The 57,671-nt window shown below is 33.7% G+C and carries 48 protein-coding genes, 1 pseudogene, 1 riboswitch and 1 other annotated feature (2 of these 51 cut by a window edge); of the genes and pseudogenes, 43 read left to right on the top strand and 6 right to left on the bottom strand.

The genetic code is table 11. From position 1 onward, the window contains the following. From QQM35_RS09725 to QQM35_RS09690, 8 genes are all read left to right on the top strand, one after another. On the top strand, window positions 1-270 hold the 3' portion of the coding sequence (locus QQM35_RS09725; RefSeq protein ID WP_251942791.1) for a cysteine desulfurase family protein. The gene continues 867 nt to the left of window position 1, outside the view; the window shows 270 of its 1,137 coding nt (coding positions 868-1,137); its start codon lies beyond the left edge, outside the window; the stop codon is at window positions 268-270. Then, on the top strand, window positions 267-1,490 hold the full coding sequence (gene thiI / locus QQM35_RS09720) for a tRNA uracil 4-sulfurtransferase ThiI (protein ID WP_251519863.1): 1,224 nt from the start codon (window positions 267-269) through the stop codon (window positions 1,488-1,490). Before QQM35_RS09725 ends, thiI begins: the two co-directional genes overlap by 4 nt. Before the next feature lie 94 nt (window positions 1,491-1,584). Next, the gene (locus tag QQM35_RS09715) at window positions 1,585-2,358 is read left to right on the top strand and encodes a sulfite exporter TauE/SafE family protein (RefSeq protein WP_251519865.1); all 774 of its coding nucleotides are present in this window, start codon (window positions 1,585-1,587) and stop codon (window positions 2,356-2,358) included. 245 nt (window positions 2,359-2,603) lie between these two features. Further along, window positions 2,604-3,602: a signal peptide peptidase SppA gene (gene sppA, locus QQM35_RS09710; RefSeq protein ID WP_251519867.1), complete on the top strand. Its 999-nt coding sequence runs from the start codon at window positions 2,604-2,606 to the stop codon at window positions 3,600-3,602. A gap of 8 nt (window positions 3,603-3,610) precedes the next feature. Beyond that, entirely contained in the window at window positions 3,611-4,258 is a 648-nt protein-coding gene (locus QQM35_RS09705) for an RDD family protein (RefSeq protein ID WP_251519872.1), read from the top strand. A gap of 86 nt (window positions 4,259-4,344) precedes the next feature. Continuing rightward, window positions 4,345-4,839, top strand: coding sequence for a thiol peroxidase (gene tpx / locus QQM35_RS09700; protein WP_342610366.1), 495 nt, complete (start codon window positions 4,345-4,347; stop codon window positions 4,837-4,839). A gap of 246 nt (window positions 4,840-5,085) precedes the next feature. Beyond that, complete coding sequence (locus QQM35_RS09695; RefSeq protein ID WP_251519878.1) at window positions 5,086-6,033, top strand: class I SAM-dependent methyltransferase; 948 nt, start codon at window positions 5,086-5,088, stop codon at window positions 6,031-6,033. An 83-nt stretch (window positions 6,034-6,116) separates the two neighbouring features. Beyond that, the gene (locus QQM35_RS09690; RefSeq protein WP_251519881.1) at window positions 6,117-7,316 is read left to right on the top strand and encodes an acetate kinase; all 1,200 of its coding nucleotides are present in this window, start codon (window positions 6,117-6,119) and stop codon (window positions 7,314-7,316) included. A 164-nt stretch (window positions 7,317-7,480) separates the two neighbouring features. Here the strand turns inward: QQM35_RS09690 and QQM35_RS09685 are convergent, their stop codons facing one another. Together QQM35_RS09685 and QQM35_RS09680 are read right to left on the bottom strand one after the other, a co-directional pair. Further along, window positions 7,481-8,698, bottom strand: coding sequence for an esterase-like activity of phytase family protein (locus QQM35_RS09685; RefSeq protein ID WP_251519884.1), 1,218 nt, complete (start codon window positions 8,696-8,698; stop codon window positions 7,481-7,483). Window positions 8,699-9,113: 415 nt separating this feature from the next. Then, the gene (locus tag QQM35_RS09680) at window positions 9,114-9,617 is read right to left on the bottom strand and encodes a universal stress protein (protein ID WP_251519888.1); all 504 of its coding nucleotides are present in this window, start codon (window positions 9,615-9,617) and stop codon (window positions 9,114-9,116) included. Window positions 9,618-9,762: 145 nt separating this feature from the next. Between QQM35_RS09680 and ald the strand changes: the two genes are divergently transcribed. Then, complete coding sequence (gene ald, locus QQM35_RS09675) at window positions 9,763-10,881, top strand: alanine dehydrogenase (RefSeq protein ID WP_251519891.1); 1,119 nt, start codon at window positions 9,763-9,765, stop codon at window positions 10,879-10,881. A gap of 359 nt (window positions 10,882-11,240) precedes the next feature. On the opposite strand, the gene QQM35_RS09670 is transcribed toward ald, so the two are convergent. Together QQM35_RS09670 and QQM35_RS09665 are read right to left on the bottom strand one after the other, a co-directional pair. Continuing rightward, window positions 11,241-11,870, bottom strand: a complete 630-nt coding sequence (locus QQM35_RS09670) for a copper homeostasis protein CutC (RefSeq protein WP_251519894.1) — start codon at window positions 11,868-11,870, stop codon at window positions 11,241-11,243. Next, complete coding sequence (locus tag QQM35_RS09665) at window positions 11,867-12,919, bottom strand: Xaa-Pro peptidase family protein (RefSeq protein ID WP_342610365.1); 1,053 nt, start codon at window positions 12,917-12,919, stop codon at window positions 11,867-11,869. The genes QQM35_RS09670 and QQM35_RS09665 overlap by 4 nt, the downstream gene beginning before the upstream one ends. A 165-nt stretch (window positions 12,920-13,084) precedes the next feature. Here QQM35_RS09665 and QQM35_RS09660 point away from each other — a divergent pair, with 165 nt between their 5' ends. Beyond that, the gene (locus QQM35_RS09660; protein ID WP_251519900.1) at window positions 13,085-13,774 is read left to right on the top strand and encodes a metal-dependent hydrolase; all 690 of its coding nucleotides are present in this window, start codon (window positions 13,085-13,087) and stop codon (window positions 13,772-13,774) included. An 89-nt stretch (window positions 13,775-13,863) separates the two neighbouring features. Here the strand turns inward: QQM35_RS09660 and QQM35_RS09655 are convergent, their stop codons facing one another. Beyond that, a complete protein-coding gene (locus QQM35_RS09655; protein ID WP_251519903.1) occupies window positions 13,864-14,277 on the bottom strand; it encodes a universal stress protein in 414 nt (137 codons plus the stop codon). 222 nt (window positions 14,278-14,499) lie between these two features. On the opposite strand from QQM35_RS09655, the gene QQM35_RS09650 reads away from it, so the two are divergent. The 8 genes and pseudogenes from QQM35_RS09650 (at window position 14,500) to pyk (ending at window position 26,482) form a co-directional block, all read left to right on the top strand. Further along, window positions 14,500-15,792: a DRTGG domain-containing protein gene (locus tag QQM35_RS09650; protein WP_251519906.1), complete on the top strand. Its 1,293-nt coding sequence runs from the start codon at window positions 14,500-14,502 to the stop codon at window positions 15,790-15,792. Window positions 15,793-15,820: 28 nt separating this feature from the next. Then, entirely contained in the window at window positions 15,821-16,756 is a 936-nt protein-coding gene (locus QQM35_RS09645; RefSeq protein WP_251519920.1) for a DHH family phosphoesterase, read from the top strand. A gap of 20 nt (window positions 16,757-16,776) precedes the next feature. Next, a complete protein-coding gene (dnaE, locus tag QQM35_RS09640) occupies window positions 16,777-19,980 on the top strand; it encodes a DNA polymerase III subunit alpha (protein WP_251519923.1) in 3,204 nt (1,067 codons plus the stop codon). Window positions 19,981-20,233: 253 nt separating this feature from the next. Further along, window positions 20,234-21,468 (top strand): annotated as a pseudogene (locus QQM35_RS09635) (NAD(P)-dependent malic enzyme). A gap of 119 nt (window positions 21,469-21,587) precedes the next feature. Beyond that, complete coding sequence (accD, locus tag QQM35_RS09630) at window positions 21,588-22,454, top strand: acetyl-CoA carboxylase, carboxyltransferase subunit beta (protein ID WP_251519926.1); 867 nt, start codon at window positions 21,588-21,590, stop codon at window positions 22,452-22,454. Then, complete coding sequence (locus QQM35_RS09625) at window positions 22,447-23,397, top strand: acetyl-CoA carboxylase carboxyltransferase subunit alpha (protein ID WP_251519929.1); 951 nt, start codon at window positions 22,447-22,449, stop codon at window positions 23,395-23,397. Before accD ends, QQM35_RS09625 begins: the two co-directional genes overlap by 8 nt. 334 nt (window positions 23,398-23,731) lie before the next feature. Then, the gene (pfkA, locus tag QQM35_RS09620) at window positions 23,732-24,700 is read left to right on the top strand and encodes a 6-phosphofructokinase (RefSeq protein ID WP_251519931.1); all 969 of its coding nucleotides are present in this window, start codon (window positions 23,732-23,734) and stop codon (window positions 24,698-24,700) included. Between the two features lie 21 nt (window positions 24,701-24,721). After that, window positions 24,722-26,482 carry a pyruvate kinase gene (pyk, locus tag QQM35_RS09615; RefSeq protein ID WP_251519934.1) on the top strand — a complete coding sequence of 587 codons (1,761 nt, stop codon included), beginning with the start codon at window positions 24,722-24,724 and terminating at the stop codon, window positions 26,480-26,482. 238 nt (window positions 26,483-26,720) lie between these two features. Here the strand turns inward: pyk and QQM35_RS09610 are convergent, their stop codons facing one another. Beyond that, window positions 26,721-28,088 (bottom strand): amino acid permease, encoded by a 1,368-nt coding sequence (locus tag QQM35_RS09610; protein WP_251519937.1) that lies wholly within the window; start codon window positions 28,086-28,088, stop codon window positions 26,721-26,723. Window positions 28,089-28,440: 352 nt separating this feature from the next. Between QQM35_RS09610 and QQM35_RS09605 the strand changes: the two genes are divergently transcribed. The 25 genes from QQM35_RS09605 to QQM35_RS09485 all read left to right on the top strand — a co-directional run. Beyond that, complete coding sequence (locus QQM35_RS09605) at window positions 28,441-29,559, top strand: citrate synthase (RefSeq protein WP_251519940.1); 1,119 nt, start codon at window positions 28,441-28,443, stop codon at window positions 29,557-29,559. 116 nt (window positions 29,560-29,675) lie between these two features. Further along, window positions 29,676-30,941, top strand: a complete 1,266-nt coding sequence (icd, locus tag QQM35_RS09600) for an NADP-dependent isocitrate dehydrogenase (RefSeq protein WP_251942806.1) — start codon at window positions 29,676-29,678, stop codon at window positions 30,939-30,941. A gap of 522 nt (window positions 30,942-31,463) precedes the next feature. Continuing rightward, window positions 31,464-32,174, top strand: coding sequence for a response regulator transcription factor (locus QQM35_RS09595; protein ID WP_251519946.1), 711 nt, complete (start codon window positions 31,464-31,466; stop codon window positions 32,172-32,174). After that, on the top strand, window positions 32,174-33,877 hold the full coding sequence (gene pnpS, locus QQM35_RS09590; RefSeq protein ID WP_251519949.1) for a two-component system histidine kinase PnpS: 1,704 nt from the start codon (window positions 32,174-32,176) through the stop codon (window positions 33,875-33,877). The genes QQM35_RS09595 and pnpS overlap by 1 nt, the downstream gene beginning before the upstream one ends. Before the next feature lie 180 nt (window positions 33,878-34,057). After that, window positions 34,058-36,688 carry a DNA polymerase I gene (polA, locus tag QQM35_RS09585; protein ID WP_251519952.1) on the top strand — a complete coding sequence of 877 codons (2,631 nt, stop codon included), beginning with the start codon at window positions 34,058-34,060 and terminating at the stop codon, window positions 36,686-36,688. Window positions 36,689-36,703: 15 nt separating this feature from the next. Next, complete coding sequence (gene mutM, locus QQM35_RS09580) at window positions 36,704-37,576, top strand: bifunctional DNA-formamidopyrimidine glycosylase/DNA-(apurinic or apyrimidinic site) lyase (RefSeq protein WP_251519955.1); 873 nt, start codon at window positions 36,704-36,706, stop codon at window positions 37,574-37,576. Window positions 37,577-37,589: 13 nt separating this feature from the next. Continuing rightward, window positions 37,590-38,216: a dephospho-CoA kinase gene (gene coaE / locus QQM35_RS09575; protein ID WP_251519958.1), complete on the top strand. Its 627-nt coding sequence runs from the start codon at window positions 37,590-37,592 to the stop codon at window positions 38,214-38,216. Window positions 38,217-38,519: 303 nt separating this feature from the next. After that, on the top strand, window positions 38,520-39,521 hold the full coding sequence (gene gap, locus QQM35_RS09570; protein ID WP_251519961.1) for a type I glyceraldehyde-3-phosphate dehydrogenase: 1,002 nt from the start codon (window positions 38,520-38,522) through the stop codon (window positions 39,519-39,521). Between the two features lie 316 nt (window positions 39,522-39,837). Further along, window positions 39,838-40,308 carry a transcriptional regulator NrdR gene (gene nrdR, locus QQM35_RS09565; protein ID WP_251519964.1) on the top strand — a complete coding sequence of 157 codons (471 nt, stop codon included), beginning with the start codon at window positions 39,838-39,840 and terminating at the stop codon, window positions 40,306-40,308. Next, entirely contained in the window at window positions 40,308-41,690 is a 1,383-nt protein-coding gene (locus QQM35_RS09560; protein ID WP_342610364.1) for a replication initiation and membrane attachment family protein, read from the top strand. The genes nrdR and QQM35_RS09560 overlap by 1 nt, the downstream gene beginning before the upstream one ends. Further along, window positions 41,687-42,610: a primosomal protein DnaI gene (dnaI, locus tag QQM35_RS09555; RefSeq protein WP_251942812.1), complete on the top strand. Its 924-nt coding sequence runs from the start codon at window positions 41,687-41,689 to the stop codon at window positions 42,608-42,610. The genes QQM35_RS09560 and dnaI overlap by 4 nt, the downstream gene beginning before the upstream one ends. A gap of 346 nt (window positions 42,611-42,956) precedes the next feature. After that, entirely contained in the window at window positions 42,957-44,894 is a 1,938-nt protein-coding gene (gene thrS, locus QQM35_RS09550; RefSeq protein WP_342610363.1) for a threonine--tRNA ligase, read from the top strand. A 53-nt stretch (window positions 44,895-44,947) separates the two neighbouring features. After that, window positions 44,948-45,120, top strand: a riboswitch (Lysine riboswitch). A gap of 178 nt (window positions 45,121-45,298) precedes the next feature. After that, window positions 45,299-46,795, top strand: coding sequence for an amino acid permease (locus QQM35_RS09545; protein WP_342610362.1), 1,497 nt, complete (start codon window positions 45,299-45,301; stop codon window positions 46,793-46,795). Window positions 46,796-46,851: 56 nt separating this feature from the next. Then, window positions 46,852-46,982: a sequence feature (ribosomal protein L20 leader region), on the top strand. 25 nt (window positions 46,983-47,007) lie between these two features. Beyond that, a complete protein-coding gene (infC, locus tag QQM35_RS09540; protein ID WP_251519982.1) occupies window positions 47,008-47,538 on the top strand; it encodes a translation initiation factor IF-3 in 531 nt (176 codons plus the stop codon). 26 nt (window positions 47,539-47,564) lie between these two features. After that, the gene (rpmI, locus tag QQM35_RS09535; RefSeq protein ID WP_251519985.1) at window positions 47,565-47,765 is read left to right on the top strand and encodes a 50S ribosomal protein L35; all 201 of its coding nucleotides are present in this window, start codon (window positions 47,565-47,567) and stop codon (window positions 47,763-47,765) included. A gap of 46 nt (window positions 47,766-47,811) precedes the next feature. After that, window positions 47,812-48,168: a 50S ribosomal protein L20 gene (rplT, locus tag QQM35_RS09530; RefSeq protein WP_251519988.1), complete on the top strand. Its 357-nt coding sequence runs from the start codon at window positions 47,812-47,814 to the stop codon at window positions 48,166-48,168. Between the two features lie 190 nt (window positions 48,169-48,358). Then, a complete protein-coding gene (locus QQM35_RS09525; RefSeq protein ID WP_251519991.1) occupies window positions 48,359-48,967 on the top strand; it encodes an NUDIX domain-containing protein in 609 nt (202 codons plus the stop codon). A 15-nt stretch (window positions 48,968-48,982) separates the two neighbouring features. After that, window positions 48,983-49,906: a hypothetical protein gene (locus tag QQM35_RS09520; protein WP_251519994.1), complete on the top strand. Its 924-nt coding sequence runs from the start codon at window positions 48,983-48,985 to the stop codon at window positions 49,904-49,906. A gap of 156 nt (window positions 49,907-50,062) precedes the next feature. After that, entirely contained in the window at window positions 50,063-51,373 is a 1,311-nt protein-coding gene (gene tig, locus QQM35_RS09515; protein WP_251519997.1) for a trigger factor, read from the top strand. Between the two features lie 186 nt (window positions 51,374-51,559). Then, window positions 51,560-52,822 carry an ATP-dependent Clp protease ATP-binding subunit ClpX gene (gene clpX, locus QQM35_RS09510; RefSeq protein ID WP_251520000.1) on the top strand — a complete coding sequence of 421 codons (1,263 nt, stop codon included), beginning with the start codon at window positions 51,560-51,562 and terminating at the stop codon, window positions 52,820-52,822. Between the two features lie 216 nt (window positions 52,823-53,038). After that, window positions 53,039-53,626, top strand: a complete 588-nt coding sequence (gene yihA / locus QQM35_RS09505) for a ribosome biogenesis GTP-binding protein YihA/YsxC (protein WP_251520029.1) — start codon at window positions 53,039-53,041, stop codon at window positions 53,624-53,626. A gap of 231 nt (window positions 53,627-53,857) precedes the next feature. Continuing rightward, window positions 53,858-55,192, top strand: a complete 1,335-nt coding sequence (gene hemA, locus QQM35_RS09500; protein ID WP_251520032.1) for a glutamyl-tRNA reductase — start codon at window positions 53,858-53,860, stop codon at window positions 55,190-55,192. A gap of 20 nt (window positions 55,193-55,212) precedes the next feature. Then, window positions 55,213-56,034, top strand: a complete 822-nt coding sequence (locus QQM35_RS09495) for a cytochrome C assembly family protein (protein WP_251520035.1) — start codon at window positions 55,213-55,215, stop codon at window positions 56,032-56,034. A 53-nt stretch (window positions 56,035-56,087) separates the two neighbouring features. After that, the gene (gene hemC / locus QQM35_RS09490; protein WP_342610361.1) at window positions 56,088-57,014 is read left to right on the top strand and encodes a hydroxymethylbilane synthase; all 927 of its coding nucleotides are present in this window, start codon (window positions 56,088-56,090) and stop codon (window positions 57,012-57,014) included. Window positions 57,015-57,031: 17 nt separating this feature from the next. Further along, on the top strand, window positions 57,032-57,671 hold the 5' portion of the coding sequence (locus QQM35_RS09485; protein WP_251520041.1) for a uroporphyrinogen-III synthase. It continues 38 nt past the right edge of the window; the window shows 640 of its 678 coding nt (coding positions 1-640); it begins with the start codon at window positions 57,032-57,034; the stop codon falls past the right edge of the window.

The raw sequence follows: 57,671 nt of genomic DNA, 5'->3' as shown, positions 1-57,671 counted from the left end.
CATATATTGAATGTCGGCTTTCCAGGTGTTAAAGGAGAAGTGCTCGTAAACGCGTTTTCAAAACGTGATGTGATGCTCTCGACGACGAGTGCTTGTTCATCAAAGAAAGCGAGCTTGAATGAAGTACTGCTATCAATGAATATCCCAGCCAAATGTATAGAGGGAAGTATTCGAATTTCAATGGGTGCAAATACTACAGAAACTGATATTAATCAATTTAAACAGAACTTTACAGAAGTCTATGAAGAAGTGAGGGAGTTGTTACAATGATTTACGATCATTTATTAGTAAGATACGGTGAACTAACGTTAAAGGGCGCAAATCGTAAGATGTTTGTTAACCAGTTACGTTCAAATACGAAACGTGCATTAATGCCTTTACAAGGATATAAAGTGAAAGCAAATAGAGATAGAATGTATATAGAATTAGAGCAAGATGCTGATATGGAAGAAATGTGTAACCGTCTTAAACAAGTATTCGGCATTTATTCTATCAGTCCCGTGTTAAAGATTGAAAAAGATATTGCCACAATTAAAGCACAAGCCATTGAATTTGCTCGTCAATATAAAGAAAATGATACTTTTAAAATAGATGTAAAACGTTCAGATAAGAACTTTGAATATGATACTTTTCAATTACAACGTGAAGTAGGCGGTGCTGTATTATCTGAAACTGACCATTTATCGGTAGATGTACATCATCCTGATCACGTAATTAAGATAGAAGTACGTCACGATGCAATTTACATTTATGATCGTGTCATTGAAGGTGCAGGTGGCTTACCAGTTGGCACAGGCGGTAAAACATTACTTATGTTATCTGGTGGAATAGATTCACCCGTAGCTGGAATGGAAGTAATGCGTAGAGGCGTAACTATTGAAGCAATCCACTTCCATAGTCCACCATTCACAAGTGAAAAAGCAAAAGATAAAGTTATTGAATTAACACGTATCTTATCTGAACACGTAGGTGAAATTAAATTATACATTGTCCCATTCACAGAACTACAAAAACAAATTCATAAAGTTGTTCATGAAAGGTATACGATGACATCTACGCGTCGTATGATGATGCGCGTTGCAGATAAAGTTGTACATCAAGTCGGTGCAAATGCAATTGTAAACGGTGAAAATTTAGGACAAGTAGCAAGTCAAACATTAAAAAGTATGTATGCTATCAATGCAGTAACTTCTACGCCAGTATTACGTCCGTTATTGACGTTAGATAAAGAAGAAATCGTTCATAAAGCAAAACAAATAGGAACTTTCGATGTGTCAATCCAACCATTTGAAGATTGTTGTACAATCTTTACACCTAAAAATCCTGTTACTGAACCAGATTATGATAAAGTGTTAAAATACGAAGAAGGTTTTGATTTTGAAGAAATGATTCAAAGTGCTGTAGATAATGTAGAAACTATAAATATAGATAAAAATTATGAAAGCAAAAAAGATAGTGAAACAAATTCATTAGCAAAAGATTTGTTTTGATTTTTAACTTTTATAAAAAGTATGGTATGATTCTGAATGTCTTTTATTTATATATAAAATGATCAAAAAGTTATAATAGTTAGGAGTTAGCACAGTGTTACAACCAGATATTTCAATTATTTTGATCATCGTAGGTTTAGGTTTTTTAGCGGCATTCATTGATTCAGTCGTAGGTGGGGGCGGACTCATCTCGATACCTGCATTACTCTCTGTCGGCATGGCACCCTCAGTGGCCCTTGGAACGAATAAATTAGCAAGTTCGTTCGGGTCATTAACAAGTGCTGTGCGTTTTACAAGAGCAAGAAAGGTAGATTTAAAGCTTGTAGGGAAACTATTTCCATTCGTATTCGTAGCAGCGATTGGTGGGGCTTGTTTAGCAATTATATTACCACCTGAACTGTTAAAACCATTAGTAATCGTCGTTTTAACCTTTGTATTGATTTATACTTTAGTTAAGAAAGATTGGGGCAGTGTCCGTTCTGTAAAGAAATTCACTATAGGTAAAGCAATCGTCTTCGTCCTATTGATGAGTGGTATTGGCTTTTATGATGGATTTCTAGGTGGCGGCACTGGTTCATTTATGTTATTTGGACTACTGATGTTTGGTTTTGACTTTTTAAGTGCTGCAGGAAATACCAAAGTGCTTAACTTCGCTTCAAATGTAGGTGGATTAGTGCTATTTATGTTTCTAAATGAAGTAGATTATTTTTATGGAATAATCATGGCGCTTAGTATGATCGTTGGATCATATGCTGGTACAATGTTTGCACTGAAAAAAGGTGTAGGTTATGTTAAAATTTTATTCATAATTGTAACCGCTATCTTAATCGTTAAAAATACCTACGATTACATTATGACATTAATTTAAAATATTTTACGTCTGGATTATAAAGTACTCAGACCGGTATTCATGGCAATTTCTATTGAAATAATATAGAAATTGCCTTTTATTTTTATTAAATCATTCGGGATATAAGTAAAATGCACAATGATTATCAAGCTGATTTAAGTTTTTCTACATATGAAAATAATAGTTAACTGAGGTGTACATATATATAATTCTTATGTTTAAATTAATAGTGAAATAAAATATTGTATATAGGAGTATGTGTAATGTCGAAAAAGAGAATAATTGCAATTATTATAGCAGTCGTTATCGTATTAGGTGGCATATTCATGAGCACTATTTCTACGATTGTTACGAGCATGTTTAGTGATTCTGGTGCGACGTCTGACATGAACCCGTTCCCAGAAACGGTCGAAAAAGACGGAAATTCAAATAAACGTATTGCGCATTTAACATTGAATGGTGAAATTACAGAAGGAACAGGCGCTGATGCGTTTGGTGGAAGTACGGGTTATAACCACGAAGCGTTTCTAAAGCAACTCGATGTCGTTAAAAGAGATGACACAGTTAAAGGTGTGTTATTAACCGTAAATTCTCCAGGTGGAGGTACATATCCAAGTGATGAAATTTATAAAAAAATTAAGGACATAAAGAAAAAAGGTAAAAAAGTCTACGTACATATGGGCACAATGGCCGCTTCTGGAGGTTATTATATTTCAGCACCTGCTAATAAGATATATGCAGGGCCACAATCAATGACAGGTTCAATTGGTGTTATTATGTCTAACTTAGATTACTCTGAATTACAACATAGACTTGGTGTAAAAGAAAACGTAATTAAATCTGGGGCTCATAAAGATATAATGAGTAGTTCACGTAAAATGTCTAAAGAAGAACGTAATATATTACAATCTGTTTTAGATGATAGTTACAATCGATTTGTGAATATCGTGGCAGAAGGTCGAGATATGCCGAAGAAAAAAGTTAAAAAATTAGCAGATGGCCGTATATATAGTGCCCAACAAGCAGAAGATAACGGTTTAATTGATAAGATTAGTTACGAAGATAAAACCATTAAAGATTTGAGAAAAGATATACATGCAAAAGATGCAGAAGTTTTCCAATATGATCAAGAAGGTGGTTTCTTCCCTGGTCTATTCCAAACTAAAGCAACAATCACACAATTCAAAAATGATCTTCACGGTTTAAAATCAATTATTAACAATGATTCTAATGCCAAACCGATGTATTTGTATGAAGGGTAGGTGTTACGATGAGCGATAATAACAATAATGCTTATAAGAATAGTTATAATAAACAGTTTGATATACATCCGACTAATGAGTATGACCAACAAGGAGAATCGAACAGTGATCGTGACGCACAACATACAAAGCATTCGTCACAACAAGATGCACAAACACAAACCAATCAAAGTGAAACATCTGATTTGTATCACCAAGAAGTAGCGAAAGCGATTTATGCGGGATTTGGAATAAGATTCTTTAGTTTCATCATAGATTTGTTAGTATTATTTGGAGTTGGCGCTTTCGTATTAAGTCCAATATATGCCTTCACGCATATCGATGAAGCAAAGTTATGGATTGATTACTTTAGTATAGGCCATTTAATAGACGCATTATTATTTTATTTATATTTTGTCTTAATGACTAAATATTTCAAACAAACAATAGGTAAGATGATATTTAATATTAGAGTCGAACGCATTGATAGAAAGACTTTAAAATGGTCCGACGTGTTATTTAGAGAGTGGATTGGTCGAATTATTTGTGGTGTGTTTGCTTGTCTACCGTATTTAGTAGTTATTTTTACTCCACAACACAGAGGTATACATGATTACTTTGCAGATACAGTCGTTATTAAAAATAAATTAGAAAAGTTATTTTACGAGAAAAAATAACAAAATGTACAAGCAAGATCTTTTCATTTATAGATGTTGTATCGTTATAATGATGTTAGTCAACATAATTTAAGGAGGCATACACAATGACACAAATTACATTTAAACAGGAGCCAGTTACTTTATTAGGTTCACCAGTGAAAGTAGGAGACACAGCTCCTGATTTTACCGTTTTAGCTAATGATTTAAGCGAGGTAAATTTATCTAAATATGATGGGAAGAAAAAATTAATTAGCGTAGTCCCATCAATCGATACAGGTGTATGTGACCAACAAACACGTAAATTTAATCAAGAAGCTTCACAAGAAGATGGTGTTGTCTTAACAATTTCTGTAGACTTACCATTTGCACAAAAAAGATGGTGTGCTTCAAATGGTCTAGATAACGTTATTACATTGAGCGATCATAAAGATTTATCATTCGGTAAAAGCTACGGCGTAATTATGGAAGAATTGCGATTTTTAGCACGTTCAGTATTTGTATTAGATGAAAATAATAAACTTGTGTATACTGAAGTCGTGCCAGAAGGTACAGATTTCCCAGACTTTGAAGCAGCATTAAATGCTTATAAAAATATTTAAATATAATTTTGAATTGCCGTGAATTTTATATATTGTAGATTAGTCACGCATTCTTATTATAAAAAGATAGAAATATTGACATAATAAAGTAAACTGTCCATAATAGTTGAGTCATACAAGGTTGAGATTTGCATTACTTGAGTTGTTTTAAGTGAGATACTTTATAAATATTTTGAAACAACGATGTATTTGCAATGCCTTTATTTCAAACAATTTATGGACAGTTTTTTTAGAAAGGACTATTCAATGACACAAGAAGAAACAGTATTGGAAAGATTATTCCAGACATTAGACGACAAAACAAAATCATTAAACAAAGAAAATGGTCAAAGTTTAATTGAAAATTTAGGTTTAGCTATGGAAGATGTCTATACTAATCAAAGAGATTTGTTAGAGCAAGCTACGTTACAAGATCGTAGAAAGGCATTTCAATTCACTTATTTAAGTTTATTACAACAAGAAGATATTCAAGCAAATCATCAAATTACACCGGATTCAATTGGTTTAATTTTAGGATTTTTAGCACAACGCTTTTTAAAAAATAAAGATGAAATGCATGTAGCTGATATTGCGAGTGGTGCAGGTCATTTAAGTGCCTCTATTCATGAAGTAATGATGGAAAGTACATTAATGCACCATCTCGTTGAAGTTGATCCAGTATTATCAAGAGTAAGCGTTCATTTGGCTAATTTCTTAGAGATACCGTTCGATGTTTACCCCCAAGATGCAATTATGCCATTACCGTTTGAAGAAGCAGATGTTGTGGTAGGAGATTTACCAATAGGGTATTATCCTATTGATGAACGTAGCCAACAAATGACTTTAGGTTTTAAAGAAGGACACAGTTATTCTCATCATCTCTTAATCGAACAAGCTGTGGCTGCATTGAGACCTTCAGGTTTTGCATTTCTAATTGTACCAACACATATCTTTGAAGGTGACAAAGTGAAACAGCTTCAAAATTTCATTGCAACAGAGACAGAAATGCAAGCATTTTTAAACTTACCTAAAACATTGTTTAAAAATGAAAAAGCTAGAAAATCGATCTTAATATTACAGAAGAAAGAAACTAATGTAACACGCCCTGTAGAGGTGCTTTTAGCAAACATTCCAGATTTTAAAAACCCACAACAGTTCCAAGCATTTTTACAGGATTTAAATAGTTGGATGGAACAAAACCATTCAGAATTATAAACTGTAATATCCTTGAATTTGATCTGTATTAATGGTTAAATAGAAATGAATACTACAACACATAAATTGGGGGCATTACGCATATGTCAAAGTTAATCTTGGCCATAAACGCTGGTAGTTCTTCATTGAAATTTCAACTTATAGAAATGCCAGAAGAAAAGGTAATCACTAAAGGACTTATTGAACGCATTGGATTAAAGGATTCGGTGTTCACTGTTCAAGTTGATGGAGAAAAATTCACGAAAGTTGAAGATATTTCTAATCACATAGATGCAGTAAATATTATGTTAGAAAGCTTTAAAGAGCACGGTATAATTGATGATATTAATGACATCGATGGTACAGGACACCGTGTCGTTCATGGTGGGGAACTGTTCCCAACATCAGTTTACGTAGATGATGAAGTTGAGAAGAAGATCGAATCATTGAGTGAACTAGCGCCATTACACAACCCAGCAAATTTAATGGGTATTAGAGCTTTCCGTAAATTATTACCTGAGATTCCACATGTAGCTGTATTTGATACATCATTCCATCAAACAATGCCAGAAAAATCATACTTGTATAGTTTACCATACCAATATTATAAAGATTACGGTATTCGCAAGTACGGTTTCCATGGTACAAGCCATAAATATGTGTCACGCCGTGCAGCGGATATTTTAAATAAACCAATCGAAGAGTTGAGAATCATCTCTTGTCACATTGGTAATGGTGCATCTATAGCTGCAATTGAAGGTGGCGAATCAGTAGATACTTCTATGGGATTCACACCATTAGCAGGCGTTACAATGGGGACACGTTCAGGTAATATTGACCCAGCATTAATTCCATTTATTATGGAAAAAACTGGCAAAAGTGCAGAAGAAGTATTAAATACTTTAAACAAAGAATCAGGTTTATTAGGTATTTCAGGTACTTCTAGTGACTTAAGAGACATTATCGAGGATGCGAATGAAGGTAAAGATAGAGCCCAACTTGCTTTAGATGTATTTGCATCTAGAATTCATAAATATATTGGTTCTTATGCAACACGTATGCATGGTGTAGATGTTATCGTCTTCACAGCAGGAGTTGGAGAAAATTCTGATCCAGTAAGAGCGAAAGTTTTAGAAGGGTTAGAATTTATGGGTGTGTACTGGGATGCTAAGAAAAATGAACATATTCATGGAGAAGAAGGCTTTATTAATTACCCACATTCACCGGTCAAGGTTCTCGTAATTCCTACCAATGAAGAAGTAATGATAGCACGTGACGTAGTGAAATACGGAAACGTAGAATAATTATATTATTCCATACTAATAAATAAATCGTATTGTTCTAATATCCTAATAATGGAGTATAGAAACAATACGATTTTTTTATACGGAAAAAGGTGAGGCAATAGCTCAATAGAGCTATTGCCTCACCAAATAAATGTGTAGTAGTCTGACAGCTTTAAATATGATTATTTAGATTCTGGTTGTACCTCATATGCTAAGAATTGTGTTTGTTGTTCTTTATTGAAATTATCATCAGCTACTAGAACGATACTGTCATGTCCGTTTGGTAATTTTTTACCGAAAGTAATTCCTTCAACGTTATCGATTTTTTTGAAGTTATCATCGTTTAAGTTAAGTAGGCATTCTTTCTTAACTGGTTGAACATTTTGTCCTTTAAGTGATGCCATATTTTTCACGTCAGTCCCTTGGTTTACATCTATTTTGTAAACGCGAATATAATTGTGGAACACGCCATCAGCTGATTGAACTGAAGCACGTTCTAATGTTAAGAATTGATGATCGTTAATCGCTAGCATTTCTGTAACACCATTAAGTGCGAATTTACCTTTACCAGGTGTTGCAGGAATTGGATCAAGTGGGTAAGCAACTTCTGATAATACGTTACCTTGACGATCGTATTGAGTAATACGTGATAATGCTCCTTTTTCTGGTGTAGGTTCTTCATCATCTTGTTTTAATGGTCCTTCTAACGCTGTCCAAATCGTTTTACCATCAGCTGAGAATGTACTACCTTCAATAGCTTGGTTATTTCTAAATCCTTTTTGTTCTTTATCATCCATTTTTACAGTATCTTTTACTGGGATATCTGATTTATATTGACCGTTTAATGAAGCCTTTCTTATGAAAGGATTAATACCTAATGTACGGTCGCCTTCACTTGTATATAAAATTTCGTTATTGTTTAAAGGATCGAAACGGATAGATTCTGGATCCACGACTGTATCATCTGATTTGCTGTCATATTTATCTTTACTTACGTAATTTTTACCATTTGGTTGTTTTAAAGTTTCAACATCTTTGAAGTTAACTTTTTTAAAGCCATTTTGATTGTAGTTTAGTTTAAGTCCATAAAATCTTGCTGGATTATATTCTGAACGGTCGTCACTAATAGCTAACCATTTGTTATTTTTAGGGTTGTATGTAATACCTGATAATCCACCAACTTTTGTACCTTTATAAGTTGTGTTTTGAGGTAATGATTGTGAACCTAAAAATTTTAATGAACCAACTGTTCTTGTATCTTGAGATTGTTGGTGTTGAGAACCGTTAGATTGTGCCGGTGCGTTCATTCCAGAAGCAAATGCAACACTACCTGTACCTAATACACCTAAAGTACCAACAGTTGCGATTGAAGTTAAAATAACTTTATTGAATTTTTTCATATTTAAATTCGACTCCTTTCAAAATTTCCACTACATATCAAGCATATAGATAAATTATGAATGATATATAAAGCAATAATAATTTTTTTGTAAAAATGTACGTATTTATATGGAAATCGAACGCTTCAATGAAAACATTCATATACAAAGGCCAAACTCAAAGATTAAACGTTGAAGGTATAGTGGGGTATCTTTAAATATTTTTTGAAAATTGTTCCTGAAACAATACTTAAATATTTCAGGTACTGGTAAATAATCGATAACTATTATTTTATCTAATAAATAGAAAAGGCAATTTCCATATGAATAAAATAGAAATTACCTTTTCAACAGTCGGAGCACGATAAATCTCAGACATTAATGATTTGATTGTTATAGAAATTGATATGCTTACCTTTGAGATTTAAATGGTTCATTATTGCTCTTTGTATTGTGATTTTAAATGTTCTGTTGCAACTTGTGGTTGGAAATCTTCTGGGAGTTCTTCAGTACGAACAACGAGCACATCGCAAGGTGAGTGACGTACGATTGCTTCTGATACTGAACCTACAATAAAACGTTCAACAGCATTGAGTCCAGAAGTACCACACATAATTAAATCTGCACCAACTTCGTTAGCAAGTTTCTTAGGAATGATGGCTTTCGGTGAACCGAATTCTAATCGCGTTTCAACGTTTGTTACGCCAGCATTTGTCGCAACTTCTTTATAACCACTAAGTAAATCTTCTGAGAAATTTTTAGATTTCTCGGTAAATTGTGCGTCGTAAACTTCATATGATGAATACGTTCTTGAATCGATGACATTTACAACAGTTAATTTAGCGTCGTTACGATTTGCAACATCAACCGCTTTGTTGAATGCCCATTCCGCTTCATGTGATCCATCTACGGCAATTAGTATATTTTTATAAGTTCTCATCACAATTACCCCCTCGTTTTCTTTACTTTATTATACCACAATTTACAGAAAATTAACACAACTTAAAAGAGTTGTAAAAATGCCCGTTTATTTTGATTGCGCTTTCACTTTATAAACGTTAATATAGTCCTTGGAGGTGGATGGAATGATTATAGGTATTCCTAAGGAGATAAAAAATAACGAAAACAGAGTAGGGCTATCACCAAGTGGTGTACACGCCCTTGTTGAACAAGGTCATACATTACTTGTTGAGACTTCAGCTGGTTTAGGTTCTTATTTCGAAGATGAGGACTATACACAAGCAGGGGCAAAGATTGTTTCTAAGAGTGAAGAAGCATGGGATGTAGATATGGTTATTAAAGTTAAGGAACCATTAGAAGAAGAATTCGAATTCTTCAAAGAAGGTTTAATCTTATTCACTTATTTACACCTAGCTAATGAAGAGAAATTAACTCAAGCTTTACTAGACAAAAAAGTTGTTGGTATCGCATATGAAACAGTTCAATTAGCTGACAAGTCATTACCATTATTAACACCAATGAGTGAAGTTGCAGGTCGTATGTCTGCACAAATTGGTGCTGAATTCTTACAAAAATATAAAGGCGGTATGGGAATCTTACTTGGTGGAATTCCAGGTGTTGCTAAAGGCCGCGTTACGATTATCGGTGGAGGTCAAGCAGGTACAAATGCAGCTAAAATCGCACTTGGTTTAGGTGCAGATGTAACAATCCTTGACGTAAACCCTAAACGTTTACAAGAATTAGAAGATTTATTTGATGGTCGCGTTCATACAATTATGTCAAATCCATTAAACATTGAACAATGTGTTGAAAACAGTGACTTAGTAATCGGTGCAGTATTAATCCCAGGAGCTAAAGCACCAAACTTAGTAACTGAAGACATGGTTAAGAAAATGAAAGACGGTGCTGTAATCGTAGATATCGCTATCGACCAAGGTGGTATTTTCGAAACAACAGACCATATTACAACACATGATGACCCAACTTATAAGAAACATGGTGTCGTTCATTATGCTGTTGCTAATATGCCTGGTGCAGTTCCACGTACTTCAACAATCGGTTTAAATAATGCTACTTTACCATATGCATTACAAATCGCTAAAAAAGGCTACAAGAAAGCATTACAAGACAATCATGCACTTTCATTAGGTTTAAACACTTACAAAGGTGAATTAACAAATAAAGGTGTAGCAGATGCTTTTGATAGAGACTACGTTGAAATTGAAGACGCATTAAATAAATAATTCTAATTAATATAGATCTAGATATAATCTAATTACAATTAAGGAGTAACGCATAATTTTCAGTAGGTGACATCAAGTCTTAAAGACTTGTCTAAAACCCAGGTTGCTAGTTGTGTAGTATTAAGTTCATATTACTGATAATGTTGCTTCTTATATCGATATAATTTGGGAGTGGGACAGAAATCGAATTTTCTAATAGAGATTTCGTAGTCCCACCCCGGCAAGGGTGACTAGGATTGAAAAAAGCTTGTTCTAAGCGCATTTTCAATTCAGACATCTACTGCCAAATTGATAACGAGTCTGAGACACCTATTTTTGTCTCAGACTCGTTTTTTATTTTATTCAAATGTGAAATTCAGTTATACAATTTTCGTTCCGTGTACTTCTTGAAATGGAAATGCGTCAACTAGTTTATGAACATTATCTTTTGTCAAACCACCGCCAGGCATAATTTCTATTTTACCCGAAGAGTGCGTTACAAGTTTGCCTAGATGGTTTAAATTATCAAATATATTTGTGCCTTTTGGGCCACCATGCGTTAATAATCTAGTGAAACCTAATTCAATTAAATGGTTTAAAGCTTTCATTTGACGTCTTTCATGTACTTCATCAAATGCCATGTGGCAAACTGTTGGTATTGGGTGGGCAAGTTGTTTTAAAGTTTTCATTTGCCATATATTTAGATCACCTTCTTCGTTTAGACAACCGAAGACGAAGTAATCCACATCAATTTCTTTTAATGCTTTCATGTCTCGCTGCATAATTTCAATGTCATATAATTGGTATATAAAGTCACCACCTCGTGGGCGAATCATCACAGCAAGTTCTACATTATTCATCTTACAAATTTCAGAAGCAATTTGCGTCATACCAAAGCTAGGTGTTGTACCGCCAACCGCTAAGTTATCACATAGTTCAATTCGGTCTGCACCATTTGCAATTGCATCTTCTAATTGTTGAATCGTTTCTACTACAGCTTCTCTAATCATTTTTTATACTCCGTTAAAGATATTGCGCCATCATCAGTAACTAAAATATCATCTTCTATACGGACACCAGCAATGTTCGGCGCATAAATTCCTGGTTCTATTGTAATCACCATGCCTGCTTCAAATGAGTTATCGTTATTTCCAGATACATCTTGATATTCATGTTCTTCAAGTCCTAATCCATGTCCAAGACGGTGGGTGAAGTACTCACCATAACCAGCTTCGGCGATAATGTTTCTAGCAAGTTTGTCAATATCACTTATTTTAACACCTGGTTTAATCGCAGCGATTGCTTTTTCTTCAGCTTCTAATACGATATTGTAAATATTTTTAGCTTCATCTGATGGATTGCCAAATGGAATTGTTCTCGTGATGTCACTACAATAGTGTTCATAGACGACACCTAAATCAAATAATACGAATTCATCTTGCTGTAATTTACGGTCACCTGGTATTCCGTGAGGTGATGCTGCATGATCACCAAAGAGCACCATCGTGTCAAAACTCATTTCATTTACACCATATGCTTTAATTTCATTTTCAATATAGTTTACGACCTGTCGTTCTGTGACACCTTCTTTTAAGTAAGACACGCCAAACTCTATACACTTATCAGCAAGGGCGCACGCTTTTTTAATTTTATCTATTTCTTCATCACTTTTGATGTTTCGTAATTCGCGTAATGTTTGATCAATATCAGCGAAACTATTTACTTCAAAAGTCTCTTTCAATTCACGTTGACGTGCAACGGTTAAGTGGTATGCTTCGATTAACATTTTGTCAAAAGTTGAGTCTAATTTTGACAATGGATTTTCACTATCTAAATAACCAATAACCTTACCTTCGAATGGGGAATTTTGTACTTCTCCCATTTCCATTTTTGGACATATGAGAATTTGCTCTCCATCATCTTTGATTAATAAAGCGAACAAACGCTCATGAGGTTCGCTATGGTAACCTGTTAAATAAAAAATATTAAGTGGTGTTGTAATCCAAGCTGCTTGAGCCTGTTCTTCTTTTAAAATTGACTGGATTTGCTTTAACTTCATATTTATCATCTCCACTTCATCTATTAAGTTTAATTTTAAGTGAGTTATTAATAAATTTCAAAATTTAAATACATTCGTATAAATAAATGCTTCATCTTATTGCGTGTTATAAAACGGCTTCTACGTGGTATAGTAGAAATAAATAGTTGAACAGGGGGAAATATAATGAAACTTTCATTTCATGGTCAATCAACAATCTATTTTGAAGCAAACGATAAAAAGGTAATAGTTGATCCATTTATTAGTAGCAACGAATTATCAGACTTAGATGTAGAAAATTTAGAAGTGGACTATATTATTTTAACGCATGGTCACGCTGATCATTTTGGTGATACAGTTGAGCTTGCGAATAAAAACAATGCTACAGTGATTGGTTCAGCAGAGTTAGCTGATTATTTAACTACAAATAAAAATGTTGAAAATGTAAGACCTATGAATATTGGTGGGAAAGCAGAATTTGAATTTGGTTCTGTGAAATATGTACAAGCATTCCATAGTTCAAGCTTAACAAATGATGAAGGTATCCCAGTCTATTTAGGTATGCCAATGGGTATTGTTTTAGAAGTAGAAGGTAAAACAATTTATCATACAGGCGATACAGGATTATTCAGCGATATGAAATTGATTGCTGACCGTCATCCAGTTGACGTTTGTTTCATTCCAATCGGAGATAACTTTACAATGGGTATTGATGATGCAAGTTACGCAATCAATGAATTTATTAAACCTAATATCACAGTGCCAGTACACTATGATACGTTTGAATTAATTGAACAAGACCCTAAGCAATTCGAATCAGCTGTTAAAGAAGGGGAAGTTCAAATTCTAAAACCAGGTGAACAAGTTAAATTTTAATTGATTTTACAATTTAACTTACAATATAAAAAAGGCCAGTCAGCTTACTATAGTTGACTGGTCTTACTTATTGGTGGAAAATTCAAAAGTTATTTAACGATAAGTACAGGTATTTTAGCTCTTTTTGCTACTTTATGGCTCACGCTACCTAAAACAATTTTCTTTTGTTCTTCTGCTTTACGGTTACTTAATACAACGATTTCATATTCACCGCTATTGGCGTGTTTGATTAATAACTCTTTTGCATTACCGCGTTCGATACGTTCATTATACTGTATCCCGTAAGATTTTAATTTATCGCGTGTTTTTGCTAAACCTTCTCTACGTTTTTCGATGAGTTCATCGATATGAATGCCTGACTTTACCGAAGATTGTGCATCTTGTTCATTGATGGCATTTAAAATAGTAACAGTTGAACCTTCGCCCACTAGTTTTGAAATTTGTTCTAGTGCTTTATCATTTTTTAAAGTTGTATCTACGCCAAGTAAAATATGTTTATACATAACAACCCCTCCTTAATATTTATTTAATAATATCGTTTCTTAAAAATCAATGAAATAATTATGAACTATATTTAATTGAAACAGCATAGCATTTAAATAATATATTGTGAGACAATACATGTTTGAAATAGTGTTAATTAACTAAGCCATACACAAACTTCGCAATTTTAAAATTAAGAAGTTATAATATGATCAAATGGTTTGATAAATGGGGTTTGAATAATGACGAAACATGAACAGATATTATCACATATTGAATCGCTCTCGATAGGCCAAAAAATTTCAGTTAGAAAGATTGCAAAAGATTTAAATGTTTCTGAAGGTACGGCCTATAGAGCAATCAAAGATGCAGACAAAATAGGGTTAGTTGCAACAATAGATCGTGTAGGTACTGTAAGAATTGAAAAGAAGAGTAGAGAGGAAATAGAACAGTTAACATATAATGAAATTGTAAAAATCGTAGAAGGTGAAGTACTCGGCGGTAAAAATGGCCTCACAAAAACATTAAACAAATTTGCGATTGGCGCTATGGAACTTAATGATGTAGTTAAATACCTCAGTTCAAACACCTTATTAATTGTTGGTAACCGTGAAGACGTACAACTTGCGGCACTTAAGAAAGGGAGTGCAGTACTTATTACCGGAGGCTTTTCAACTACACAAGAAATTATTAAATATGCCAATGAGCATGATTTACCAGTGTTATCTTCTCAATACGACACATATTTAGTTGCTAATTTGATAAATAAAGCCATGTACAATCAGAAAATAAGAAAAGAAATTCTTTTAGTTGAAGATATCGTAAAACCAGTAAATGATAATTCAATTATTTTTGACGATATGACTTTATTTGATTATAAAGAGAAGGCAGATATGACTGGGCATTCAAGATTTCCTGTTGTAGATAAATCTAGACATTTAGTAGGCATCGTGACAAGTAAGGAAATAATAAAAATGCATGAAGATGATAAGATTGTTCATTTTATGACAAGAAATCCACTCAAAGCTCAATTGAATACAACTGTAGCAAGCTGTGCACATATGATGATTTGGGAAGGTATTGAGTTATTACCTGTTATTGATGTGAGCAAGAAACTCATCGGGGTAATTACAAGAAAAGATGTGTTAACTGCGATGCAATTAATAGGTCGACAACCTCAAGTAGGCGAGAAGATTAACGATCAGGTCGCTAAATATATGACGATCACTAATGATAATATTAAAGTTCAAGTAACGCCATTATTAACGAGTCAATATGGCACTTTAAGTAAAGGTGTGTTTGTAGCATTAATCGAAGAATCGATTCGCTATGAAATACGTAAATTGAAAAAGTTAGAAGTAATGATAGAAAGCTTAAATATCATTTACATTAAGGCAGTGCAAATTGAATCAGAAATAGAAATACATTATGATATGTTAGATGTGGGCAGAAATTTTGCTAAGATGGAAGTGACAATGACCAATGAAAGTCAAAACGTTGCCAAGGCATTAATAATTTGTCAATTAATAAACTAATATACTTTACACGAAAAGGGCGATACATATGGTAGAACAATTTAATGAAATTATGGAAATAATTGAAAGTTATGATGTTGTGATTATACATAGACATGTGAGACCTGATCCAGATGCTTTGGGATCACAACTAGGTCTTAAACGTTATTTACAATTAAAGTTTCCCCAAAAAAAGATTTATGTAGTAGGTGAAAGAGAAACTTCATTAGACTTTATGGGTGAAATAGATGAAATTACAGATGATCTATACAAAGATGCACTTGTTATTGTGTGTGATACAGCAAATGCACCACGAATTAGTGATCAAAGGTTTAATGAAGGTCAAAGGTTAATTAAGATTGATCACCACCCAGCCGTTGATCAATACGGAGAGGTCAATTATGTGAATGTAGAAGCATCTTCTACAAGTGAAATTATCTTTGATTTCATTGCACATTTTAATGATTTATCAATCATTGACGAGAATGTTGCACGATTGCTTTACCTAGGTATTGTTGGTGATACAGGACGATTCTTGTTTAACAACACGACACCACATACGTTGCAAGTTGCAAGCCAATTAATAGAATATCCATTTAATCCAAATGAGGCATTAAATCATTTAGGTGAAAAGGATCCAAAACTATTGCCATTCCAAGGCTATGTATTACAGAACTTTGATTTAAATGATAAAGGATTTTGTAAAATAACGATTTCACAAGATGTTTTAGAGGAATATAACATTGCAGCGAATGAGGCGTCGTTATTTGTAAATGCAATTGCTGATATCAAAGGCTTAAAAATTTGGGTCTTTGCAGTTGATGAAGGGTCTGAAATCCGCTGTCGCATCCGTTCTAAAAATATTGTAATTAATGATGTTGCTAGTGACTTTGGTGGTGGAGGCCATCCTAATGCTTCCGGAGTATCAGTTAGTAGTTGGGAACGTTTTAACCTATTAGCTGAAGCGTTAAATAATAAGTTGTAATCTAATAAGAGGTGTTTCTCATGTCAGTGCATTTGAATATTCACACAGCATACGATCTATTACATTCTAGCCTGAAAATCAAAGAAGTTGTGTCAAAAGCAGCACGACAAGGTTATACATCTTTAGCTATTACAGATACAAATGTATTATATGGTTATATTGAATTTTACGATGCATGTATCGAAGCTAATATTCACCCAATATTTGGTATGACTATTTATGTCACAGATGGGTTATATGATATTGAAACGGTCGTTCTCGCTAAGAATAATAATGGTTTGAAAAATTTATATCAACTTTCTTCAGCGCTTAAGTTGAAGGATAAGCGTGAAACGCCAATAGAATGGTTGAAAAAGTACGTGAAAGATCTCGTAGTTATCTTTAAAAATGCATCAGAGGAACACCAAACAATTATTAAACAATTTGATGAAATAGAGCACATATACGTAAATCATACGAGTCAAAGTGAGATAAAACGTCCTAAAGTTTGGGCTCAAAATGCTTATTATCTAAATCCTGAAGATGCAGATACAATTTATGCGTTAGCAGCTATTAGAGATAATAGTAAGTTAGATCTTGTGAATGAACATGGTTCTAGAGAAGAGCATTTTTATAATCAAGAGGAGTTACAACATTTAGAAGTCAATGACGCTATATGGCAACAAACATTAGAAATTGAAAACATTTGCCGTGCTGAAATGACATTTAATCAAACGCTACTACCTAAATATCAAACTCCTAATCAACAATCTTCTAAACAATATTTATGGAAATTATTAGAACAAGCTCTAAATAACCTTAATCTTTCACCCCAACAGTATGACACTTACTATGAAAGATTATCACATGAATATGATGTCATTACGGGTATGGGATTCGAGGATTATTTCTTAATTGTAAGTGATTTAATACACTTTGCGAAAACGAATAGTATTATGGTCGGTCCAGGTCGTGGTTCATCAGCAGGCGCACTAGTGAGTTATTTATTAAATATAACGACGATTGATCCGATAAAATATAATTTATTATTTGAACGTTTTTTAAATCCGCAACGTGTCACAATGCCAGATATTGATATTGACTTTGAAGATACAAAAAGAGATCAAGTCATTCAATACGTACAAGAAAAATATGGTACGCACCATGTAGCTGGTATAGTTACTTTCGGACATTTACTTGCTAGAGCCGTAGCGAGAGATATTGGTCGAGTAGTAGGATTTGATGATGTCACATTGAATGAAATATCTAAATTAATTCCTCATAAATTAGGTATTACTTTAGATGAAGCTTATCAACAAGAAGACTTCAAACAATTTGTACACCGTAATCATAGACATGAACGTTGGTTTGAAATTTGTAAGAAGTTAGAAGGATTACCAAGACACACTTCTACACATGCTGCAGGGATTATTATTAATGATCATCCTCTTTACCAATATGCGCCATTAACACAAGGTGACGGCGGGATTTTAACACAATGGACGATGACCGAAGCAGAACGTATCGGATTATTGAAGATAGATTTTTTAGGTTTAAGAAATTTATCTATTATTCATCAAGTCATCGATCAAGTTGCTCGCGAGAAAGACATTCATATAGATATAGAATCTATTCCATTCGATGATAAAAAGGTGTTCCAATTATTATCAAGAGGCGATACAACAGGGATATTCCAGTTAGAATCAGATGGCATTCGCAACGTGTTAAAACGGCTGAAACCAGAACATTTTGAGGATATTATAGCTGTGACTTCATTGTATCGTCCAGGTCCAATGGAAGAGATTCCGACGTATATTGCTAGAAGACATAACCCTTCAGAGGTTCAGTATTTGCATGAAGATTTAGAACCAATTTTGAAAAATACTTACGGTGTAATAATATATCAAGAACAAATCATGCAAATTGCTAGTAAATTCGCTAATTTCAATTACGGAGAAGCGGACATATTACGTCGAGCAATGAGTAAGAAAAATAGAACTGTATTAGAAAGTGAACGTCAACACTTTGTTCAAGGTGCCTTAGCAAATGGCTATAGCGAACATTTAAGTGGTCAGATATTCGATTTAATATTGAAGTTTGCTGACTATGGTTTTGCTAGAGCACATGCCGTTAGTTATTCAAAAATAGCTTATATTATGTGTTACTTAAAGGTTTACTTTCCAAATTATTTTTACGCACAAATACTTAGCAATAATATAGGTAATGAGAAAAAAACGGTGCAATTAATGGAAGAAGCAAAGCAACAAGGATTAAATGTGTTACCACCTAACGTTAATGAGAGTCATTGGTTTTATAAAGCAACTTCTAAAGGTATTTATCTTTCACTTGGTGCGATTAAAGGTGTTGGATACCAAAGTGTTAAAATTATCGTAGATGAGCGTAAGAAAAATGGGCCGTATGATGATTTTATAGATTTTACCAGACGCCTTTCCAAACGCGTTAAATCTCGCAAGTTGTTAGAGGCACTTATATTGGTAGGTGCATTTGATACTTTAGGTAAGAATAGGGCGACGTTATTACAGACGATTGATCAAGTATTAGATGATGTAAGTCAAGTTGAACAAGATAGCTTTATTATTGAAAGGTTAACGCCAAAAACCTCATATGAAGAAAAGGAAGAGCTACCTGATAAGACACTAAGTGCGTATGAGAAGGAATATCTTGGTTTTTATGTTACGACGCACCCTGTGGAGAAATTTTTCGAACAAAAACAATACTTGGGTATTTTTAAATTAAATAATGCCAAAGATAACCAACCGATTATGGCTCAAGTTGATAGTGTGCGAAAGATAAGAACGAAAAATGGTCAAAATATGGCGTTTATACAGTTAAACGATGGATTACAAAATTTAGATGGCGTCGTATTTCCTCAGAGCTTTAAAAATTATGAACTATTACTTCAAAATGAAGAAACGTATATCGTGAGGGGGAAATTCGAAACGAGAAATAATAAGCCACAACTCATCGTAAACCAAATAGAAACAAGTGATGACTTTGAATCTCATAAAATAAACTCTGCACGAAGTATTGTCATTCGTAATGTAGAAGACTTAACTGTTTTAGAAAATATGCTCTCTCATTCTAAGGGGGAATCACATATACCAGTTCAAGTGTTACAAGGTGAACGACAAACAGTTAAAACAATTGGATTTGTAAATAAAGATCTCGAAATCATTCAAGCACTAATAGACAAAGTCACGCCTTGGAACATTAGGATTATATAACTTTAACGGCCATATGAATTGTGTTATAGTAAACTGATGGTTAATGTTTAATTCTCCATCAGTTTATATTTTTTAAGAAAATAATTTGAATAGTATCTGATTCACATATGTGTTTTTATTACAACTATTAACGAGTTGAAGTGAATTTAAGCGCTGTAAACGTTATCATTTGTATTCTGTGTTAGAGTGTAATAAAAATATATATGTACAGTATTATTATAATTTCTATTTTGAATGTAAAGGGGTAGATTTCATGTCATTGAGAGACGAAGCTTTAGAAATGCATAGACGCAATAAAGGGAAACTTGCAGTATCACCTAAAGTTAAAGTAACGAACAAAGAAGAATTAAGTCTAGCTTATTCACCAGGTGTAGCAGAACCTTGTAAAGAAATTCATGAAAATCCTAGAAAAGTATTCGAATATACAATGAAAAGTAATACAGTTGCTGTAGTAACAGATGGGACTGCTGTTTTAGGATTAGGTAATATTGGGGCAGAAGCGAGTATTCCGGTTATGGAAGGTAAATCTGTATTATTTAAAAGCTTCTCAGGTGTAGATAGTGTACCAATTGCTTTAAATACGACAGACACTGATGAAATTGTCAATACAGTTAAATTACTTGAGCCAAACTATGGCGGTATTAACCTAGAAGATATTTCAGCCCCACGTTGTTTTGAAATCGAAGAGCGACTAAAAAAAGAAACGAAAATTCCTGTATTCCACGATGACCAACACGGAACTGCAATCGTGACTGTAGCAGGTATGATTAATGCACTACGTATCGTTGATAAAGATTTATCTGATATTAAAGTAGTACTTAACGGTGCTGGGGCAGCAGGTATTGCTATAGTTAAATTATTATACTCTTACGGGGTCCGCGATATGATATGTGTGATTCAAAAGGCGCTATTTACGAGGGTCGTTCATTTGGTATGAATGATACGAAATCATATGTTGCGAAATGGACAAACAGAGATAAACAAGAAGGTAATTTAAGTGATATTATCGCTGATGCGGACGTATTTATCGGCGTTTCTGTAGCGGACTTATTATCAAAAGAAATGGTAGAATCCATGGCTAATGATCCAATTATCTTTGCAATGGCGAATCCAAACCCTGAAATTCACCCTGATACAGCTAAAGAAGCAGGTGCAAAAGTTATCGGTACAGGACGTTCTGATTTCCCTAACCAAATTAATAACGTACTTGCGTTCCCAGGCATCTTTAGAGGAGCTTTAGATGTTGAAGCTACTCACATAAACGAAGAAATGAAACAAGCAGCAGTTGAAGCAATCGCAGACTTGATTAAACCAGAAGAATTAAACCCTGATTATTGTATACCAGGTCCATTCGATAAACGTGTTGCGCCATCAGTAGCTAGAGAAGTTGCTAAGGCTGCGATGGAATCAGGTGTAGCACGCGTAGATGTAGATCCAGAAGAAATTTATAACAAGACGATGAAATTAACTGAGATAGACAACGGCTAATCAGTTTTATAAAATATTAAGTTGAGGCACCAATTAATATGATATGTTAATCGTATCTATTAATTGGGTTTGCCTTTTTTAAATTAAGAAAGCAATGGTTATTTTGTGGAGGTTTACTAATGTTTAAAGATTTTTTCAATAGAAGTAGTAAAAAGAAAAAGTATGTAACAGTATCGGATTCTAATCAAAGTGATGTACCAGCAGGAATAATGACGAAATGCCCCAAATGTAAAAAAATAATGTATACAAAAGAATTAGCTGAAAATCTAAACGTTTGTTTTAATTGTGATCATCATATTTCATTAACAGCATATGATCGAATTGATGCGATTTCTGATGAAGGTACATTTGTAGAGTTTGATAAAGGCATGACTTCTGCAAACCCATTAGACTTTCCAAGCTATGAGGAAAAGATTCAGAAAGACCAGGGTAAAACTGATTTAAAAGAGGCAGTTGTTACAGGTACAGCTAAATTAGATGGCATTGAATATGGTGTGGCCGTAATGGATGCACGTTTCAGAATGGGGAGCATGGGCTCTGTCGTAGGTGAAAAAATTTGTCGCATCATCGAACATTGTACAGAACACCGATTACCATTTATCCTATTCTCTGCAAGTGGTGGTGCCAGAATGCAAGAAGGAATCATCTCTTTAATGCAAATGGGTAAAACAAGTGTTTCACTTAAAAAACACGCAGATGCAGGTTTACTTTATATTTCATACATTACGAACCCTACAACTGGTGGTGTTTCAGCAAGTTTCGCTTCAGTTGGAGATATCAATATTAGTGAACCGAAAGCGTTAATTGGTTTTGCTGGTCGACGCGTTATAGAACAAACTATAAATGAAAAGTTACCAGATGATTTCCAAACATCAGAATTTCTTTTAGAACACGGTCAGCTTGACATGGTTGTCCACCGTAAAGAAATGAAAGAAACACTAGCGAGTATTTTAAATATGCATCAAGAGGTGAAAACAAATGCTTGATTTTGAAAAGCCCCTATTCGAAATAAAAAATAAAATTGAATCCTTAAAAGAATCGCAAGAAAAAAATGATGTAGATTTACAAGAAGAAATAGATATGTTGGAAGCCTCGTTAGATAGAGAAACGAAGAAAGTATATACAAACTTAAAGCCATGGGATCGTGTACAATTAGCACGTTTACCAGAAAGGCCAACAACATTGGATTATATTTCTTATATTTTTGATGATTTCCTACAGTTGCATGGTGATCGTAATTTCCGTGATGACCCAGCTATGGTTGGTGGTATAGGATACCTTAATAACACGCCTGTAACTGTTATCGGTCAACAAAGAGGTAAAGATACTAAGGATAATATTTATCGAAACTTCGGGATGGCGCATCCAGAAGGTTATCGTAAGGCGTTACGTTTAATGAAACAAGCTGAAAAGTTTAATCGTCCTATCTTTACTTTCATCGATACGAAAGGTGCGTACCCAGGGAAAGCCGCCGAAGAACGTGGCCAAAGTGAATCTATAGCTAAGAACTTAGTCGAAATGGCTTCGCTAACAGTACCAGTCATCTCAATTGTTATTGGTGAAGGTGGTAGTGGTGGTGCTTTAGGTTTAGGTATCACTAATCGCGTACTGATGCTTGAAAATAGTACATATTCTGTAATTTCTCCTGAAGGTGCTTCTGCATTACTGTGGAAAGATAGTAATTTAGCTAAGATTGCCGCAGAAACGATGAAAATCACTGCACCTGATTTATATGATTTAAATATTGCAGATGAAGTTATAAATGAACCGCTTGGTGGAGCGCATCACGATGTAGAAACACAAGCCCAATCAATTAAATCAACTTTTGAAAAACACCTAAAAGAATTAAACACTTTATCTAAAGATCAGTTGATAGAAGATAGATATAATAAATTCAGACAAATTGGTGACTATATAGAAGAATCATAATATTTGAGATAACCCCCTATGCACTTATGTGCATAGGGGGTGTGTTTCTATTTAAGATGATGACCATTTAGTATAAATTGGTTTACTTCATTTTGTAAAAAAGGTTCGATCTGTTCGTCGTGTAAACTGTTTAGATTTATTAAATAAAAGGTAAATGATAAGTGTGAAGTTAAAAGATTTCACTTCCTAATAAGCAACCGCTTACTTTGTGAAAATCGTGTGAAAACTTGTTGTTAAAACGTTTTAATATATTTAAATAATCTATATTGATGGCACCACATAATAAATTATGGTATTTTTATTATAAGAAAATATGTAAGAAAGGTATGTCGTCATGAAAAAAATAGCAGTCTTGACTAGTGGTGGAGATTCACCAGGAATGAATGCGGCTGTAAGAGCTGTGACGCGTAAAGCGATTTACAATAACATTGAAGTTTATGGTGTATACCAAGGCTATCAAGGGTTATTGAATGACAATATTGAAAAGTTAGAACTCGGTTCTGTTGGTGATACGATACAACGTGGCGGTACTTTTTTATATTCCGCGAGATGTCCTGAATTTAAAGATGCGGATGTGCGTAAAAAGGGTATCGAAAACCTTCGTAAACGCGATATCGAAGGTCTTGTCGTAATTGGTGGAGACGGTAGTTATCGTGGGGCACAACGTATCAGTGAGGAATGTAAAGAAATTCAAACGATTGGTGTTCCAGGCACAATCGATAACGACATTAACGGTTCTGACTTTACAATTGGATTTGATACAGCTTTAAATACTATCATTGATAGTGTCGACAAGATTCGTGACACAGCCTCAAGTCATGCTCGTACATTTATTATTGAAGTGATGGGGCGTGATTGTGGTGATTTAGCTCTTTGGGCAGGACTTTCTGTTGGTGCAGAAACAATTATCTTACCTGAAGTAAATGTAGATATTAAAGACGTTGCTGAAAAAATCGACAACGGTATCAAACGTGGTAAGAAACATTCAATCGTTATGGTAGCCGAAGGTTGCATGTCTGGAGAAGCATGTGCGAAAGAATTATCAAAATATATTAACATCGATACGCGTGTTTCTGTATTAGGACATATACAACGTGGTGGTAGCCCAAGTGGTGCTGATCGAGTATTAGCCTCACGTTTAGGTGGCCATGCTGTTGAATTATTACTATCAGGAAAAACAGCTGTAGGTGTAGGCATAATGAATAACGAATTAACAGACACACCTTTCGATGAGATTTTTAATGCTAAAAATCAAAAATTCGAACATTCAATTTATAATTTAGCAAAAGAATTATCTATTTAATCATACTGGGAGGCATTAATAATGAGAAAGACTAAAATTGTTTGTACTATAGGACCAGCTTCAGAATCAGAAGAAATGTTAGAAAAGTTAATGAAAGCAGGCATGAACGTTGCAAGATTAAACTTTTCACATGGTGATCATGCTGAGCATAAAGCGAGAATCGATTCAATTCGAAAAGTAGCTGATAAGTTAGGTAAGACAGTAGCTATCTTATTAGATACTAAAGGTCCAGAAATTCGTACGCATAACATGAAAGACGGTGCTATTGAACTTGAAAAGGGCACTGAAGTTATCGTGAGTATGACTGAAGTAGAAGGTACACCAGAAAAATTCTCAGTAACATATGACAATCTTATTAATGATGTAGATGAAGGCTCATATATTTTATTAGATGACGGTTTAATTGAATTACAAGTTAAGCAAATTAATAAAGATAAAGGCGAAGTACTATGTGATGTATTAAATAGTGGTGAGCTTAAAAATAAAAAAGGCGTTAACTTACCAGGTGTTAAAGTAAGTTTACCAGGTATTACTGATAAGGATGCTGAAGATATCAAGTTCGGTATTAGTGAAAACATCGACTTTATCGCAGCAAGCTTTGTACGCCGTCCAAGTGATGTATTAGATATTCGTAAATTATTAGAAGAACAAAATAATAAAAATATCAGTATTATTCCAAAAATTGAAAACCAAGAAGGTATTGATAACATTGAAGATATCTTAGAAGTCGCTGATGGCTTAATGGTTGCTCGTGGTGACATGGGTGTAGAAATTCCTCCAGAATCAGTGCCAATGGTTCAAAAAGACCTAATTAGACAATGTAACAAATTAGGTAAACCAGTTATCACTGCTACGCAAATGTTAGACTCAATGCAACGTAACCCACGTGCAACACGTGCTGAAGCAAGTGACGTAGCGAACGCTATTTACGACGGTACAGATGCAGTTATGCTTTCAGGTGAAACAGCTGCCGGTCAATATCCAGAAGAAGCCGTTAAAACTATGAGTAACATTGCCATCTCAGCAGAAGGCGCACAAGATTATAAGAAATTATTATCTGATCGCACGAACTTAGTAGAAACTTCTTTAGTTAATGCAATCGGTGTTTCAGTTGCTCATACTGCATTAAACTTAAATGTAAAAGCTATCGTAGCAGCTACTGAAAGTGGTTCTACAGCGCGTACAATTTCAAAATATCGTCCACATTCTGACATCATTGCAGTTACACCAAGCCATGAAACTGCACGTCAATGTGAATTAGTGTGGGGGATCCATCCAGTAGTTAAAGAAGGACGTAAGACAACTGACGCATTATTAAACAATGCAGTTGCGACAGCAGTTGAAACTGAAAAAGTTCAAAACGGTGATTTAATCATTATTACAGCAGGTGTTCCTACTGGTGAAAAAGGAACTACAAACATGATGAAACTTCACTTAGTAGGTGATGAAATTGCTAAAGGCCAAGGTATTGGTAGAAATTCTGTAGTAGGTACAACAATGGTTGTTGATAAAGCGAGTGAACTTGAAGGTAAAGATTTATCCGAAACAGTTATCGTGACTTCTTCAGTCGACGAATCATTCGTACCTTATATTGAAAAAGCAGTAGGGCTAATTACTGAAGAAAATGGCATCACTTCACCAAGCGCAATTATTGGATTAGAAAATGGTATTCCAACAGTTGTGGGCGTTGAAAATGTAGCAAATGTTGTTAAAAACAATTCACTTGTTACTGTTGATGCAAATCATGGTAAGATATTTGAAGGTTACGCAAACGTACTTTAATCATAAGTTTAGAGAAGAAACTATATATTAAACGAATAAATTAAATTGATATCGATGATTTCTAGAGTTGGAGTTCTAGGAATCATCGATTTTTTATAGTAATAAGTATTAGATATGTGTTGATGATGACGATAAATATTTTTGTATTTATATCAAAAGCTAATGCATTAGATTAAAAAAACGCATTTACAAACACAAGTATTTAACGAGTGTCTGTAAATGCGCTAACTAGATATTATTATTTTTTGTCTTCTTTCAGTGCCATTTTTTTATATCGTATATACATTAGGATTAAAATGATAAACCAAATAGGTGTTAAGTAAATTGCGATTCTTGTTTCTGTATTTACAAATAACAAGCAGAATACTAAGAAGAAGAATGCTAAAATAATGTAAGCAACATATTTACCACCTGGTAATTTGAATTCCAATTGTTTATGAGCATTTGGATTTTGTCTATGGTAGTTAATGTAAGCTACCATAATCAATGACCAAACTACTAAGAATAATACAGTGGAAACGGTTGTTACATATGTGAATACTAATGTTGCATTTGGAATAATGTAGTTTAACAATGCTGCTATTAACAATAATGCACAAGAAACAAAAATTGCTGTGTGCGGTACACCGTTTTTATTTGTTTTAGAAAAATGCGGTGGTGCTTGATTTTTCTTTGATAAACCAAATAACATACGGCTATTTGAGAATATACCACTGTTACATGATGAAGCCGCGGCTGTTAACACTACAAAGTTAATGATTCCGGCAGCAAATGGAATTCCAATCAATGCAAATAGTCTAACGAATGGACTCTCTTCCGGATTCATTTCATTCCATGGAATGATAGACATAATTACTGCAAGTGAACCAACATAAAACACTAAAATTCGCACTGGAACATTATTCACTGCTTTTGGAATTGTAGTTTTTGGATCTTTCGTCTCACCGGCAGTTACACCGATTAATTCGATACCTACAAATGAGAATAACGCCATTTGGAATGACATCATAAATCCGCTAATACCTTTCGGGAAAATACCATTATCGTATAAATGCGTCATAGATGCGTGACCAAATTGTGTTTTGAATCCGAGAATGATCATCACTGCCCCGACAATAATTAATGCTAAAATTGTTATAATCTTAATAAGTGAAAACCAAAATTCTAACTCACCGAATAACTTCGCGCTAAATAAGTTTAATGACATTAAGACTAATACACAAAATAGTGCACTTAGCCAGTTTGGAATATGTGGAAACCAAAAGCTCACATACTTTGCAACGGCTGTCACTTCTGCCATGCCGGTAATAATCCAACATAACCAGTACGTCCAACCAGTGACAAACCCTGCAAACGAACCAATATATTCATTGGTAATGTCAGCAAATGATTTGAAATTGGTATTTTTTACTAAAATTTCTCCCAAACCACGCATAAACATAAATAGCATAAATCCAATTATTATGTAGGTAAGTAATATAGAGGGACCGGTTAAAGCGATTGTTTGACCTGCTCCTAAAAATAATCCAGTTCCAATTGCTCCCCCAATTGCAATCAACTGGATATGTCGATTACTTAGTTCTCTTTGTAATTGATTTTTTGCCATATGCATAACTCCTTTATCTAGTTAATTATTATTATGCTATTTGAAGTTAAATAAAACAACTATTTTCTATATACAAGATTTCTGAAATTTAAAAATACCTTAATAATTAGTTATTAATCATGATAACGAATTAAAAAGGTATAAAAATTGATGTGAAGTCAAATACATACTAAAATAGAGTCATAAGGACGAAAACGTGCATAACGTTTGATAAGGCATATGATGTATGATTTTATTTATGATGAAACACAATTAATCCAATTGTTCAATAATTATTCACAAATTACGAATGATTGGATATAATGGTAGCTGAAAGCCATTTCATAATGAAATAGAAAAGGGGAATTTATATATGGCAGAGTTAAAAAAAGGTTTAGAAGGGGTAATCGCCGCTGAAACCAAAGTGAGTTCTATCATTGATAGCCAATTAACTTACGCTGGATATGATATCGATGATTTAGCTCAAAATGCAGAATTTGAAGAAGTTATCTTCTTATTATGGCATTACCGATTACCTAATAAAGAAGAATTACAAGATCTTAAAGAAAAGCTACATGAGTACATGACGCTTAACCCTCGAGTATATAGCCACTTTAAAGAATACTCGACTTCTAAGGTTCACCCTATGACTGCTTTGAGAACATCAGTGTCATATATAGCACATTTTGATTCAGATGCTGACGAAGAAAGCGAAGATTTTACAATGGATCGTGCAATTAAAATCCAAGCAAAAATGGCATCACTTGTAACTGCGTATGCACGCACAAGACAAGATAAAGAAATCGTTAAACCTAATAAAGATTTAAACTATGCTGGTAACTTCTTATACATGTTACGTGGTGAATTACCAAGTGACATCGAAGTAGAAGCATTTAACAAAGCATTAGTTTTACATGCAGACCACGAATTAAATGCATCTGCTTTCACAGCGAGATGTGCAGTTTCATCATTATCAGATATGTATTCTGGTATCGTTGCAGCTGTTGGTTCTTTAAAAGGACCTTTACACGGTGGTGCAAACGAACGTGTTATGAGCATGTTAACTGAAGTTGGTTCAATCGATAATGTTGATAGCTATATTAACAAGAAGATTGAAAATAAAGAAAAAATCATGGGATTCGGTCACCGCGTATACAAAGATGGAGACCCTCGTGCAAAATACTTAAAAGAAATGAGTAAGAAAATCACAGGCGAAACTGGTCAAAGTGAATTATTTGATATCTCTGTTGCAATTGCGGATAAGATGAAAGAAGAAAAAGGTTTAATTCCAAATGTCGACTTCTTTAGTGCAACAGTTTACCATAGTTTAAATATTGAACATGACTTGTTCACACCAATATTCGCAGTAAGTCGTACATCAGGTTGGATTGCACATATCTTAGAACAATATAGAGATAATAAAATTATGCGTCCAAGAGCAAACTATATTGGTGAAACTAATAGAACATATGAACCTATTGAAAATAGATAACATTTGATTGATTTGCGTACTTTAGTGGTATGCAATATATGAGTGCTGAATGATTTCAGCGTTAAATTATTGATTCAATAGTTAATATAAGAAATTTAAACACGGAGGTTATTTACATGTCAGGTGAAAAAGTTACAAAAACAAATGAAGGTTTAACAGTACCAAATAATCCAATTATTCCATTTATTATCGGTGACGGAATCGGACCAGATATTTGGAAAGCAGCAAGTCGTGTTATTGATGCAGCTGTTGAAAAAGCTTATAACGGTGAAAAGAAAATCGAATGGAAAGAAGTATTAGCTGGTCAAAAAGCTTACGATGAAACTGGCGAATGGTTACCAAAAGAAACACTTGATACGATTGAAGAGTACTTAATCGCAATCAAAGGACCTTTAACAACTCCAATCGGTGGCGGTATTCGTTCATTAAACGTTGCTTTACGTCAAGAGTTAGATTTATTTACTTGCTTACGCCCAGTACGTTGGTTCCAAGGCGTACCTTCTCCAGTTAAACGTCCAGAAGATACTGATATGGTTATTTTCCGTGAAAATACAGAAGATATTTATGCTGGTATCGAATTTAAAGAAGGTACTCCAGAAGCTAAGAAATTAATTGATTTCTTACAAAATGAAATGGGTGCTACTAATATTAGATTCCCAGAAACTTCAGGTATTGGTGTGAAACCAGTATCTAAAGAAGGAACTGAACGTTTAGTACGTGCGGCTATTCAATATGCAATTGATAATAACCGTAAATCAGTTACTTTAGTACACAAAGGTAACATCATGAAATTCACTGAAGGTGCATTCAAACAATGGGGCTACGATTTAGCTCAAAACGAATTCGGCGACAAAGTCTTCACTTGGCAACAATATGACAAAATTGTTGAAGAAGAAGGTAAAGACAAAGCAAACGAAGTACAAGAGCAAGCTGAAAAAGAAGGTAAGATCATTATCAAAGATTCAATCGCTGATATCTTCTTACAACAAATCTTAACTAGACCAGCTGACCACGATGTAGTTGCTACAATGAACTTAAACGGTGACTATGTATCAGATGCATTAGCTGCACAAGTTGGCGGTATCGGAATTGCTCCAGGTGCTAACATTAACTATGAAACTGGTCACGCTATTTTCGAAGCAACACACGGTACAGCTCCAAAATATGCTGATTTAGATAAAGTTAACCCTTCATCAGAATTATTAAGTGCTACTTTAATGTTAGAACATTTAGGTTGGCAAGAAGCAGCTGATAAGATTACAGCTTCAATTGAAAAAACAATTGCTTCTAAAGTTGTAACTTATGACTTTGCCCGCTTAATGGATGGTGCGAAAGAAGTTAAAACTTCAGAGTTTGCTGATGAATTAATTAAAAACCTATAATAGATACGGTTACCAAATATATTAAGTTATTAAACTGAAGGTCTGAGATATAAATTGCTCCGACCATGAGATAAAGAGTCTGAGACACCTATTTTTGTCTCAGGCTCTTTTCTTTTTGATTTAAGATACAAAGGATATTGATTTAGTGGTTGTTACCTTTAAGGTTCAGATTATTTTTTAAAATAGATATACTAATATTATTAATTGTTACAATACTTTGGTTAGAAGTATATATAGCAAAAGTGAAAAGGGTTAAATAATATTGTGTAGTGTATAGGTTTGGTTATTCTAAGTAATCAATGTTAAGATATCATTAAATGATTGTTTTGTAGATATGTAGTGCAATATAGCTAAGTAAACTCAAATTAATTCGAAGTAAAATTACATTTTATTTATAAATACTCAATAAACATAAAAAGTTGTTGGAAGTATTAAGATTATGTAAAATCGTTATAAATTATGTTATTTTTATTAAAATTTGAGTTATACTGTATTCGTAAACCACAAATATGGAGGTACACTATGTCACAGAAAGTACTTGTAGTAGATGATGAGCAGTCAATTGTAACCTTGTTAAAATATAATTTAGAACAAGCAGGATACATAGTTGATGTAGCATATGATGGGGAAGAAGCTTTAGATAAAGTAAATACATCTAATCCAGAACTTGTCGTACTGGATGTTATGCTACCTAAAAAAGATGGAATTGAAGTTTGTAAAACAATTAGATCAGATAAGAACTTAGTTCCAATTTTAATGCTTACAGCAAAAGATGATGAGTTTGACAGGGTTCTAGGTCTTGAGCTCGGTGCAGACGATTATATGACTAAACCGTTTTCTCCAAGAGAAGTTGTGGCAAGAGTCAAGGCAATACTAAGACGTTCTGCGATGATCAATGAAGCTAAAACCGTTGAAAGTGATGAAGCAGATATTATTATTGGCTCGATTCGTATACGTCCTGAATACTTCGAAGTATATCGAGACGAAGAATTATTAGAATTAACGCCGAAGGAATTTGAGTTATTACTTTATCTAATTGAAAGACAAGGAAGAGTAATAACACGAGAACATATGTTGAACTCAGTTTGGAACTATGAGTTCGCAGGAGATTCACGAATTGTGGATGTACATATTAGTCATTTAAGAGATAAATTAGAAGAAAATCCTAAACAACCAAAACTTATAAAAACTGTGAGAGGTTTAGGATATAAGTTGGAAAGACCTAAAGCCTAATGCTCAAGTTTCACCAACGACTCTTACTATTATTATGTACAATTGTCATTTTGAGCTTTATTGCTCTAGGCGGTATTATATCTCATGTGATATATGATACGGTGACAATGAGTCAACAAGGTGATTTAGAACATCAAGCAAAGCATTTTGCAAGTTTATATGACCATGACAAACAACGCGAAATTCAAGATGTTGCAAAAAATAAGCGACTCACTGTAGTAATAAAGCAAAAAAACGAAGACAATGAAATTTTTTCCACAAAACAAGGGTTACCTATCAATGAGCATATTAATAATGCAGCAAATCCTTCGAATTTAATCTACGATAAGGTAGATGATGACAATCGATATACTTATAAAACACCTATTAACCATTACGATGTTTTAATCACAGGAGTTAATAATAATATTTTAGCTTTACAAATTCAGGTTTGGAAATATACAGGTTTGATTGGCATATTTGTATTATTTATTATTTTCTTTGTGGTACGTAGTATAAACCGAACTTATATACGTCCAATCAACGAAGTAACTTATGCGACTAATTTATTAACTGAAGGGTACTATCATGTCCGTGTACCTGAAAGTAATGTTAAAGAAACACGCGAACTTTTTGTTACAACGAATGAATTAGCACGTAAATTACAAACGTTAAACCATAAACAAAAGTTACAGTCTAATCGATTGAAGACGACGGTTGAAAATATTCCAAGTTCGATATTAATGATTGATCGTTATGGAGAAGTTGTAGTCGCTAACAAATCATATTATGAAGTATTTACACCGGAAGCAACGGTGGAAAATAAAAACTATAATGATTTTATCAACCCTAAGATACAAAAGTTAATTTCAGAGACATTTAAAGTTGAAAAACCTATTTATGATCAAATTGAATTGAAGATTGATCAAGTTCATGAAAAATACTTTGACGCGGCATGCGTGCCGATTTTATCTAAATCACGAAAAAATTTATATGGTATGGTTGTCGTACTACACGATATTACTAACTTAAAGAAATTAGAAAATTTACGTCGAGAATTCGTAGCAAATGTATCTCATGAGTTGAAAACACCGATTACTTCGATTAAAGGTTTTGCTGAAACTTTACTTGATGGCGCTAAAAATGATGAACAAACGCTGACAGATTTCTTAAAAATTATCTCCAAAGAATCGGATCGAATAGAAACTTTAGTATTTGATTTACTAGATCTTTCACATATTGAACAACAAACTGAAATTGAAACAGATTTAATTAGTTTGTCAGATATAGCTGAGTCAACAATCGAAAATATGTATACAATCGCAGAAGAAAAAGATATTTCGATAATAAATCAAATTCATCCTGATATTGTAATAGATGCAAATAAAGACAAAGTTTCTCAAGTTGCTGTAAACTTATTATCAAATGCTATTAGTTATTCTAAAACAGGTAGCGAAGTCATCGTCAGAGTCTTTAAAGAAGGTAACAAACGCATGTTGGAAGTTGAGGACTTTGGTATTGGTATTAGTGAAGAAGATCAGAACCACATCTTCGAACGCTTTTATCGTGTTGATAAAGCGAGAAGTCGAGATTCAGGTGGCACAGGGTTAGGATTATCAATAACAAAACATATTATGGAGGCGCATAATGGCCGAATAAATGTTTATAGTGTGCCAAATGAAGGTTCTACATTCAGAGTGACTTTCTTTGAAAACGAAGATTAGACTAACTACAAATTAACATTAGAAAAGGCTGGAACATTTTAATGTTTCAGCCTTTTTATTATAAATCTTTCATGAGAAGAATATGAGTAACGTTTATAGATAGATTCAATGAACTCTACAAGTGTTCAAGGATTATATATGATAAAATATAAGATAAATATGTGTTGGAGGTTAATTATAGTGAATAAATTAGTCTTAATTGATGGTAATAGTTTAAGCTTTAGAGCATTTTATGCATTACCACTGCTACAAAATAAAGCTGGCATTCATACAAATGCAATATACGGTTTTGCAATGTTGCTTGAAAAAATTTTAAAAGAAGAACAGCCTACACATTTCTTAGTGGCATTCGATGCTGGTAAAACTACTTTTAGACATGAAACGTATGGTGAATACAAAGGCGGACGTCAAAAGACGCCACCAGAGTTAAGTGAGCAATTCCCATATGTGCGCCAATTATTAGATGCATATCAAATTAAGCGTTATGAATTAGAAAATTACGAAGCTGATGACATCATCGGTACATTAAGTACAAAGGCAAGTAATGAAAATTTTGAGACGATCATTATTACGGGCGATCGAGATTTAACGCAACTTGCTACAGATAATGTAACGATTTATTACACTAAAAAAGGTGTGACTGATGTCGATCACTATACGCCTCAATTTATCGCTGAAAAATATGATGGGTTAGAACCGAAACAAATTATTGATATGAAAGGTTTAATGGGAGACACTTCAGATAACATACCAGGTGTTGCTGGTGTAGGTGAAAAGACCGCTATTAAATTATTAAAGCAATTTTCAACTGTAGAAAATGTCTATGACAATATTGATGATGTATCAGGTAAAAAACTAAAAGAGAAATTAGCCAATAGTAAAGATGATGCGTTAATGAGTAAAGAGCTTGCAACCATTAATGTAGAAAGTCCAGTTGAAGTATCATTAGCGGATACAAAATTACCGGTCGAACCAGATACAAATGACAAGATTGAATTATTCAAGAAATTAGAATTCAAACAGTTGTTAGATCAAATGGATGCACAAAGTGAAACGCAAGACACAGAAGCAAAGGAAATTAGCGTTATAACTGAGTTTAATGACGTAGATTTTAATAAGCTAACTTCTGCCGCGATACATTTTGAAATTGACGGTATCAACTATTTAAAAGAAGACATTTTAAAATTCGGACTGTTCGATGGTACAAATCATTACGTTATCGATGCAAAACAAATTAATGAGTACCCTCAATTAGTTCAATGGTTAGAAAGTGATAAAACTGAAAAAATCGTTTATGATGCGAAGAAAACTTATGTGGCAGCACACCGCTTAGAGATTGACGTGAAAAATATTCAATTTGATATTATGTTGGCGAGTTATATTATTGATCCATCTCGAAGTATCGATGATGTGCACTCAGTAGTAACACATTTCGGTCAACATTACGTGCAATCCACTGTCTCGATTTACGGTAAAGGTAAGAAGCGTCAAGTTCCAGAAGATGAGACATTAAATTATCACATTGCTACGATTACTGAGGCAATATCTGAATCTCAAAAATATATGGAACAACAATTAGAAGAATACAACCAAACTGATTTACTTAATGATTTAGAGTTACCATTGGCTCGCATTTTAAGCAAAATGGAAGAGATTGGTATTTACACTGATGTTGATGATTTGAAACAAATGGAACAAGAAATCCAAAGTAAATTAGACGTCTTAATTGATAATATATACGAAGCAGCAGGTGAATCATTTAATATTAACTCACCAAAACAATTAGGTGTCGTGTTATTTGAAACTTTAAAACTACCAGTAATTAAAAAGACCAAAACTGGATATTCTACGGCAGTAGATGTGCTAGAACAATTACAAGGTGAACATCCAATCATTGATCACATCTTAGAATATCGTCAACTATCAAAGTTACAATCTACGTATGTAGAAGGGTTACAGAAAGTAATTAGTGATGATCAACGCATACACACACGCTTTAACCAGACGTTAGCACAAACGGGAAGATTATCATCAATCGATCCAAATTTACAAAACATTCCAGTTCGTCTAGAAGAAGGTAGAAAAATTAGAAAAGCATTCAAATCAACAGATAAAAATAATGTAATTTTCTCAGCGGACTATTCACAAATTGAATTACGCGTATTAGCGCATATTACCCAAGATGAAAGCATGAAGAAAGCATTCATAAATGATGAAGATATTCATACGGCTACGGCAATGAAAGTATTTGGCGTTGACGCTGATGAAATTGATTCAAATATGCGTAGACAAGCAAAAGCTGTAAACTTCGGTATAGTTTACGGAATTAGTGATTATGGTTTAAGTCAAAGTTTAGGCATTACGCGTAAAGCAGCTAAAAAATTTATAGATGATTATTTAGATAGTTTCCCAGGCGTTAAACAATATATGGAAGATGTCGTAAAAGACTGTAAAGCACAAGGCTTTGTAGAAACATTGCTTCATCGACGTCGTTATATTCCAGATATTACAAGTCGAAACTTTAATTTAAGAAGTTTTGCGGAAAGAACTGCAATGAACACACCAATTCAAGGTAGCGCTGCAGATATTATTAAATTAGCCATGGTGAACTTTGATCGTGAAATTGAGAAAACAGATTTTAATGCTAAATTATTATTGCAAGTTCATGACGAATTAATTTTCGAAATTCCTAAAGATGAGGTCGAATCATTCGAACCATTTATTGAAGAAATTATGGATAATGCTTTAAAATTAGATGTCCCACTCAAAGTAGAATCAAGCTATGGACAAACGTGGTACGATGCAAAATAGAAAGTAGGTCAATATATGCCTGAATTACCAGAAGTAGAACATGTTAAAAGAGGCATTAAGCCTTTTGCCAAAGGTCAAAAAATAGAGTCTATTACTTACTCTGATAAAGTGCAAGAAGGTAAAGCTGCAAATAAAGAGACGATTATTAAAGGTTTAGAATTGGATACGTTTAAAACGTTTACCGAACAATATATCATTACTGATATAGAAAGAAGAAGTAAATATATTGTCTTTTATTTAGAAAAAGATGGCGATCAGAGAATATTGCTAAGCCATTTAGGCATGGCAGGTGGTTTCTTTGTTGTTGATGAGCTAGAGGATATTGGAAATGCGAATTATCGTAAACACTGGCATGTCATTTTTCAATTAGATAATCATAAACTATTAGTATATTCAGATATAAGACGATTTGGAGAAATACGCAATTTACCTTCATTTGATGCGTATCCATCATTTTTAGAAATAGCACCTGAACCATTTGATGAAGAAGCACTGCCACATTACATGGCTTGTTACGACAAGTCCTATTATCAAAATAAACCTATTAAACAAATGATTCTTGACCACCGCGTCATTGCAGGTTGTGGTAATATATATGCTTGTGAGGCATTATTCCGTGCAGGTATTCATCCTGCGACCCTACCTAATGATTTAAATCATCAACAACGAGAAATGCTTTTCTATTATGTTCGTGAAGTACTTCAAGCGGGTATAGATAGTGGAGGTACAAGCATTTCCGATTACCTTCATGCAGATGGTAGTAAAGGGACAATGCAATTACATTTGAACGTATATAAACAAAAATACTGTAAAGTATGTGGTAATGAAATAGAAACAGCGGTAATAGGGGGACGAAATAGTCATTTTTGCCCTCATTGCCAGAATTAAGGAGAGATGAGTCATGCCAAAAGTTATAGGCTTAACAGGGGGAATTGCTACTGGCAAATCAACAGTAGCCGAATTATTAGAAATTCATGGTTTTAAAATAGTAGATGCTGATACAGCTTCGCGTCAAGCAGTGGAAAAAGGGTCCCCTGGACTTAATCAAGTTAAAGAAAAGTTTGGAGACGAAGCCATTGATGAAGATGGCAATATGAATCGTGCATATGTAGGTGACATTGTATTTAACCAACCAGAAAAACGATTGGAATTAAATGAAATTGTACATCCAATTGTTCGCGAAATCATGGAACGTGAAAAACAACAATATTTAGATGCTGGTCAAGATGTTATTATGGATATCCCATTATTATTCGAAAATGACTTACAAAATACTGTTGATGAAGTATGGTTAGTTTATACTTCAGAGAGTATTCAAATAGATCGTTTAATGGAACGCAATGATTTATCAATGGAAGATGCAAAAGCAAGGGTCTATAGTCAAATGTCTATTGATAAAAAGCGTCGTATGGCTGATCACGTTATCGATAACAGAGATTCAAAATTAGAATTAAAACAAAATTTAGAACGTCTATTAGTAGAACAAGGATATTTACAATCTTCTGAAGAAGATAATGAATCAGTATAACTTTAATAATTTTAATGAGCGAGACAGAAATCTATAGTTTAGTCGTAGATTTCGTTGTCTCGCTTTTTTTATTTTAAAGGTGAAACGGTATTAATTGCTTTGAATATGTCATACTAATTTAAAATAAGGAGTAATTTTAAGCTTCTTATAGCAATGCATATAATTTTTTAAAAATCAATATAAAGCCCGACAGAAAAGTGAAATGAAAAATTTTACTTTAATAAGAAAACGCTTTCTAAAATGTATTATTTTATGCTATACTATTTTTTGTAAAGTATAACACATAAACGAGGAGTGCTATCAATGGCGACAAATATTGCAATTAATGGGATGGGAAGAATCGGACGTATGGTGCTACGCATCGCTTTAAAAAAGGATGATTTAAATTTAGTAGCAATCAACGCGAGCTATCCTCCAGAAACAATTGCTCATCTTATTAACTTTGATACTACACACGGAAAATTTGATTTAACTGCTGAACCAACTGAAGATGGTATTAAAGTAGGAGATCAACAAATTAAGTTAATTTCTGAAAGAGATCCTGAAAAATTACCTTGGGATGAACTAAATGTTGATTTAGTTATCGAAGCAACAGGTAAATTTAACCATGGTGATAAAGCCGATGCACATGTTAAAGCAGGTGCGAAGAAAGTATTACTTACAGGCCCTTCTAAAGGCGGTAAAGTTCAAATGGTTGTTAAAGGCGTAAATAATGACCAATTAGATACTGAAACTTATGATATCTTCAGTAACGCATCATGTACTACAAATTGTATTGGTCCCGTTGCTAAAGTATTAAATGATCAATTTGGCATTCAAAATGGATTAATGACTACAGTTCATGCAATTACAAATGATCAGAACAATATTGATAACCCACATAAAGATTTACGTCGTGCACGTTCATGTAATGAAAGTATTATTCCAACATCTACTGGTGCAGCTAAAGCGCTCAAAGAAGTGTTACCTGAATTAGAAGGTAAATTACACGGTATGGCATTAAGAGTTCCTACTAAAAATGTTTCTTTAGTAGATCTTGTTGTAGATTTAGATAAAAATGTTACTGTTGAAGAAGTTAACCAAGCATTTAAAGATAACGATCTTGGTGACGTAATTTCAACTGAAGATGCACCATTAGTTTCAATGGACTTCAATACAAATCCATACTCAGCTATCATCGATACACAAAGTACAATGGTGATGGAAGATAATAAAGTTAAAGTTATTGCTTGGTACGATAATGAATGGGGTTACTCAAATAGAGTAGTTGAAGTTGCGCAACAAATTGGTGAATTAATTAAATAAAATGAATGTTTTCTTAAACATAAAGATATTTGAAACATAATGTACTCAAACAGGTAAAAAGCAATTTCTATTGAAATAATATAGAAATTGCTTTTTTCATATATTAAATTATTTTTAGCATTAAGTTTACTGATGTTATAACAAATGTCTCACCATATGTATGGTAAAAATATTAAAATGATAACCTTTAAAGTTTAAATAGTTTCACTCTATGGAGTGAATAACTTTTGAATATTAATCACAAATAGTCATTCTTTTGTGTCATAGACATTTATAGTATAATGTAAGTTAATCAAATTGAGAGGGTGATAATTCGGTGAAGTGCCCGAAATGTAATTCGACGCATTCTCGTGTTGTGGACTCTAGACATGCGGATGAAGTGAATGCGATTCGACGCAGAAGAGAATGTGAAACATGTGAAACGCGTTTTACAACGTTTGAACATATAGAGAAAAGACCATTGATCGTCGTGAAAAAAGATGGCACACGCGAACAATTTTTAAGAGAGAAAATATTAAATGGTCTTGTGCGTTCATGTGAAAAAAGACCCGTGCGCTATCAAAAATTAGAAGAAATAACTGATAAAGTTGAATGGCAATTAAGAGATGCAGGGCAAGCAGAAATTTCATCTAGAGATATAGGGAATTATGTGATGGATTTATTGATGGAAGTGGATCAAGTTTCTTATGTTAGATTTGCCTCTGTATATAAAGAATTTAAAGACGTGGATCAGTTATTACAATCCATGCAAGGTATTCTTTCAGAGGATAAACGGAGTGATGATTAATGGGTTTACAATCAGAAGACTTTGGATTAAGACCACATGATAACTTTACGGTCATAAGACATTTTGATTTAACTCAACATCATTTGGATATATTAAATCGTCTGTTCACCCCTTTAACTGGCCCAAATGCGATAGGTGTTTATCATTATCTCAATCAATTCGTAGCTCAGCAATCTTCTGATGTATTAACGCATTATATTATAATGAGTGAGCTTAAAATTAATTTAATAGACTTTCGTAAAAGTATGGATTTATTGGAAGCTATCGGACTTGTTCAATCTTATGCAAAACATGATGAACAACTTTCATCTTTTGTTTATAAACTCGTTCAACCTCCGTCTGCTAAACAATTTTTTAATGATCCGATGTTATCTGTTTATTTATTTAGTGAAGTGAGTAAACAGCGTTATTTACAGTTAAAGCAATACTTCGAAACGCATGATGACGTCAATTTAGCTCAATATCAAAATATTACTCGTAAGTTTACGGATGTGTTTAAAGTACCGCGTCATTCTGTTAATGAAGATACGCAACATATTCAAGGTGAAGAAACATATGATGGAGTAGATTTGTCAGAAATTAAATTTGACTTTGAACTATTATATGACTTGTTGGAATCTCACTTTGTCAGCAAACAAATTATAACGCAAGATGCGAAGGCCTTAATTATTCAACTTGCAACTTTATATGGGTTAACGCCAGAAGCTATGAAACGGATTATTTTAAAATCTATCACGAGTGCACAAGAGTTGTCATTTGAAGAATTAAGAAAGCAAGCTAGGTCATACTATTTAATAGAACATGAACAACAATATCCATCGTTACAAGTCAAAGAAAATGACAACAAAGTGTCCATTTCACAATCGACAGATGTCACAACTCAAGAGAGTAAAGCAGATGATTGGTTAGAACAGTTAGAAACGACGAGTCCTATAGATATGCTTGTGTCATGGTCAGAGTCTGAACCAACTTTTAAACAGAAACTGATGGTCGAAGAATTAATAGAACGCGAAAAGTTGCCATTTGGTGTGATTAACATATTACTTCAGTTTGTCATGTTAAAGGAAGATATGAAACTTCCGAAGTCTTATATTTTTGAGGTAGCATCTAACTGGAAAAAATTAGGCATCAAAACGGCGAAACAAGCATATGAACATGCTAAAAAGGTAAACCAACTGAAAACAAATCAATCATCAAATGAAAAAGGAAAAGCAACTTATCGTCAACAACAATTACCTTCAAGAGAAATGACACCAAAATGGTTAGAAGAACGAGATAACCCACAATATCAAAATAAAGATACCGTTGATGAAGACTTTGAACGAGATAAAGAAGCATTTCTTAAAGAATTAAAGGAAACATGGAAGGAGGGTGATGAATGAAATCTTTCAACCAAATCATGGGTGATTCAAAGGCTTTAACAAACCGCATTGAAAAAATTAAAAAGAACGTCGTCAATAATCCCGATGTCAAAGCATTTCTTCAAGAACACCAAGCTGAAATAACAAACGCAATGATAGATGAAGATTTAAATATTTTGCAAGAATACAAAGACCAACAAAAAGTGTATGACGGCCACCGATTTGAAGATTGTCCAAACTTTGTACAGGGGCATGTTCCCGAGCTATATGTCGATCAAAACAGAATCAAAATTCGCTACTTACAATGCCCTTGTAAAGTGAAGCATGATGAAGAGAAGTTTAACGCTAGCTTAATCACCTCACATCATATGCAACGAGATACTTTAAATGCAAAGCTCGATGATATTTATTTAAAAGGTAGAGGCAGACTTAATATTGCTAAAGAAGCACATGAAATTTGTCGAAAGTTAGTTGATCAAGACGATTCTGTGAAAGGTTTATATTTATATGGACCTTTTGGTACAGGTAAATCGTTTATTTTAGGTGCCATGGCAAACCAATTAAAGTCTAAAAAGATTCCTTCAACAATTATATATACACCTGAGTTTATACGAACGTTAAAAGGCGGATTTAAAGATGGTAGTTTTGAAAAAAACTTGCAGAAAGTTCGAGAATCAAATATCTTAATGCTCGATGATATCGGAGCAGAAGAGATTACACCGTGGGTAAGAGATGAGGTTTTAGGACCGCTTCTCCATTATCGTATGGTTCAAGAACTTCCAACATTCTTCAGTTCAAATTTAAGTTTTGAAGAATTAGAGTTTCATTTATCGGTCTCTCGTGCTGGTACTGATAAAACCAAAGCGGCGAGAATTATGGAGCGCATTAAAACATTAGCAAAACCATATTTCTTAGAAGGCGAAAATTACCGGAACGATTGAAAATTATAACAAATGATGTATAATATAATTAAATCTAAATCGAAGTGAAACGACACAAAGACATGATGTATAAACTAGAACTTTACAGAGAGTCAAAGAAGATGAGAATTTGGCAAATTCATTTATACATTACTACTTTGTCAATGATGTTGTAATGAACATCCGGCTCAAGACCGTTATCTTAAGTAGAGTAGAGTGGCTTTCTTATAGTTAGTCGCTTTTATTTAGGGTGGTACCGCGAAGACCTCGTCCCTTTTGGGATGGGGTCTTTTTCATTTTCAACCATAATTAATTGGTACATCACGTGCAACTTCGATTTAAATTTCAAAAATAGGGAGGATATATCATGGATCAAATTAATATTACATTTCCTGATGGTAATTCAAAGGCGTTTGATAAAGGTACAACAACTGAAGAAATTGCACATTCAATTAGTCTAGGTTTAAGAAAAAAAGCAGTCGCAGGTAAATTAGACGATCAAATGATTGATTTAACAAGACCGATTGAAGAAGATGGGGCACTTGAAATCGTGACGCCTGGTAGTGAAGAAGCATTAGAAGTATTACGACATTCTACTGCACATCTTATGGCTCAAGCATTAAAAAGATTATACGGCGATGTGAAATTTGGTGTCGGTCCTGTTATCGAAGGTGGTTTCTATTACGACTTTGATACAGACGAAAATATTTCTTCAGATGATTTCGAAAAAATTGAAAAGACAATGAAACAAATTGTTAATGAAAATTATTCAATTGAACGAAAAGTGGTAACTAGAGAAGAAGCTAAATCATTCTTTAGTGATGACCCATATAAATTAGAATTAATCGATGCGATACCTGAAGGCGAAAATGTAACGTTGTATTCTCAAGGTGAATTTACAGATTTATGTAGAGGTGTCCATGTACCTACTACTGCGAAGATTAAAGAATTTAAACTTCTATCTACTGCAGGTGCTTACTGGCGTGGAGATAACGATAATAAAATGTTGCAACGTATATACGGTACAGCATTTTTCGACAAAAAGGATTTAAAAGCACATTTACAAATGTTAGAAGAGCGTAAAGAACGGGACCATCGTAAAATTGGTAAAGACTTAGAGTTATTTACAAATAACCAACTCGTAGGTGCAGGTTTACCATTATGGTTACCAAACGGGGCGACAATTCGTCGAGAAATTGAACGCTATATTGTTGATAAAGAAGTGGAAATGGGTTACGACCATGTGTATACACCAATCATGGCAAACGCTGATCTTTATAAAACATCAGGCCACTGGGATCACTATCAAGATGACATGTTCCCTACAATGAAATTAGATGAAAACGAAGAAATGGTATTAAGACCAATGAACTGTCCTCACCATATGATGGTCTATGCTAATAAACCGCATTCTTATCGTGAATTACCTATACGTATCGCTGAATTAGGTACAATGCATCGTTATGAAGCGAGTGGTGCCGTTTCTGGTTTACAACGTGTAAGAGGGATGACACTAAATGACGCACACATCTTTGTAAGACCAGATCAAATTAAAGAAGAATTTAAACGCGTCGTAAACTTAATTATTGATGTATATAATGACTTTAATTTCGAAGATTATTCATTCAGATTAAGTTATCGCGATCCTGAAGATAAAGAGAAATATTTCGATGACGATGAAATGTGGAATAAAGCCGAAAGCATGTTGAAAGAAGCGGTTGATGAATTAGGTTTACAATATGAAGAAGCAATTGGCGAAGCAGCGTTCTACGGTCCTAAATTAGACGTGCAAGTACAAACTGCTATGGGTAAAGAAGAGACATTATCTACAGCGCAGTTGGACTTCTTATTACCGCAAAAATTTGATTTAACATATATCGGTAATGATGGAGAACAACATCGTCCAGTAGTGATCCACCGTGGTGTCGTTTCTACAATGGAACGTTTTGTTGCCTTCTTAACTGAAGAGACTAAAGGTGCATTCCCTACATGGTTAGCGCCTAAGCAAGTCGAAATCATTCCAGTAAATGTTGATTTACACTATGATTATGCGCGCTCTTTACAAGATGAACTTAAATCACAAGGCGTAAGAGTTGAAATTGATGACCGCAATGAGAAAATGGGATACAAAATTAGAGAAGCTCAAATGCACAAAATCCCATACCAAATCGTAGTCGGGGATAAAGAAGTTGAAAATAAAGAAGTTAACGTTAGAAAGTATGGCTCTCAAGACCAAGAAACAATGGAAAGAGATGAGTTTATTTGGAACTTGGTTGATGAGATTCGTTTGAAAAAACAAAGATAACTTGAAAAGATAAATTATTTAATGTATATTGTTAATCAGTGAAATTAATAAAAATTTGAGTTAGAGGTTGCATTTTTAAGGAGTAATTATCCAGAAATCATATGGGATACATGTTGGATTGATGAAAGGTAAAAATGCCGAAGCTTTTATTGCCCATATACAATAAGAGTTGGGTCAGTTACCGAAAGGAACTGGACTGTCACATATGTGATGTGCTACCTATATAAGTGTTTGAGTTAAGGGTGCATATCAAAAGGTATGCACCCTTTTAATGCTGGGTTATTGATTTACATGATAGAAGCAAAAACGTAATTTTATAAATATTAGTATGTATTACGTTCAGCAACTCATGAAATTTAACCTTATAGAAAGTTAGCCTCTAAGTTTAAAGAAAGGAAGCTTTTATGGCAAAACAACAAAGTCAAAATGATGGAGTACAAAGAGGTTTAAAAGATCGCCACATATCCATGATTGCAATAGGTGGATGTATTGGTACAGGTTTATTTATGACGTCAGGTGGCGCTATACATGATGCAGGTGCATTAGGGGCATTACTTGCATATGCGATTATTGGTGCAATGGTGTTCTTCCTGATGACCTCGTTAGGAGAAATGGCCACTTACCTTCCAGTTTCGGGGTCATTTAGTACTTATGCTACACGATTTGTAGATCCCTCACTAGGATTTGCATTAGGGTGGAATTACTGGTTTAACTGGGTCATTACGGTGGCTGCAGACGTCACGATAGCCGCACAGGTAATAGAATATTGGACGCCATTGACAGCTATCCCGGCATGGGTTTGGAGTTGTTTATTCCTAGTAATTATCTTCGGTTTAAACTCACTTTCAGTTAGAGTGTACGGCGAAAGTGAATATTGGTTTGCATTAATTAAAGTAGTTACCGTGATTATATTTATCATCATCGGCTTACTTACGATATTAGGTATCATGGGTGGTAAGTTTGTTGGCTTTGATACATTTACTAAAGGTCAAGGTCCGATTTTAGGTGATGGATTAAATGGTAGTTTACTTTCAATATTAGGTGTATTCTTAGTTGCAGGCTTCTCTTTCCAAGGAACTGAATTAATTGGTATCACAGCTGGTGAATCTGAAAACCCAGAACGTGCAGTACCAAAAGCAATTAAACAAGTCTTTTGGAGAATTTTACTGTTTTATATTTTAGCTATTTTCGTCATCGGTATGTTAATTCCTTATGACAGTTCTGCGTTGATGGGCGGAGAAGATAGTGTGGCAACTTCACCGTTTACTTTAGTATTTAAAAATGCAGGCCTTGCATTCGCAGCCTCATTTATGAACGCAGTTATTTTAACTTCGGTATTATCTGCTGGTAACTCAGGTATGTACGCTTCAACGCGTATGCTATATTCTATGAGTAAAGATAAACTAGCATTTTCAGCATTTGGAAAAACAAATAAAAATGGTGTACCTTATATCGCATTGTTAGTAACAGGACTACTTGTTATCGGTATATTCGTACTACAACATTTAAGTGGAGATGCTTACCAATATATTGTTGCAGCAAGTGGAATGACCGGATTTATAGCTTGGGTCGGTATTGCGATTAGTCATTATCGTTTCAGAAAAGCATTCGATAAACAAAAACACGATAAATCTAAACTGAAATATAGAGCCACATTGTTCCCATTTGGACCAATATTTGCTGGGATATTATGTGTGATTGTTATCATCGGACAAGATGTTGACTTTATTAAAACAGGGCACTTTGATTTAAATCGATTTATTATCACATATATGGGTATACCAGTGTTCTTAGTCTTTTTCCTATATCATAAACTACGTTATAAAACGAAAAAGATACCATTGGATAAAGTTGACTTAAGACAAGATGTCCAAATGGAAGAATTCGAAAAAAATAAATAAAATAGTCTTGACTTAATTGTGTATTGTTGCTATCATGGTCAATGTTGAATACGAAACGAACCAAGTAGAGGCTCCCGCTTCTCACCTGTAGCGACGCATATGCAGTTGGCAGGTCTATAGTACATGAGTACGATTATCATGTGTAAAAGAGGGCGGGTATATTGTATACTCGCTCTCTTTTTGCTTGGGATAATTTCGTAAAAAAGTTGGAGGTGTCAACCATAGCAAAAGATCAAACTCAAGTTAACGAAAAGATTCGCGCAAAAGAATTACGACTTATTGGACAAGATGGAGAGCAAATTGGAGTTAAATCTAAAAATGAAGCGTTAGAAATGGCAGAACGCGTAGGTTTAGATGTAGTTATTATGGCTCCTAATGCTAAACCACCAGTTGCTAAAATTATGGATTACGGTAAGTACAAATTTGAGCAACAAAAGAAAGAAAAAGAAATGAAAAAGAAACAAAAAACGATTAACGTTAAAGAAATCCGTTTAAGTCCAACGATTGAAGAACATGATTTCCAAACTAAGTTGAAGAACGGCCGTAAGTTCTTAACTAAAGGTGACAAATGTAAAGTTTCAATCCGTTTCAGAGGACGTGCGATTACGCATAAGGAAATTGGTCAACGCGTATTAGAGCAATTCGCAAATGAAACGAAAGATATTGCTACAGTTGAACAAAAACCTAAAATGGATGGACGTCAAATGTTTATCATGTTAAGTCCAATTAACGAAAAACAATAATCGAAATTAGTAGGAGGAAATGAATCATGCCAAAAATGAAAACACACCGTGGAGCAGCTAAACGTGTTAAAAGAACTGGTTCAGGTAAATTAAAACGTTCTAGAGCTTTCACTTCACACTTATTTGCAAACAAAGAAACTAAACAAAAACGTCAATTACGTAAATCTGCTTTAGTTCACAAATCAGATATGAAACGCGTAAAACAATTATTATCTTATAAAAAATAATCGAACGATATAACAATTGAAATATAATTTTTGAGGAGGAGTTATTATGCCACGAGTTAAAGGTGGAACAGTAACAAGAGCTCGTCGTAAAAAGACGATTAAATTAGCTAAAGGTTACTTCGGTGCTAAACGCACATTATATAAAGTAGCAAAACAACAAGTAATGAAATCAGGTCAATATTCATTCCGTGACCGCCGTCAAAGAAAACGTGATTTCCGTAAATTATGGATTACACGTATTAATGCGGCAGCACGTCAACACGACATGAGCTATTCAAGATTAATGAATGGTTTAAAGAAAGCTGAAATCGACGTAAACCGTAAAATGCTTTCTGAAATTGCTATCTCAGACGAAAAAGCTTTCGCTGAATTAGTATCAAAAGCAAAAGAAGCATTAAAATAATAAAGACGATACATTTTCAAAGTGATAATTTCTACTATTATATGTAGGAGTTATCACTTTTTTATTATTATAAATTTCCATACATAAATCACAGGAATAAATATAGAATCGTGTGTAAGCGTGATGATATTTTGATATCTACACTGCATTTGATAAAATAACAAAGAAGTCATATATGAAGGAGATACTTATGTCTAAATTTGATGAAATGATCACAGTTGTTCCAAGAACAATTTTATTTTCAGATGAAAAAAATCAATTTAATGGATTTTTAGATAAAAATTCACCCCAGGGTCAAGAAATTTTTGATACGTTACAGCAATATGAAGTTAAACGTAGAGGTGATATGGAAGAAGATCCATCCTATAAACAACTCGTTTCATATTGTTTATTAGAAAATGAACATGATGAGTTATTGATTTATGAGCGTCTCTCAGGTGGAGGTGAATCTCGTCTTCACGGCCAGTCATCAATTGGTGTCGGTGGACATATGAATGAAGTTCCAGGGGCAGACTCTATAAATGAAGTGCTAAGAACAAATGCACAAAGAGAATTAGAAGAAGAGGTTGGCCTTTCACAACAAAAATCACAAAATCTAACGTATACTGGATTTATTAATGATGATACGAATGAGGTAGGAGAAGTTCATTTAGGTGTCGTTTTTAAAATTAAGGTCAATAGTAAAGATGTAGAGGCTAAAGAAACTGACACATTAAAAATTAAATGGGTAGATCAAAACAAAATTGACAACTATGATGAATTTGAAACGTGGAGTTCATTAATATTACAAGCGTTATAATAGAGGTGTATTTGAATGTCTGACATTATTCCGTTTCCCCGTTCTCAAGATAAGTTAATAAGGGAGATTAAACAGTCATTTAACAAAGATAAATTTGATCAGACTTATGAACTTTTTGAACAATATGAACAACAATTTGAATTAGATGAACAAATGTCATTACTCAAATGTGCATTATTGTACCAAATGGGTAGTTACCTAGAATTAAGAGAAGAGGCTATCATTTTATTGAAGCAAGGCATCACTAAATATGATGATTTAATGATTTATTATATTAAAAGTTTAGAAGGTTTAGGACAATACTTTGAAGTGGTAGAAGTGATAAATCAGGTTATAGATGAAGTTCATAATCACAAGACACGTATGGAATTATATCCTATTAAAGAACGTGCGTTACGAGAATTAGAGAAACACAACGAACACGCTTCAGAGTTGCTTCAACAATTTGATGAACTATCATTACGCGAACAGATAAATACAATCCTAATGCTTATAGATTTTAATGAATTCCACTATAAAGAAACAATTGTTAACATCTTAGTCCATTCTGATTTAGCGCCCAATGTAGTAAGTATTATGTTAGAATATTTACGCTTTGCTCAGTATGACAATGAAATTGAAATTACAAAGTTAAAGCAAAAGGTCTCTGTTAATCCCAATCATTTAACAGGGCTAGAGCACACTAAGATCAAGGAACAAATCATTCCTCATGTAATTGGTCGATTAGAAGATCAAGTAGCGACGATTACTACTGAGGCGCTCCATTTAATGAATAATCACGCGATACTCCTTTATCCTATTGACGTTGAAAGCATTGCATCTATAGACGATTGGATATATGCATATACAAATTATTTCAAGTCAATGGTTAACTTAGAAAAGCGTGACGATCAACACCCTGTAATTAAATATCTCGAACAATTAGATAGTCAATCATAATTAAAGTATGTAGTTCAGGGTAAATTAAATATTGAAAATAAATTTCAACGAACTATTCTTTGTATGGGTGAGTGCCATGTTTGTGTAGCACAAGGTCATATGCTATAATAGGGAAGTTGAAAAAATAAAATAGGATAATCATGGAGGTTTTTATACATGACAGCAACTTGGGAAAAAAAGGAAGGTAACACTGGAGTATTATCAGTTACTGTTCCTGCAGAAAAAGTAGATCAAGCAATTGACAAAGCTTTCAAAAAAGTAGTAAAACAAATTAACGTGCCAGGTTTCCGTAAAGGGAAAGTACCTCGTCAAATTTTCGAACAACGTTTTGGTGTAGAAGCATTATATCAAGATGCTGTAGACATTTTACTACCAGAAGCTTATGGGGAAGCAATTGATGAAACAGGTATTAAACCAGTTGATCAACCAGAAGTAAACGTTACTTCAATTGAAAAAGGTCAAGACATGACATTTGAAGCAACTGTTGTTGTTGAACCAGAAGTTGAATTAGGTGACTACAAAGGTTTAGAAATTGAAAAACAAAGTTCAGAATTAACTGACGAAGAAGTTCAAGAATCTATCGATCACCAATTAGGTCACTTAGCTGAAATGGTCGTTAAAGAAGATGGTGCTGTAGAAGATGGAAACACAGTAAACATTGACTTTGATGGTTATGTTGATGGTGAACAATTCGAAGGCGGACAAGCTGAAGGTTACGACTTAGAAATTGGTTCTGGCTCATTTATCCCAGGATTCGAAGAACAATTAGTAGGCGTGAAAACAGGCGAAGAGAAAGATGTAAATGTAACATTCCCTGAAGAATATCATGCTGAAGAATTAGCTGGTAAAGAAGCTACTTTCAAAACAAAAGTTAACGAAATTAAATATAAAGACGTACCAGAATTAACTGATGAAGTTGCAAATGAATTAGATTCAGAATCAAATTCTGTTGATGAATATAAAGAAAATTTACGTAAACGTCTTGCTGAACAAAAAGAAACTGAAGCTGAAAATGCTCAAAAAGAAGAAGCAATTACAAAAGCTACAAACAATGCAAAAGTTGATATCCCAGAAGCAATGATTAACACAGAAGTTGATCGCATGGTACAAGAGTTTGGTCAACGTATGCAACAACAAGGTTTAAACTTAGAAACTTATTTCCAAATCTCAGGTCAAGACGAATCTCAATTAAGAGAACAAATGAAAGACGATGCAGAAGAACGTGTTAAAACGAATTTAACGCTTACTGCAATCGCTGACGCTGAAGATGTAGAAGTATCAGACGAAGATATTGATAAAGAACTTGAAAAAATGAGTGAACAATTCAATATCTCAGTTGAAGATATTAAACAAACATTAGGTAATACAGACATCGTTAAGAACGACGTTCGTATTCAAAAAGTGATTGACTCATTAGTGGATAACGCTAAGTTAGTTGAACCTTCTAAAGATGATTCAGAAAAATAATATTCACACGATGTGAGCGAAATGCTTTATACAATAGACTTGTGTGTCTAATATAAATAGAGTTGTAGCAGATGCATTTATTCAATGCGTCTGCTACACTGTTATGTGCACAAAACTTGTAGATTAAGTAAGTTGCATATTAAAATACTATCTAGTATAGTCTTTAGGGAATAGGGGTGTAAATAAATGTTTAAATTCAATGAAGATGAAGAGAATTTAAAATGTTCTTTCTGTGGCAAAGACCAAAATCAAGTTAAAAAGTTAGTCGCAGGAAGTGGCGTATATATATGTAATGAATGTATTGAATTATGTTCAGAAATTGTTGAAGAAGAATTAGCTCAATCTGCACCAGAAGGGCTAACTGAATTACCAACACCTAAAGAAATTATGGATCAATTAAATGATTATGTAATAGGCCAAGAAAAGGCTAAAAAATCATTAGCTGTAGCTGTATACAATCATTATAAACGTATCCAACAATTAGGTCCGAATGAAGATGAAGTAGAATTACAAAAAAGTAACGTTGCTCTAATCGGACCAACTGGTAGTGGTAAGACATTACTTGCACAAACTTTAGCGAGAACACTTAATGTTCCATTTGCAATTGCAGATGCAACAAGTTTAACTGAAGCTGGTTATGTAGGTGATGATGTTGAAAATATCTTACTACGTTTAATTCAAGCAGCAGATTTTGATGTCGATAAAGCTGAAAAAGGTATTATTTACGTAGACGAAATCGACAAAATAGCTCGAAAATCAGAAAACACATCAATCACTCGAGATGTTTCAGGTGAAGGTGTTCAACAGGCACTATTAAAAATATTAGAAGGTACTACAGCTAGCGTACCGCCACAAGGTGGACGTAAGCATCCAAACCAAGAACTTATCCAAATTGATACTACTAATATTTTATTCGTATTAGGTGGTGCGTTTGACGGTATAGACGAAGTAATTAAACGTCGTCTAGGTGAAAAAGTGATTGGTTTCGCTAGTAGTGAAGCTTCAAAATATGATGAAGATGCTATTCTTGAACAAATTAGACCTGAAGATTTACAATCATATGGTTTAATTCCTGAATTCATCGGTCGTGTGCCAATTGTAGCTAACTTAGAAACATTAGATGTTAATGCATTAAATAACATCTTAACTCAACCTAAGAATGCGTTAGTTAAACAATATACTAAGATGTTAGAACTAGATGATGTAGAACTACAATTTACAGATGAAGCTTTAGCTGCTATTAGTAACAAAGCTATAGAACGTAAAACTGGTGCACGTGGTTTACGTTCAATCATCGAAGAAGCACTTATCGACATTATGTACGATGTACCTTCATCAGATGGTGTAGTTAAAGTCGTAATCACAGATAAGACAATTAATGAAGAAAAAGAACCTGAGTTATATGATAAAGAAGGTAATCTTGTAAACAAGGAACAAACTTCAGCTTAATTTTTTAAAATGTACCCTAAGTTGTGCTTTATATCACAGAACAACTTAGGGTATTTTTATGTGTGAAATTTGTAAATCAGTAGATAATGTTATGATTGGTCTCAATTTGCGTATTGTTATTGTCTCATTTGATTGAAAAAATTATTATTACTAAAGTTTTTAGAATGATATAATATATAATAAATGTCACATTAAAGGAAAAGAGGGTCAGACTTTATGGAAGTGAATCCTAACCAAATAGAATTATTAATAAGTGCAGTAAAAAAAGAACAGTATCCAGAAACAGGGCTAGGTGAAGTAGCACTTAGCGGTAGATCTAATGTAGGGAAATCTACCTTTATCAATAGTATGATTGGTAGAAAAAATATGGCACGTACTTCTCAACAACCGGGTAAAACACAAACACTAAATTTTTATAATATCGATCAACAATTAGTATTTGTCGACGTTCCTGGTTATGGTTATGCGAAGGTAAGTAAAAAACAACGTGAAGCCTTTGGTAAAATGATTGAGCAATATTTGTCAGAAAGAGAAACATTAAAGCTTGTAATTCAATTAGTAGATTTAAGACATAATCCAACAGAAGACGATTTATTGATGTATGATTACTTAAAATATTTTGATATTCCAACGTTAGTTGTTGCTACGAAAGAAGATAAAATTGCAAAAGGTAAAGTTCAAAAGCATCTAGCTAATATCCAAAGCAAACTAGAAATGGAACCTGAAGATGAAATTATTAGTTATTCTTCAATTAAAAATAATAAGCAAAAACAAATTTGGGAAATTATTGAAAAATACTTGTAATCAATCTAAATTACATGGAAATTTTTTTCAGTTAGATGCCCGTTCTCACTCAAATAGAATCACAAATTGTTGATATTCTTAAGTTAAATTCAGTAAACTACACGGTTTCAATTTTTGACAACTATTTGACTGTAGATTGTAATTCTTCTAATTTATTTGAGCAACGTGGTTAACTGTGGGAACAAATGTGTTATAATTTACATATTGTAAAGTGTATGGAGGGCGTTATAAATGCATTTAATTGCGATAAGCATTAATCATCGAACAGCAGATGTTGCTTTAAGAGAAAGAGTTGCTTTCAAAGATGATGCCATACGTTCAGCTAATGTTGATTTATATGAAACTAAATCCATTTTAGAGAATGTCATATTATCAACTTGTAATCGAACTGAAGTATATGCAGTAGCAGACCAAATTCACACAGGTCGTTATTATATCCAAAGATTCTTGGCAAGATCATTTGGATTTGACGTTGAAGAAATAAAAGAAATGACTGAAGTTAAAGTAGGGGACGAAGCAGTTAGACATCTATTAAATGTAACTGCGGGCTTAGACTCAGTTGTGTTAGGTGAAACGCAAATCTTAGGTCAAATCAGAGAATCTTTCTTTATCGCACAAGATGAAGAAACAACGGGTACGATTTTTAATCATCTATTTAAACAAGCAATTACATTTGCGAAAAAAGCACATAACGAAACTGATATTGCTGATAATGCAGTGAGTGTTTCTTATGCAGCTGTTGAATTAAGTAAAAAAGTATTTGGAAAAATAAATAACAAGCAAGCAATTGTAGTTGGCGCTGGTGACATGAGTGAGTTATCTATTTTAAACTTAATAGGTTCAGGCGTTACAGATATCACGATTGTTAATAGAACGTTAGCTAAAGCTGATCAACTTGCTTCAAAACATCAAGTTAAAAGTGCACCTTTATCAGACCTCTCTAATTTATTATCTTCAGCTGACATTGTTATTAGCTCCACAAGTGCTGAAGACTACATCTTATCTATGGATATGATGCAACACGTTCAACAATATCGTAAAAATGATTCACTTGTTTTAATAGATATTGCTGTCCCTAGAGATATTGATCCACAAATTGACGAGCTTGAAAGCGTGTTTAACTATGATGTTGATGACTTAAAAGGACTTGTCGATGCAAACTTAAGAGAACGTCAAAACGCAGCAAATGAAATTGCCCAAAGAATTCCTGCCGAAATCGAAGCACATAATGAATGGGTCAATATGTTAGGTGTTGTACCTGTGATTCGTGCATTACGTGAAAAAGCAATGGGTATTCAAGAAGAAACAATGGAAAGTATCGATAGAAAGTTACCAGGGCTTTCTGAAAGAGAACGTAAAGTTATATCCAAACATACAAAGAGTATCATTAATCAAATGTTAAAAGACCCTATTAAACAGGCGAAAGAATTGAGTAGTGACAAAAATAGTAACGAAAAATTAGAGCTATTCCAAAACATTTTTGACATTGAAGCTGAACAAGCTTATGAACCGAAAAAATCGAAAAGAAGAGTGAACAGCACAGGTCGAATATTAGGTTTTGAATAGTTACTACAAATGGTGATGACATGCAAGATATTTTATTAATTAGGTTAAATGAGCTGTTATTAATTATATATTTATTTAGTATCGCTTGTTATTTTTATGATTTTGTGAAAAAACATCATTTGGCTAGTAAAATCGGCTTTGTAACACTAGGGATTGTTTGGGTATTACAAACAATCTCTTTATCTATATACATTAATGTGACAAATCAGCTTCCATTGGTGAATATTTTCAATATATTATTTGCACTTGCATGGTTAATTATTTCGATTTCCCTCGTAATTAGTGTGATAAAGCAAATTAATATTTCCATATTTTTATTTAATATGGTGGGTTTTGTACTAATAGCAATGAGTACTTTTCAACCGATGTATTATAATAGTACGAATAAACATCTCAATATTATAAATGAATTATTAATTGTCCATATTATTTTAGCGACGATAAGTTATGCTTTATTTACATTTGCATTTGTAAATGCGATTTTGTATATCATTCAATATAATAATTTAAAGCAAAAACGGTTTACGCAAAAATATTTCCGCTTAGGTAGCGTGGCAACTTTAGAACAAACGGTATTTATTAGTTCATTAGTTGGATTTGTGTTTATCATTTTAAGCATTATCCTGGGTGCTCAGTGGGGCTTTAACACACTTGGAGTTAAAATTTTACTTGATCCTAAAGTTGTATTATCAAGCATCATCACTGTATTATATGGGTTGTATTTATATTTCAGAGTAAGACACAAGTTCAATAAGAACAAATTAATCTATTTTAATATCATATTATTCTCTATTAGTATGCTTAATCTCATATTCACATCACACTTTTCTGTTATCCATTAATACAAGCATTTATACGAATTATTTCAAAGTAACTATAAAGGAGGATAATAACGATGCGTAAGTTAATCGTTGGTTCCCGCAGAAGTAAATTAGCTTTAAAACAAAGCCAACAATTTATTGATAAATTAAAAGCCGTTGATCCGAACTTAGAAATTGAAATTAAAGAAATAGTAACTAAAGGTGACCGCATAGTAGATAAACAATTGTCTAAGGTTGGGGGAAAAGGGCTCTTCGTTAAAGAAATTGAAAATGAATTATTCAATAAAGACATTGATATGGCTATACATTCTTTAAAAGATGTGCCGAGTGTAATGCCTGAAGGTTTGACATTAGGATGTATACCTGATCGTGAAAACCCATTTGATGCGTATATTTCTAACAACCATGTGCCAATAGATGAATTACCAGCAGGCAGTATCGTGGGCACAAGTTCCCTTCGTCGTGGTGCTCAAATTATTGCTCAATACCCACACTTAGAAATAAAATGGATACGCGGTAATATCGATACGCGTTTAAGTAAATTAGAAACGGAAGATTTCGATGCTATTATATTAGCAGCTGCTGGTCTTAAACGTATGGGTTGGTCAGAAGATATTGTGACATCTTATTTAGATGATGGGACAGTTGTTCCGGCTATTGGACAAGGTGCGCTAGGTATTGAATGTCGTTCAGATGATCATGAACTGCTTGAATTATTAAATAAAGTTCATAACCAAGAGGTTGCAGATTGTGTAACTGCTGAACGTACATTTTTAAAACGTATGAATGGTAGTTGCCAAGTTCCTATTGGCGGATATGCAACAAAAAACAATGATGATACAATTGAGTTCACAGGCTTAATTATGTCAACTGATGGTAAAGAACGCTACCAACATACAGCACAAGGCATAGACCCAGTGAAAGTTGGGGAAAGTGTTTCAAAAGTTTTAGAAGACCAAAGTGCTTATGAAATTATAAAGGCATTAAACGAATCCGAATAATCGTTTGAGGTGACAAAATGAAACCAGTTATAGTAATGACGCAAACTAGTGAATTTGAAACAGAAGATATGACAATTTTGCATAAACCCTTGATTTATGTAGAACCGTTATCTTTTGATTTATCACTGCTTGATGTTAACTATGACTGGTTTATTTTTACGTCTAAGAATGCAGTTAAATTGTTCTATCCTCGTATGAGCCAAATGCAAGACACCAAAATTGCTGTTATTGGTAAAAAAACGGCTCACTACTGTGAGAGTTTAGGTTTAAAAGTAGATTTTATACCATCAGATTATTCACAAGAAGGATTTTTAAAGCAATTTAATCCGCAAGTCAGCAGCCGCATACTTATTCCTTCTAGTAAAAAAGCGCGTCCATTATTACAACAATCTTTGCAACAACAAGGGCATACAGTTAGGAAAATTGACTTATACCAACCTCTCCCACATACTGAAAATATAAATGAAGTAAAGCGATTAATAGAAACTGATAAAATCAATGCGATTACCTTTGCGAGTACTTCAGCAGTAAAATATTTTTTTGAAAGTGGAGAAGTGCCCGCATTTAACAATTATTTTGTAATTGGTCAGCAAACTTTTGAGGCGCTTAAACAATTTGGTATACAAGCGACAATGGCTGACAAACAAACATTAGAAT

The sequence above is a fragment of the Staphylococcus hsinchuensis genome (assembly GCF_038789205.1).
In the GTDB taxonomy this organism is placed as follows: Bacteria; Bacillota; Bacilli; order Staphylococcales; family Staphylococcaceae; genus Staphylococcus; species Staphylococcus hsinchuensis.
Note: the sequence above shows the minus strand (reverse complement) of the source record. Positions and strands in the feature narration are given on the sequence as shown.

What these genes read in the sequence shown, in the direction of transcription:
- thiI (WP_251519863.1), top strand. Translation starts at nt 267, where the DNA reads ATGATTTACGATCATTTATTAGTAAGATACGGTGAACTAACGTTAAAG.
- sppA (WP_251519867.1), top strand. Translation starts at nt 2,604, where the DNA reads ATGTCGAAAAAGAGAATAATTGCAATTATTATAGCAGTCGTTATCGTA.
- QQM35_RS09705 (WP_251519872.1), top strand. Translation starts at nt 3,611, where the DNA reads ATGAGCGATAATAACAATAATGCTTATAAGAATAGTTATAATAAACAG.
- tpx (WP_342610366.1), top strand. Translation starts at nt 4,345, where the DNA reads ATGACACAAATTACATTTAAACAGGAGCCAGTTACTTTATTAGGTTCA.
- QQM35_RS09695 (WP_251519878.1), top strand. Translation starts at nt 5,086, where the DNA reads ATGACACAAGAAGAAACAGTATTGGAAAGATTATTCCAGACATTAGAC.
- QQM35_RS09690 (WP_251519881.1), top strand. Translation starts at nt 6,117, where the DNA reads ATGTCAAAGTTAATCTTGGCCATAAACGCTGGTAGTTCTTCATTGAAA.
- QQM35_RS09685 (WP_251519884.1), bottom strand. Translation starts at nt 8,698, where the DNA reads ATGAAAAAATTCAATAAAGTTATTTTAACTTCAATCGCAACTGTTGGT.
- QQM35_RS09680 (WP_251519888.1), bottom strand. Translation starts at nt 9,617, where the DNA reads ATGAGAACTTATAAAAATATACTAATTGCCGTAGATGGATCACATGAA.
- ald (WP_251519891.1), top strand. Translation starts at nt 9,763, where the DNA reads ATGATTATAGGTATTCCTAAGGAGATAAAAAATAACGAAAACAGAGTA.
- QQM35_RS09670 (WP_251519894.1), bottom strand. Translation starts at nt 11,870, where the DNA reads ATGATTAGAGAAGCTGTAGTAGAAACGATTCAACAATTAGAAGATGCA.
- QQM35_RS09665 (WP_342610365.1), bottom strand. Translation starts at nt 12,919, where the DNA reads ATGAAGTTAAAGCAAATCCAGTCAATTTTAAAAGAAGAACAGGCTCAA.
- QQM35_RS09660 (WP_251519900.1), top strand. Translation starts at nt 13,085, where the DNA reads ATGAAACTTTCATTTCATGGTCAATCAACAATCTATTTTGAAGCAAAC.
- QQM35_RS09655 (WP_251519903.1), bottom strand. Translation starts at nt 14,277, where the DNA reads ATGTATAAACATATTTTACTTGGCGTAGATACAACTTTAAAAAATGAT.
- QQM35_RS09650 (WP_251519906.1), top strand. Translation starts at nt 14,500, where the DNA reads ATGACGAAACATGAACAGATATTATCACATATTGAATCGCTCTCGATA.
- QQM35_RS09645 (WP_251519920.1), top strand. Translation starts at nt 15,821, where the DNA reads ATGGTAGAACAATTTAATGAAATTATGGAAATAATTGAAAGTTATGAT.
- dnaE (WP_251519923.1), top strand. Translation starts at nt 16,777, where the DNA reads ATGTCAGTGCATTTGAATATTCACACAGCATACGATCTATTACATTCT.
- accD (WP_251519926.1), top strand. Translation starts at nt 21,588, where the DNA reads ATGTTTAAAGATTTTTTCAATAGAAGTAGTAAAAAGAAAAAGTATGTA.
- QQM35_RS09625 (WP_251519929.1), top strand. Translation starts at nt 22,447, where the DNA reads ATGCTTGATTTTGAAAAGCCCCTATTCGAAATAAAAAATAAAATTGAA.
- pfkA (WP_251519931.1), top strand. Translation starts at nt 23,732, where the DNA reads ATGAAAAAAATAGCAGTCTTGACTAGTGGTGGAGATTCACCAGGAATG.
- pyk (WP_251519934.1), top strand. Translation starts at nt 24,722, where the DNA reads ATGAGAAAGACTAAAATTGTTTGTACTATAGGACCAGCTTCAGAATCA.
- QQM35_RS09610 (WP_251519937.1), bottom strand. Translation starts at nt 28,088, where the DNA reads ATGGCAAAAAATCAATTACAAAGAGAACTAAGTAATCGACATATCCAG.
- QQM35_RS09605 (WP_251519940.1), top strand. Translation starts at nt 28,441, where the DNA reads ATGGCAGAGTTAAAAAAAGGTTTAGAAGGGGTAATCGCCGCTGAAACC.
- icd (WP_251942806.1), top strand. Translation starts at nt 29,676, where the DNA reads ATGTCAGGTGAAAAAGTTACAAAAACAAATGAAGGTTTAACAGTACCA.
- QQM35_RS09595 (WP_251519946.1), top strand. Translation starts at nt 31,464, where the DNA reads ATGTCACAGAAAGTACTTGTAGTAGATGATGAGCAGTCAATTGTAACC.
- pnpS (WP_251519949.1), top strand. Translation starts at nt 32,174, where the DNA reads ATGCTCAAGTTTCACCAACGACTCTTACTATTATTATGTACAATTGTC.
- mutM (WP_251519955.1), top strand. Translation starts at nt 36,704, where the DNA reads ATGCCTGAATTACCAGAAGTAGAACATGTTAAAAGAGGCATTAAGCCT.
- coaE (WP_251519958.1), top strand. Translation starts at nt 37,590, where the DNA reads ATGCCAAAAGTTATAGGCTTAACAGGGGGAATTGCTACTGGCAAATCA.
- gap (WP_251519961.1), top strand. Translation starts at nt 38,520, where the DNA reads ATGGCGACAAATATTGCAATTAATGGGATGGGAAGAATCGGACGTATG.
- QQM35_RS09560 (WP_342610364.1), top strand. Translation starts at nt 40,308, where the DNA reads ATGGGTTTACAATCAGAAGACTTTGGATTAAGACCACATGATAACTTT.
- dnaI (WP_251942812.1), top strand. Translation starts at nt 41,687, where the DNA reads ATGAAATCTTTCAACCAAATCATGGGTGATTCAAAGGCTTTAACAAAC.
- thrS (WP_342610363.1), top strand. Translation starts at nt 42,957, where the DNA reads ATGGATCAAATTAATATTACATTTCCTGATGGTAATTCAAAGGCGTTT.
- QQM35_RS09545 (WP_342610362.1), top strand. Translation starts at nt 45,299, where the DNA reads ATGGCAAAACAACAAAGTCAAAATGATGGAGTACAAAGAGGTTTAAAA.
- rpmI (WP_251519985.1), top strand. Translation starts at nt 47,565, where the DNA reads ATGCCAAAAATGAAAACACACCGTGGAGCAGCTAAACGTGTTAAAAGA.
- rplT (WP_251519988.1), top strand. Translation starts at nt 47,812, where the DNA reads ATGCCACGAGTTAAAGGTGGAACAGTAACAAGAGCTCGTCGTAAAAAG.
- QQM35_RS09525 (WP_251519991.1), top strand. Translation starts at nt 48,359, where the DNA reads ATGTCTAAATTTGATGAAATGATCACAGTTGTTCCAAGAACAATTTTA.
- QQM35_RS09520 (WP_251519994.1), top strand. Translation starts at nt 48,983, where the DNA reads ATGTCTGACATTATTCCGTTTCCCCGTTCTCAAGATAAGTTAATAAGG.
- tig (WP_251519997.1), top strand. Translation starts at nt 50,063, where the DNA reads ATGACAGCAACTTGGGAAAAAAAGGAAGGTAACACTGGAGTATTATCA.
- clpX (WP_251520000.1), top strand. Translation starts at nt 51,560, where the DNA reads ATGTTTAAATTCAATGAAGATGAAGAGAATTTAAAATGTTCTTTCTGT.
- yihA (WP_251520029.1), top strand. Translation starts at nt 53,039, where the DNA reads ATGGAAGTGAATCCTAACCAAATAGAATTATTAATAAGTGCAGTAAAA.
- hemA (WP_251520032.1), top strand. Translation starts at nt 53,858, where the DNA reads ATGCATTTAATTGCGATAAGCATTAATCATCGAACAGCAGATGTTGCT.
- QQM35_RS09495 (WP_251520035.1), top strand. Translation starts at nt 55,213, where the DNA reads ATGCAAGATATTTTATTAATTAGGTTAAATGAGCTGTTATTAATTATA.
- hemC (WP_342610361.1), top strand. Translation starts at nt 56,088, where the DNA reads ATGCGTAAGTTAATCGTTGGTTCCCGCAGAAGTAAATTAGCTTTAAAA.